The following is a 57,671-nucleotide window of genomic DNA, read 5'->3' on the forward strand; positions in this document are numbered from 1 at the left end:
CACACAGCCAGATGTGTCACCCCCTCCCCTGACAGGGGAGGGGGTAGGGGGAGGGGTCGAAAGACGTTACACGAGCCCTGTTCAGCGCGGGTGTGGCGAAGCCAGGAGCTATGTGCCGGCCAGCCCTAGCCGGGCGGCGTCGGCGCGCAGCGCAGCGATCACCTGCTGCACCAGCTCGTCGAGCGGCAGGCCCAGCGCCTCGGCGCCGCGCACGACGTCGTCGCGATTCACCGCGCGCGCGAAGGCTTTGTCCTTCAGCTTCTTGCGCACGCTGGCCACATCTACCTCGTGCACGCTCTTGCTGGGCCGCACCAGCGCCACGGCCATCACAAAGCCCGAAAGCTCATCGACGGCGTACAGCGTCTTTTCCATGGGCGATATCGGCTCGACGCCGCTATACTCGACGGCGTGCGACAGAATCGCCCGGCAGATCGCTTCGTCCCAGCCAGTGGCACGCAGGTGCGCCACTGCCACAAACGGGTGGCCTTCGGTGGGGCTGTGCTCGAGGTTCGGGTGGCGCTCGTAGTCAAGATCGTGCAGCAGGCCGGCCGCGCCCCACAGGTCGGCGTCGGCGCCCTGCAGGGCCGCGAAATAGCGCATCGAAGCCGAGACGGCATAGCAGTGCTTGCGCAAGCTTTCGGACGCGACCCATTCGTGCAGCAAGGCCTCGGCGCGTTCCATCTGCGACATAGCATCTCCCCCTAGAGCCAATGCTTCCAGCTACGCCCTGCCGCGCACGCGCCAGGCGTGATACAGCACAATCGACCCGGCCACAGCCGCGTTCAGCGAGGCGATCTGGCCGCGCATCGGCAGCTTGATCAGAAAATCACAGCGCTCGCGCGTCAGCCGCGCCAGCCCCGGCCCCTCGGCGCCGATCACCAGGGCCAGCGGCATGTCCAGGTCGGCGCGGTCGAACTCCTGTGCGCGCTCATCGTCTTCGACGCCGACCACCCACACGCCGCCTTTTTGCAGATCGCCGATCGCCTGGGCCAGGTTAGTCACCACCACCACGCGCAGGTGCTCGGTCGCGCCCGAGGCGGCGTTCACCACTGCGGGCGTAATCTCGGCGGCGCGGCGGCCGGGCAGCACCACGCCGTGGGCGCCAACAATCTCGGCGGTGCGCAGCAGCGTGCCGACATTCTGCGGATCTTGCAGGTGATCGAGCAGCAACAGCAGCGCAGGCTCGCGGCGCTCGTCGGCCAGCGCCAGGCAGTCGGCCAGCTCGGCGTACGGGTATGGGCCACACTCGAGCGCTACGCCCTGGTGATTCACCTCGCGCAGCCGGCGATCGAGCTCGTGCCGATCGACGCGTGTAATCGGCACGCCGATCTTTTCGGCCAGCTTCACCACTTCGCCCAGCGTGCCGGCCTCTTGCGCGCCCGACGAAACCAAAAGCCGCTGATACGTGCGCCGCTGCGCGCGCAGCGCCTCGCGCACCGCGTTGCGGCCATAGAGCAGGTCTGTCATGATCCTACCTTACGCAGGCGATTCCGTGGCGTAGTATACCACGTGGCGGGCGTGCGCTAGCGCTTGAAGATCGAGAGGCGCATATGCGGGTCGGCGCCACAGGCGGCGCAGCGGCCCTCGCTCAGCCCAACCGGCCGGCCGCTGTAGCCGCCGCGCTCGATCAGCAGCGCCTGGCACTCGTGGCAGCGGGTTGGCTGGCCCGGCTCGGGGCCATATACGTACAGCAGCCCCAGCTCGTGCGCCAGCCGACGGGCGCGCGCCACCGCGGCAGCCGCCGCCGAGCCGGCGTCGCCGGGCAGCAGGTGCCAGGGCGTGTGCGGCCCCAGCGTTTCGGAGATCCACGCGCCAAGCGACTGCACCTGCTCGGGCGCGTCGTTCACCTGTGGGTGCAGCCGGGTGGTGACCTCGATATGGCAGCCCCACTGCCGTGCGGCGTGGGCCGCTGTCTCGAGGATGCCGCGCCACTGCTCGATCCCAGCCAGCCGGCGGTAGGCCGCATCATCGAACGCCCGCAGCTCGAGGCTCAGGCCATCCAGGTATGGGCCAAACTGATCGAGCGCGGCGATCGTCGAGTAGCCCGAGCTAACCAGCGCGGTGTAGCGGCTGGCCGCGCGGCTCGACTTCAGCAGGTCGGTCACATACTCCAACGATACCGAAGGGTCGCTGAAGCCCCACGCCACGCCACGGCTGAGCCGCTCGAGCGCGACATTCGCGGCGCGCTCGGGCGCCAGGCGGCGGCGCTTGGCCTCGTCGGCCGGCACATCGCCATACTGCCCGCGCTGCTGATCGGCCGGGAACGCATACCCCCAGCCACCCAGCGTCAGCACCTGGGTGCCAGGGAAGAAATGCCACAGCCGCGTATCCTCGACCGGCGCAAAGTTCGCGGCGCTGATCATCCCGTCGTTGAGGATCTCGATCCCTTCGGGCTGCGCCGCGCGCACCCTGCAGCGGCCGGCCTCGCCCGGCGCCAGCTCGCAGTGCCACTGGCATACGCCACAACGGTAGCGGCCATCCTCGGTGCGCTCGACAAGCTCGGTTAGACGCATGCTCCGCTCCTGCTGGCCAGGGCGCCATCACTACCCGCTGGGCCGACCCACAGCCTTTGCTCGCCGCCAAGGCGCGGGGCGCTGCAGCCGATGTCCGCGCCGCGCCAACTGTTGGCTTTCTCTTGTCCTATGGAGTATAATGCATCTCAGGCTATGGTATCAAGTCGCTCTGCGACAAGCGAGATAGAACAGCGATGGATGAGACTCCCTTGAGGCGCGGACCGGGCTTCGACCAATCGGCGCCCACCGACGCGTCGGCCCACCCCTCAGGCTGGGAGCAAACGCGCGGCGAGCAGGGCGACCCGCGCGCCCGAGCGAGCGTTCGCGGTGTGCTGAAAGAGCTGCTTGAGACGGCGATATTTATTCTGCTGGTGTTCCTGATCGTCCGCGGCGTGATCCAGAACTTCAAGATCGAGGGCCAGAGCATGGAGCCCAACCTCCATACCGGCCAGTATATCTTGGTGAATAAGATCGTCTATTTCCACTTCGATCTGAACGCCCCGCTCCGGCTGCTGCCCGGCAATGCCGACCTCCCCGCCAAAGTCGTGTACCCCTTCCATATGCCGCGCCGTGGCGAAGTGGTGGTGTTCGAATACCCGCGCGATATGAGCAAAGATTATATCAAGCGCGTGATCGGCTTGCCCGGCGAGACGGTGCTGGTCAAAGACGGCCAGGTCTTCATCGATAGCCAGCCGCTTGATGAAGCGTACCTCAAGGGCCTCCAGACAAACTGCCGCGGCGACGATCCGTGCAACTTCGGCCAGCCCGTCACCGTCCCGGCCGGAACGGTGTTCGTGATGGGCGATAACCGCAACAACAGCAGCGACTCGCGCGAGTGGGGCGCGTTGCCGCTCGACGGCATCATCGGCAAAGCCTGGGTTTCGTACTGGCCGCGCAGCTACTGGGGCGTCATTCCATCGGCCACATACGCCGCCCTGCCCTAGAGGCTGCTTGAGCCTGCGTTGCAGGGAGCGCAGCCTCCTGTGCGCAAGCTCTCGCTCCCAGACCGCCCTTTTCAAACAGCCGCCCGAAACCCCGAACCAAGAGCCGAGAACCGCGCCAGCGCTGCGAAACCGGTTCTCGGCTCTTTGGTTCTCGGCGCTATCGGCTGCCGCCCGCTCAGAACAAGAGAATCGAACGCTATGCATATCGCCGTCAATGCGCACCTGCTGGCACACACCCGTAGCTTTCGCCGCGCCGGGGTTTCGAATTATGTCGAAGCGCTGCTGACTCACCTGGGCCAGATCGACCATGCTAACCGCTACTCGGTCTACACCACCCGCGGCCTCGACAGCGCCGCGCTCGGCCTGCCGCCAAACTTCCGCGTGCTGCCCAGCCGCCTGCCAACGATCAACCCGCGCGTCCGAATCCCCTGGGAGCAGCTCTACGCCCCGCTGATGCTGCGCGCCAGCCGCGCCGATGTGTTCCATGGCGTGCTGAATGTCGCGCCGACGCTCTGCCCCGTGCCAAGCGTCGTCACCATTCACGATCTGGCGTTTCTCAGCTTCCCACAGACATTCCGGCGCATCAATCGCACCTACCTCAGCTGGGCCACCCGCGTGTCGGCGCGCCGCGCCGCGCGTATCCTGGCCGTCTCGGAGGCCACCAAGAGCGAGATCGTGCGGCTGCTCGGTATTGCCCCCGAGAAGATCGTCGTCACCTACGACGCCTGCGACGCACGTTTTGCCCCGCCCGACGCGGCGCAGCTGGCCGCGTTCCGGCGGCGCGCCGGGCTGCCCGAGCGCTTTATCCTGTTTCTCGGCACGCTTGAGCCGCGCAAAAACCTGCCAACCCTGATCGAGGCCTACGCGCGCATCGCCGCCGCCACCGACGCGCCGCTGCTGATCGGCGGCGGCAAAGGCTGGCTCTACGATGAGATCTTCGCGCGCGCCGAAGCGCTGAACCTGCGCGAGCGGGTGCGCTTCGTCGGCTACATCGACGCCGCCGACCAGGCGCTGTGGTACGCCGCCGCCACAGTTTTCGCCTTTCCTTCGCTCTACGAGGGCTTTGGCATGCCGCCGCTCGAGGCCATGGCCTGCGGCACGCCAGTGGTGGCCTCGAACACTAGCAGCCTGCCCGAGGTAATCGGCGACGCCGGGCTCACCGTCGACCCGCACGACCCCGACGCGCTTGGCGCGGCGCTGCTGCGGCTGCTGAACGACCGCGAGCTGCGCGCCGAGCTGCGCCAGCGCGGCTTGCGCCAGGCCGCGCGCTTCTCGTGGCGCGAAACCGCCGAGCGCACCCTTGAAGCCTACCGCGCCGCAGCCCGCACGCCCGCTCCTTCGCCGGCTTAGCATGCTTCAATTACCTCCTCTCCGGCTGATCACATGCTGTACGGCCAGGATTCGGGGCGGCTTCGCCGCCCCCAAAATTTCTTTTTGTGTTGCACTACCTGGCGAAGCCAGGCAGTGCAACACAATCTATACGTGATCCAAGCGAACAGCGTATAAGTACCATAATGCGGTATACTATTTGCTGACAGGATGGGTTGTGTCTTGTGCTCTGCGAGCACAACAAGCGAAAATGGCTTACGGCATACGGGCGCGATATATCGCCCGGACAGTGTCAGGTCGAAGCCCCGAAACAGAACCGTGCCTTCTGGCAGGACGGGGGAGCTTGAGAGGAGCAGGCCAATGGCAATCGAGCAGCTGCTCGTTCCCGAAGTATCGGGCGACCAGAGCGTGCGCAATATAAGCCGAACTGTGAACGAGGTGCCAGGCGTGCGGATGGTGGTGGTGAACCTGGCCGACAAAAGCGTGCGCATCGAGCACGATGGCCGTGCGAACCTCGAGACGCTGATCCAGGCGATCAACGACGCCGGCTACGAGCAGGTGGCGGTGCTGGCATAATACCAAATCCGGCTGATCGCTTGATGTATGGCCGGGCTCGGGGGCGGCAAAGCCGCCCCCAAATTTCTTTTGTAATACCAAGTTCGCTTGATTACTGTCACTTTGGTGGGGGTTTGGGGGGGGGGGGGCTTCGCCGCCCTTTCTGATTGTGTTGCACGACGTGAAAGCCGCCACGTCGTGCAGCACAAGCTATACGTGATCAAGCGAACAGCGTATAATGCCCTGTCCGGCTTGGCCGGGCAGGGCATCACGAAAGCAAGCGATAAACGGAGTTGGTATAGCTCCGCTCAGGTGCCTGGCGAGCCCGCCTCCGACGCCAGAATGATCTCGGGAACCAGGCCATAGATCACATTCTCGGTCGCCATGATATGGTCGAGCATCGAGCGGCGCGCAGCCTCGGGCTCGCGGGTGCGAATGGCGTCGACGATCCGCCAGTGGTAGTCGGTCGAGTGGCCCAGCACCTGCACCGAGTGGTAGATGATCACGTCGAGCACTTCGGTCATGGCCGATTGAACCTCGGTCACTGCCTCGAGCAGGCGCGGGCTGTGGGCGGCGCGCGCGATGCCAATGTGGAAGCGCGCGTCGCCGGCGCGGTAGGCCTCAAAATCGTTCTCACGCCCATCGATCGCGCCGGTCAGCCCTTCTAGCTCGGCGATCTCGGCGGATGTCGCGCGCTCGGCTGCAAACGCTGCCGCCGCGCTCTCAACCGCGCGGCGGTAATCAAGCAGCGCCGGTAGCCCCTCACGATGGCGCGTCAGCACCTCGGGCAAATGGCGCGGGCCAGGCATCAGCGGCCAGCGGGCCACAAACGCGCCGCCGCTGCGCCCGCGCCGCACCTCAAGCCAGCCGGCCTGAACCAGGTTTTGCAGCGCAACGCGCAGCGTCGAGCGGCTCACGCCCAGCTGCACCGCCAGGTCGCGCTCGGCCGGCAGCCGGTCGCCGGGGCTGAGCAGCCGGGCCTTGATCGCGCCAGCGATGCGCTCGATCGTTTCTTCCAGCGGGTTGGCGCTATGCACCGAGGTGAAAATATCTGTACGCATGCTGATCAGAGGGGGCAATCGGCCCCGCGGCCTATAATGTGCCTCATTGTTAGAATGTTAGGATTTACATAGTTGGCGCGCTCAGCCTTCGGCAGAGCGGTACTATGCTCGGTATCGTGTCCATTTTCCGCGCTCCGCGCGGAAAATGGACACAGAACATCAACACGTACCATGCTGCGGCAGGCTCAATCGCGCACCTGTAGGAAGCCGAATAACGCAAGCGCGTAACTCCTAGAATGTATGCGATCACCCGCCAGCAGGAAGGTCTGGATGGCCTGCGGCCTCAAGTATTTTCTGTACTGACCAAACGAATTTTCTGGGGCTGCTTCGCCCCAGACCTCTACCGCGTAGCTCGTATTATTGACCTGCCAGCTTTTGCAGCTCGTACAATTTGGTCAGCGCCTCGATCGGCGTCAGCTCGTTGACATTCAGGCGTCGCAGCAGCTCGACCACTGGATTAGGCGCAAGGTCGAACAGCGACAGCTGGCCGCCGCCCGCTGGCTGGGCGTTCGTTCGCCTGGGCGATGGGGCTTCGCGCGGCTGAGCGCCCGCCGGCTCGTGGCCCTCGGCGCGCCGCTTCCGGCTCTCGAGATCGGCCAGCAGCTCGCTGGCGCGGCGGATCACTGCGCGCGGGATGCCGGCGAGCTCGGCCACATGGATACCATACGAGCGGTCGACGCCGCCTCGCCGCAGCTCGTGTAAGAATACCACACCATCCTCCTGCTCGACTGCAGCCATGTGGTAGTTCTTCACGCGCGGCAGTGTCTGTTCCAGCTCGGTAAGCTCGTGGTAGTGGGTAGCGAACAGCGTGCGGCAGCCGAGCCGCGGCTCGTTGTGCAGGTACTCAACTACCGCACGCGCGATGGCCATGCCGTCGTAGGTGCTGGTGCCGCGCCCCACTTCGTCGAGCACGATCAGGCTGCGCCGCGTGCTCTGCACTAGCAGCGCGGCCGTTTCGGTCATCTCGACCATGAACGTGCTCTGGCCGGTGGCGATGTCGTCTTGCGCGCCAATGCGCGTGAAGATTCGGTCAACCAGGCCGATCGCGGCTTCGTCGGCCGGCACAAACGACCCGATCTGCGCCATCAGCACAATCAGCGCCACCTGGCGCATCACCGTGCTCTTGCCGGCCATGTTTGGGCCGGTGATCAGCACGATCTGCTGCTCGTCGGCATCGAGCGCGGTGTCGTTGGCGATAAACAGCTCGTCGAGGTGCTGCTCGACCACCGGGTGCCTGCCGCCGACGATCCGCAGCTGCGTGCTGTCGTTCAGCTCGGGCCGCACATAGCGCCCGCGCACCGCCGCCTCGCCCAGGGCGGCGTACACGTCGATCTCGGCCAGGGCGCGCGCCGTCGCCAGCAGCCGCTGGCCCTGCGCCGCAACCTGGGCACACACGCGCCGGAACACGTCGAGCTCGAGCTCGTTTAATTTCTCCTTGGCGCGCAGCACCACGTCCTCGTGCTCTTTCAGCGCTGGGGTGATGTAGCGCTCGCCGGTGGTGAGCGTCTGCTTGCGAATATAGTCGGCAGGCACTTTGTCGGCGAAGCTGCGCGAAACCTCGATATAGTAGCCAAACACTTTGTTGTAGCCCACGCGCAGCGACTTGATGCCGCTGCGCTCCTGCTCGATCGGCTCCAGCTCGTTGATCCACGCCTGCGCGCTCAAGCTGCGCTCGATGATGTCGTCCATGTGCTGGTCGAAGCCAGGGCGGATCACCCGGCGCGGCTGCTCGCCATTCTCTTCGGCGGCGCGCAGGTAGTTCGAAGCCCCCAGCAGCGCCGGCGGGTCATCGTCGAGCGCCGCCTCGAGGAACGCCAGCACATCGGCGCACGCGTCGAGCTGAGCGCTGGGCGCAGAGGGCTGAGCAGCAGGGGCGGCGCGGGCCTCGACCGCCATTCGAGCGGCCGGCGCAGTTTTCAGCGGCCGGCTCGTAGCGCGGGCGGCAGGCTGCTCGTCCCAATCGCCCTCGCCAAACAGGTCGTCGTCGGCATAGCGAGGTGCGGCCCGCCGGTGCGCCTCGCGCTGCTCGCGCAGGCTCGGCTGTGCGGAGGAAACCTGCCGGGGGGTGCTGTCGTGAAGTTCTTCCTCGATCTGCCAATTCGCACCATCGGCGTCGCGCGCTGCATCTGCGGGATCATGGCTTGCTTCGGCCGCCGCCGCCCCTGGCGGCAGCCAGCCGGCGAGCGCCTCGGCCAGGGCCGGCAGCGCGCGCAGCCCCTCGCGCAGCCGCACGAGATCGCGCGGCGTGGCCACGGCGACGCCCTGGAGCACGCGATTCACCACGCGCTCGAGATCGCCCACACTCTTCAGGCGCTCGCGCACGGTCGCGCGTAGCAGCGCGTCGTCGGCAAAATGCTGCACGCCATCCTGGCGGGCGCGCAGCTGGCCAATATCAATTAGCGGCTGGGCGATCCAGCGCCGCAGCAGGCGGCCGCCCATCGGCGTGCGCGTATGATCAAGCACGCCCACCAGCGAATCCTTGGCTTTGCCGTTCGATCCTTCGAGCAGCTCAAGGTTCCGGCGGGTCTGCGGGTCGAGAAACATTGTGCCGCCGGTGGTGTATGTGCGTAGCGTGGTGATCTGGCTGGCGGCGTTGCGCTGTGTCTCGTGGATGTATTGGATGATCGCGCCGGCCGCGCGCGCTGCCAGCGGCTTATCGCGCAGGCCAAAGCCATCCAGCGAATGCACGCGCAGCTGCTGCTGAAGCGCGTCGGCGGCGTTGGTGAGCTTCCAGCGCCAAGCTGGCCAGCCAGTGATATGGCCGTGCGCCCAGCGCGCGGTATTCTCACGCTCGACGCGGCGCGCCACGCGCTCGCCCGGCAGCAGCTTCTCGCGCTCGTCCTTGGTCATGAACTCAAGGTCGTGCTCGAGCCGCGCGCTGGAGGGATCGAGCCCCGGCAGGCGCAGCGCCGCGTCGTCGGGAACCAGCACCTCGCTGGCCTGCAGGCGCGAAAGCTCGCCCTGGGCCTGCGTGCCGGCGCGCTCGCCGCCAAACTCGGTGCAGCAGAACTCACCGGTGCTCAGGTCGGCGTAGGCCACGCCAACCCGCGCGCCCTCGGCGAGCACCGCCACCAGGTAGTTATTCTGCGTTGGCGCGAGCATGGCGCTGTCGATCACGGTGCCGGGCGTGATCACACGCACCACCTCGCGATCGACAATATCTTTGCGGCGCTCGCCCTGCTCGAGGCCGGCGGCAAACACCGAGCGCGGCCGCGTATCGGATTTGCTCGAAGGCGTCTCCGATACCTGCTCGGCGATGGCCACGCGGTAGCCCGCGCCAACCAACGCGCTGACATAGCGCTCGATCGCGTGGTAGGGCATACCCGCCATTGGCGCGCGCTGCTCGGCCTTGCTGCGCCGGTGGTTCGCGAACTTCTTGTATGTCAGCGTTACCTCGAGCAGATCGGCGATCAGCTTGGCATCGTCGTCAAACGTCTCGTAGAAATCGCCAAGCCGGTAGAGCAGCACGGTGTTGGGGTGGGCGGCTTTGAGCTCGCGGTATTGGACATACCAGTTGAGCAGGTCGAAGTCGGGGAATTCGGCGGCTAGCCGCTCGCGCAGCTGGCGCTGCTGCAAGCGGCGGTCGAGCTGGCTCATGTGACTCACTCCATTCGCACGTTACGGCTCGTAGGTACGCGGCATTATAGCATGAGCCCCGGAATAAAACAAATGTTCTATTTTAATTAACGCGTTTTTGCCGATTTTAACGCCAAATTGTAATTTGGCTGGCTGTATGGTACTCGGTAGATGGTTGCCCGCTATGCTATAATATGTTCTGAGTCCCGTCGCCTCACGGGAACATTTGAAGACCGCGCCAGATGCATTGCCGGCGGATCACGATCGCCGAAACCCGCGTGTTGCGGGCGAGTGGCGGTCGGAGATTATCGGGATACGCATTGTGTTGGTGTACGATGACGCTACTCGACGAACCAATTGGCGCTATGCGGCGTGGCGCCCGCATGGGCCGGCGGCGGCCCAATTGGCTTCCCTCAGAACCACAGCGCCGCGCAGGCGGGCACGTCCAGCCTATGCAGCTGCAGCGCACTGGCGTTCTCTCACATGCTGTTGGCAGCGACCTCTGGCTACACCAGGGCATCACCGGCACAGCCTGGGCCGATACACGCGCCACCGAAGACGATCCGAAAAGCGCGTCAGCTATTGGCTAGGCTAGCATTGTACTCACACATTCTTGCAAAGCCAGCGCGCGACGGCGCGCGCTCACGAGGAGGGGCTGTCAGATGCCCGACACCATGACAATTCGTTTCTGGGGTGTGCGTGGGAGCTACCCCGTACCCGGCCCGCGCACGGTGCGCTTCGGCGGCAACACGGCCTGCGTCGAGATCCAGGCCGGCGATCACACGATTATCCTCGACGCCGGCACGGGGATCATCAACCTCGGCGCCGAGCTGATGCGGCGCTCGCGCGCCAATGGCGGCCACCCGCTCACCGCCACGATTCTGTTCAGCCACATGCACAACGACCATACGCAGGGGTTTCCATTCTTCGACCCAGCGTATGTTGGCGCCAGCACGCTGCATATCCTTGGCCCCAAGGTGTTCGAGAGCGACCTGGAAGAGACGCTTTCGCACGCAATGCTGCCGCCAAACTTCCCGGTGGCGCTCGAAGACTTGCCGTCGCTCAAGATCCTGCGCAATGTGAACGAAACCGACATTGTGCTGATCGGGCCGCGCACCGCCGACGTGCAGGTGCTGAATATCTACCACAACGAGATCGACCAGTCGCCCGATCTGGTGCGTGTGCGCACCTACCACAGCTACGCCCACCCCAAGAGCGGCGTCAATATTTACAGTATCTCCTGGCGCGGCAAAACGATCGTCTACGCGACCGACACCGAGGGCTATGTGCAGAGCGACCAGCGGCTGGTGAAGTTCGCCAAAGAGGCCGACCTGCTGATCCACGATGCGCAGTACCGGATCGAAGATTACACCAACCCGGCCAAGCCCAAGCAGGGCTGGGGCCACAGCACGCCGGAGATGGCAATCGCGGTAGCGCAGGCCTGCAACGCCAAGCAGCTCGTGCTGTTCCACCACGAGCCAACCTACGACGACGCGACGATTGCGGAGATCGAAGCGCGCGCGCGCCAGGTTTTTCCAAACACGCTCGCGGCGCATGAGGGGCTCGAGATCCAGCTGTGAGGCGCGCACCATACCCGTGGCGCGCGGCGAGCCGCGCCGGCTAGCGGGCGGTTGGGAGGGTAAAAAAGAATGTGCTGCCGCGGCCCGGCGTGCTTTCCACCCAGATCCGGCCGCCATGGGCCTCGATCACCAGCTTGCAAAATGTCAGCCCCAAGCCGGTTCCACCGCGGCGCTCACCCACCTGGCTGAACTTCGCGAAGATCTTTTCCTGATCCTGCGGCGCAATACCAATACCCTGGTCGGCCACCGCGAATGTCGTGGTCGCGACTGCGTCGCCGTCGCGCGGCGTGGCAAATGCGCGCACGGTGATGCGCTTGTCGGGGTTGCTAAACTTCAGCGCGTTCCCGAGCAGGTTCTGCGCCACCCGCACGATAAGCTCGCCGTCGGCCAGCACCGGCGGCAGATCGGGCGCCACCTCGCAGGCAATCTCCACATGCTGATCGCGTGCCAGCGACGAAAGCATCGCAATCGCGCGCTCGAACAGCGGGCGCGCCGCAGCCGGGCGCATGTTCACCGGCATGCGCCCGGCCTCGAGCCGGCTGACATCGAGCAGCGCATTGATCATTTCGAGCATCTGCACGGCGCTGGCGTACGCAATGCTCATCACGCTCTGCTGCGTCTTGGCGAGCTCGCCGGCGATGCCTTTCTGCATCAGCTCGATCGAGGCCATGACGCTCGAGAGCGGGCTGCGCAAGTCGTGGACGATCATATTCGTCAGGTCGTGGCGCAGCCGCTCGGATTCTTTCGCCTCGGTGATATCGCGCAGTACGAGCAGCGCGCCGCCGGTGCTGCCGCCGCTGCGCAGCGCGGTGAGCGCGGCCCATTCGAGCGAGCGCGAGTTTGCGCTGGTCTCATTCAGCTCGCCGCTGGCAAACGAGACGCGCCCGGCCATGACGTGATCGAGCTCGCGGCGCGGCGCCAGCCATTGTTCGGGCACATAGCTCGTGGCCTGCGCCCACATATCGAGAAAGTGGCCGACGCCCAGATTGTGCGGCAGCTGCGCCGGCAGCCGGCAGAGCTGGTGCAGCGCGGCATTGGCGATCGCCACCTGCGCGTCGGAGGTAACCAGCATGATGCCTTCGCGAGTAGACGCCAAAATCGAGGCCATCTGGTCGCGGCCGCTGCGCACGGCATTGAACAGATCAATGCTCTCGACCGCAACTGCCGCCTGCGTCGCGAACAGCACGAGCGTCTCGCGGTTCGAGGCATCAGGCGGATCGCCGGCATAGTACACGCAGATGCCGCCGAGGGTACGCTGCGTAGCGCGCAGCGGCACCAGCAGGATGGTGCGAACGCCGGCGCGCGCCAGCGCGGCGGGCACATTCTGCAGCACCTCGGGGCGCCCGCTGGCGATCACCTGGCGCGCGAGATCAAGCAGCTCGGGTGTTTGGGCGAATGTCGGGCCGATCTGCACGGCGGCGCGCATGCGCTCGGCCTCGTCGAGCAGCACGCAGGCGCCCAGCGCATCGGTGATCTCCACCGCACCGCGCGCGGTCATGCTGAAGATCTCGTCGGCGCTACGCAGCGTGGTATTGATCGCCATGCCCAAGGCATTCAGCGCCGTGAGGCTGCGCAAGTTGTGCTGCAGCTGGGCATTTGTGCCTACAAGCTCCTGGGCGCGGCGGGCCAGCGCCTGGTCGATCTGGGCGAAGCGGCGCGCGTTTTCGAGGGCGATCACCGCCTGGTCGGCCAGAGCCTCGAGCATCTGCTGATCTTCGACGGTGAAGTGATTGCCCGAGCGCGGGTTCAGCGCCTCGATCACGCCCTGCACGCCGCCAACGCCGCGCAGCGGCACGGCCAGCAGCGTGCGGGTGACATAGCCGGTGGTTTTGTCGGTGCGGTCGTCGAAGCGCTCGTCCTGCTGGACATCGTTCACAATCACCGAGCGGCCGTGCTCGACGACATAGCCGGCCAGGCCAGCGCCGCGCGGCAGGTGGTGGCCAAGCAGGCTCGCGCCAACCGGGCCGGTTGTGTAGGCAAACACCAAATCGCCGCTGGCGTCGTCGAGCAGCAGCAGCGAAGCTTCCTCGGCCTGAAGCAGCTCGGTTACCTGCTCGATGATCAGCGCCGGCACGCGCTCAGGGTCGAGCGAGGATGTCAGCGTCCGGCCGATACGGTTCAACGTGGCGAGCTGGCGTGCCTGGCGCTCGCTGCGCTGGTACAGCCGGGCATTCTCGATCGCCACCGCGCCCTGAGCGGCGATGGTGGTGAGCAGCTCGATATGCTCGGCGCGGTAGCGGTAGCCAAGGCGGCGGCTACTGACCGACATCACGCCGATCAGCCGATCGTGCGCCAGCAGCGGCACGCCCAGCCAGGCATGCACATCGTCCAGCCCAACGAACGGGCGCGGCGGGATAGCGCGGCGCCGGCATTCTTCGTAGTAATCGTCGGTGCAGAGCGGCTGGCGCTCGCGCAGCACCACGCCCGAGAGGCCAACCTCGGGCGACCAGCGCATATGCTGCGCCTGGCGCTCGCCATTTTGGGCGATATAGGCCAGCTCAAGCGCGTCGCCGGGCTGATCGCAGAAGGCGATAAAGAACACCGGCGCATCGACAACTCGGCGGGTGGCGCCGTGAATCGCTTCAAGCAGGCTGTCGAGATCGAGCACGCCGCTGAGCAGCCGGCCGATCTCGTTCAGGGTGCGCAGCTGCGCCACGCGATCCTCGCGGCGGGCAAGTGCATCGAGCAGCGCCAATGCCGGCCCAGCCTGGCCAGCGATCAGCGTGAGAACAGGCGGGCTTTCCTCGCCCCATAGCGGTTCATCGACATACAGCCAGCCCAGAAGCTCGCCCTGCGCGCGCAGCGGCGCGAAGCAGGCAGCGGGCCGGCCAGCCGCGCCGCGCAGCGCCAGAGCGCCTGCCTCGAGCGAGGCCAGCTCTTGGGCGGTAGGCTGATGGATCGGCTCGGGCGCGCCAGCAAGCACGCGCGGCTCGTCGCCGGCGCGCCAGACCAGCTGAGCAAGCGCAGGGGCAAAACAAGAATCCAGCGCCGCGATACAGCAGCGCACGCCATCGTCAAGCGTGCGAGCCTGAGCAATATGTTCGGCAAACTGGCTATAGAAGTGGCCTAGCTCGGTGTCCGCGGTGGATGGATACGCCATACTACCACTCCTGAAGACGTACGAGCTGTTTGGTGGCGTTCATCTTACCAGATTTACCGTTCTTTGACAAAGCAGGCAGCGCCGTAAGCAGGGCGTGTGCAACGGCCTTGACGCCACCCTCTGACCCGCCCACCGCATACGGAAGCGGAAAAACCACACGCCGATACAGAAGCGAATACCGGCTTGCCGAGGGAAGAGCGCGGCATCTGCATAAGCTGTACCACAGATTCTGTGAGGCATTGGAATGCCGCCGAGCGGTACGCGCAAGCCGCGCAGCCCCGTTTGACGGTGCGACGCCGGGTTGGTATAATCGGCATGCTGTTCGATTTTTCACAGGCACGCGCCCAGGAGGCCCGCGTATGGATCCAGTAACGTACCTTACAACCTTCAATCCCACATTCGGAGCGCTCGAATGGGTCTTTTTCGCCGCCCAGATCGCGCTCGCGCTGGCCGGGGCCTATCTGGTGTTTCTGCGCGCCGAGCCGCACCCTATTCGCCGAGATACAGCGCGCAACCTAGGCTACGCGCTGCTGATCGTCGGCGTGGTCGGCATAGTGCTGGGTGCGCTGCGGCTGGTGCCGGTCGAGCTCTTCACCATGCCGATCTGGTTTACCTTGGTCACGGTCATCGAGGTGGCCCTGGCGGCATATGCGGCGTATTTCCTGCTGGCCGTGCTGCCTGGCCGGGTAGCGGCCTACGACGAAGCCAACCGCAAAAGCGGGCGCCGCAGCGTGGCCCGGCCACAGCCGGCGCTGCAGGCCAATGGCACGAATGGCACCACTTCGATCAATGGGCCGCGGCCGCCGGCAACCACCACGCGCCGCGATGCACGACGCGATCGCAAGCGCCGCTCGAAGTAGCCCCTGTAGAGCAACGCAACGTCGAAGCGCGTAGACGGCCAGCTATCTGGCCGTCTACGCGCTTCGACGTTTCGTTTTGCAATTGATCATTTATAGATTGTGTTGCACTACGTGGCTTCGCCACGTAGTGCAACACAATAAGCAATTTGGGCAGCTTCGCCGCCACCAAACCCCACTAAAGTGTCAGTAATCAATTGAGGCAGCCGAACCAGGCAACTGCGCAAGTCCTAACGAAATTTCGGGGCGGCAATGCCACCCCGAACCCCGCCATCAAGCAAGCGATCAGCCGCTAAGGCGCCGCGTACAGCCCACGGTACGCAGCATAGTAGCCGTAGATCAGCTTCACATAGGCGCGCGTCTCGGGGTAGTCGATCGACTCGACGAACCGGTCGGTGTCGGGCACGCTGTCGCCGCCGGCCCAGCGCTGCGCGTTGCCTAGCCCGCCATTATAGGCCGCCAGGCCACCAGGCAGGCTGCCGGACATAGCCGCGATCTGGCGGCTCAGGTAGAACGCGCCAAAGCGAATACCAACCGCTGGGCGATACAGATCCGCCGTCGCAAAGTCGGCCACGCCCAGGTTCTGCGCGATCCCCTGCGCTGTAGCCGGCATCACCTGGGCCAGCCCCACGGCGCCCGCCGCCGACACCGCGCCGGGGTTGAACAGGCTTTCCTGCCGCAGCGTAGCGTAGAGCAGCAGCGGGTCGAGACCGTGCTGGCGCGCTTGAGCCAGCATCACATCGCCGTAGGGCACCGGGAAGACCAGCCGGCGTAGCGCCAGCGGCGTGGCCGCGCCATCCTGGGCAGGGGCCAGGCTTAGCACATCCTCGGCGGCCTTGAGCGCGATATATGGCACGCCGTGCTCGTAGGCCAGGCGCGCCAGCTGGTACAGCCGTACGGGGTCGTCGCGCCAGGCTGCGCGCGCCTCATTCCACTCGGCGATCGCCTCGGGCTGCAAGCCAACATCGGCAAGCGCAAGCGCGCGCTGTAGCTGCGGCGCGCGCGCAACTTCGGCGGCATACCCCTGCGTGCCGACGTGAAGCGGCGGCTGGCGCGACCAGGTGGCGATCCAGTCCTCGGCGGCGCGCCAGCTGTCGGCATCGATTGGCGCGTCGAGCGGCAGCGTGCCGCTGATCGGCAAGCTCAGCAGGTCGGCGGCGCGCGCGGCGTAGTAGGAGTCGGGCGCGGCGGCGCGCGCGGCGTTGAGCTGCGCAGTGTAGTCGGGCGATTGGGCCTCGCGGGCGCGCGCGCTCCAGAAGGCTGCCTGGGCCGCCGCCGCGCCGGTGGTATGCTGGCGCAGAAGATCCCACGCCGCATACGCAGCGCCGTTTTTGCCGGCGTTGAACAGCGCCCAGCCGGCAGCGTACAGCGCGTCGTGCGCCTGATCGCTGTCGGGGTAGCGGTGCCCCAGCTCGAGCCGCTGCGCGAGCGCGCCCTCGGCGTCGTTCTGGCGGGCCAGCAATGCCGCCGCGCGTGCCAGCGCCTCGGGCGCCAGCGAGTCGTCGGGGTAGGCATCGGCGAACTGCCGGTACCCTTCGATCGCGGCGGCGGCATCGCCGCCCTGGCCGGTGGTTTGTACCCAATCGAGCTGGGCCTGCCGGCCAACCGGGCGATCGGGCGCGTCAGCGGCAAGCTCCGCCAATTCGGCAAGCGCGCCGGCGAAATTGCCCTGGGCACGGCGGGCCAGCGCGCGCAGGCGCCGCAGCTCGCGTGCATCGTCGCCGGAAGCGGCCTGGATCGCGGCGTCGTAGAGCGGCAGCGCGGCATCCCACTGCTCGTGGGCGGCATACACACGCGCGGCAGCGGCGGGCGCAAGCCCGGCTTCGGGGTCGGCAGCCAGGCGCGCCAGCGCATCCAGAGCCTGCGGAGTAGCGGGCAGCCGCTCGGCCAGCTCGCGGCGCCAGGCATGCGCCTCGGCCGGCGCGCCCTGAGCTTCGGCCAGGGCTGCGGCATCGAGCAGCAGGCGCGCGCGGTAGCCAGGAGCCTCGGCCAGATCGAGCAGCGCGCGGTATAGCGCAAGCGCCCGGTCGGGCTGGCCGATCGCCAGCCGCAGCGCAATCGCCTTTTCGTACGCGCCAGCGCGCTCGCCGCGCACAATCTCGCCAGCGGCTACAGCCTCATAGCCGGCCGCAGCCGCGTCGTTCCGGCCAAGTGCCTGCTGCTGGGCCGCCTGGCGCAGCCGCGCGTATGGCTCGAGCACTGTGTTGAAGCCGCGATAGCGCTCGTATGCGGCAGCGGCGTCGGCCCAGGTACCCGCCTGCTCGTAGCCGCGCGCCAGCAGAAATACGCCGCGCGCGTAGAGATCATCGGCAGGGTGAAGCGCATCGGGCTGCGGGCCACTGGCGAGGAATGTGCGGATCGCCTCGATCGCCGAGGTCCAGCGATTGCGCAACGCGAAGCTTTCGGCCAGGTAGAACGCGGCCGGCCGAGCCTCGGCGCTGGTCGGGTGCGCGTCGAGCAGCGCGCGTAGGTCGACCGCGGCCGCGTCGTAGTCGCCATTGGCGCGCGCGCGCAAGGCCCGGCCAAGCAGCTCGGGGGCGGCAAGCGCGGCGAGTGCGGGGGTGGCGGTAGGGGCAGCTGACGGCGCCGGTAGGGGCGAGGGCGACGGATCCGGTACCGAGGGTGAAACGATATCGCAGGCCGCCAGCAGCAGCGCCAGCAGTGGCACAAGCCAGCCGGCGCGTCGTGGTGGTTTGTTCATGGCCGGCATTGTACCACACGGCGCGCCTGTAGCGGGCTTACAGCGCCGGCAACCGCCGCACTCAATCGCCAGCGGCGGGCGCCTCACACAGCTATGGCGTGCGGCCCCAGCGCTCGATCATTGCTCGGTTTGAGGGCACTTTCTCGAGAAACGAGCGGCGCCAGGCTGGGTCGCTGATCCGCTCGGCGCGAGCCATCACAAGCTCGTAGCCAGCCCGAATAATCGCCGGCATGGGGATGGCGAAAGGCGGGACTGTGGGATCATGCGCGAGCGCCGCACAGACATCGGCAATAGCGAGGTAGGTGAGCACCGCTTCGTCCATGGTCGCGGCCCCATGGTCGTGCAGGTAGGCCCACACCTGGCCGGCCGCCTCGAGCGCATCCGCGTGGCGGCCCTGGTGCAGCGCGCATTTGGCCAGCAAAGCTTTGCTTTCTATCACCCGCGCCGTCAGGCCTAGCTCGGTATCGATCCGGTGCGCCTCGTGAAGGTGGCGCGCCGCATTGGTATGATCGCCGAGCAGCTCGGCGAGATGCCCAAGCTCCCACTGGTTGGCGGCGCACAGCGCAGCGTCATCGACGAGCTGCGCCTCGCTCAAGCCCTGCTCCAACAGCGGCTTTGCGGCCGCGAGGTCGCCGCTCAGCAGCATAACCCCGCCGAGGTTGCCGACAATGTACGCGTGGCCATGGCGATCGCCGATCAGGTCGCACAAAACAAGCCCCTGCTCGAGGTAGTGGCGCGCCTGCTCGAACTGGCCGAGGTACTGGTAGGCAGCGCCCAGGTTGCTCAGCGCCCGCGCTTCGAGCGCGCGGTCGCCGCCGTGGCGCACAAGCTCGTACACATCGGTCCAGAGCTCTGCGGCGCGGCCGTAATCGCCGGCATAGGCTTCGTGCAGCGCGAGCATGCCCAAGGCGTACGCGATCGCCCATTCGTCGCTGGCGGCGCGCGCGCGGGCCAGCGCCCACTCGGCGGTTGGCCGCGATGCCGGCGCGCCCAGGCGTGTCAGCGCCGCAGCTTTCAAGCAGAGCGCGCGCGCCTCGATGCTCGGCTGGTGCGCGGCCTGCGCTGCGGCCACAACCGTATCGGCGGCTGGCGCCATAGCGGCGTACTCGCCGCGCGCGTTCAGATTCTTGAGCTGGCGCAGCAGCGCTTCAGCCCGCCACGCAGGGTTAGCCGCCGCATCGGCGATCGCCAGCAGCGCAGCGATATCGGCCTGCTCGGCGGCGCGGTCGCCGGCCAGGAATAGCGCAGCCTGGCGCCCACTCAGCGCGCGCCAGCGCTGATCGAGATCTGCCGGCTCGAGCAGCGCCAGAGCGCGGTCGAAAAACGTTCGGGCCTCGATGGTGGCGCCCTGCGCGGTGGCGCGCGTGCCAGCGAGGATCCAGTATTCGGCGGCCGGTTGCGCCTGCCCAGCCTGGCTATAGTGCAGAGCCAGCAGCTCGGGCTGCGCCGCAGCGAGCTGCGGAAAGCGCGCCTCGTAGGTTTCCGCAATGCGCCAGTGATACTGCTGGCGCACACGCCTGAGCAGCGCCGCGTGCGCCACTTCTTGAATCAGGGCATGCTTAAACGCATAGTGCAGATCGGGGGCGCCAGGCCGGGCTACCAGCAGCTCGGCCTCGACGAGCAGCGTGAGGTCGGCCTGCAGGCGTGCTTCATCGTAGGGCACGGCCGCCGCGAGCAACGAGTACGCAAACTCGCGGCCAAGCGCCGCAGCCCACCCGGCCGTCTCCCTGGCGCGGCCCACCCGATCGAGCCGCGCCAGCAGCGGGTCGTTCAGCGTCGCGGGGATTCTGGCAGGCTCCGGCGCGGCTGCGGCTTCGAGCAGCATTTTAGTCAGCTCTTCCGCGAAGAGTGGAATGCCGTCGCTCTGCGCGACGATATGCTGGTGCATCGCGCCGGGCAGCGCCGCCTCGCCCGCCAGGTCGGCGATCATACGCTCGATGTCGGCCGGGCTAAGCGAGGCAAGGTCGATCCGGCGCAGCCGCCGGTTTGGCGGCCAGGGCGGGCTAAATGACCCGCGATAGGTGAACAATGCTATGCAGCGAGCAGCGGCCAGCGCGTCGAGCGACAAGCCTAGCCACTCGATCGTCGACGGGTCGGCCCAGTGCAGGTCTTCGACCACCAGCACCACCGGCTGCTGGGCAGAGTAGCGCTGCAGCAGCGCGACAAACACCTCGCGGATGCGCTCGCGCTGCTGAGCGGTGATGGTTTCGGGCGCGGGCGGATCGGTTGGCAGCCCCAGCAGCTGCGCCAGCAGCCAGGCGGCGCCGGATTCGTCCAGGGCATAGCGCGAGAGCGTATCGTCGAGCCGCGCGCGCCGCGTCTCCGGGCCATCGCCTGGCTCGATACCCAGCAGCTGCTCAAGCAGGCCGACGATCGGGTACAGGCGGGTATTCTGAAAGTATGGCGAGCAGCTGGCCTGCAGCCAGGCCGTGGTGGGCGCGCGCCGCTGCTGCAGCTCCCACACCAGGCGCGATTTCCCAATGCCCGGCTCGCCGACAAGCGCGAAGATCGCCCCCACGCCCTGCGCGGCGGCCTCAGCGGCGCCACTCAGCTGGCGCAGCTCGGCGTCGCGTCCGACAAAGCGCGTCAGGCGGCGCATCTGCGCGAGCCAATCGAGGTGGTTGTGCAGCTGGCTTTCGCCGTACACGCGATAGATCGCGGCCGGCTGCGCCGTTCCCACGAGCACCTGCTCCTCCACACGTTGGTATTCGAAGCGGCCCCGCACCAGCGGCTCGGTGCTGGCCGTGATCAGCACGGCGCCTGGCTCGGCCAGGGCCATGCACGCGTGCGCCAGGCTGGGCACATCGCCCACCGGCTCGCGCCTCACACGATCGGCCGCGTCGTCGCTCACCACCATCGTGCCGGTGTGGATGCCGACACGCACCTGCGCCAGATCGCGCGACGCGGCGACCAGCGCCAGGCCGACATGCACGGCGCGCCGCGCCGCATCTTCGTACGCCTGCGGGTAGCCAAAGTAGATCAGCCACTCGTCGCCGTGGCGCTGCTGGCGGTAACCACCGTAGCGCTCGAGCAGCTGCTGGAGCCTTGGCTCGATATCTTCCAATTGCTGGTGCAGGTCTTCGGGGTCGCCGTGCGGCCCAAGGCCGCGCCAGGTACATACCAGCGCAGTAACCTGGCGGCGCTCACCCGGCTGGCTGAATACCGCGCCGGCTGCAGCCCGGCCGGACGGAGCGCCAATCGCGGCCTCGCGCCCGAGCTGGCCGGCCTGGATCTGCTGAAAAAGCGCGGCGACCTCGGCCGAAGGCTGCATGGCAAACTCGCCGGCCAGGCTGCGGGTGTAGCGCGCATACTGCTCGGCGGCGGCGGTCGCCTGGCCGGTGCTCGCCAGCGCGCGCATCAGCTGGAGCTGCCCTGGCTCGAACCAGGGATCGAGCGCCACCAGGCGGCCGGCGTAGCGCAGCACCAGGTCATATTCGCCGCGCTGCTCGTGGTAGGCCGTGAGCCGCGAGAGCGCCTCGACGGCCTGCTGGTGCAGCGCCTCCTGCTGGATCAGCTGCCACTCCTCGAACGGCACGCTGTCGCGCAGCGCGAAGCCGGCCAGAAAATCGCCGCGGTACAGCTCGACGGCCTGCGCCAGCCAGCCCATGCAGACGCGGCAGCTCGCGGCGGCGGCGTGGACGTGCTGCCGGCATGCCGCGAGCAGCTCGGTAAAGCGCGCCACATCAAGCTGGCAGTCGGCCAGCGGGTTGAGCTGGATCGTCTGCCCAGCCAGCACGATGAACGGCTCGCGCGGCGTGCCGGCATTTGCCGAATCCTCGAGCAGGGCGCGCCGCAAGCGCAGCACCGTCTGGCGGAGGCTGAGCGCGGCATTTTGCGGGGGCGCGTCGGGCCAGAGCAGCGCGGCAAGCGCGGCGCGCTGGTGCGGGCGCGCCGCTTCGACAGACAGATAGGCCAGCAGCGCGCGCACCTTATCGGTGCCGAACGCAGTCAGCTGCTTGCCATCGAGCGAGGCTGCGAAGCCGCCAAGGAGTGCAAGTGAAAGATGAGACATCGCAAGCGCCGTACTGTTCAATTCAATCTGGATACAATCGATTATACCATTTTGTAACGATCTTGTGACATGGTTTGGGTACAGTCACATAATCGCACACGAGAGTTTATACGAGGATGCGCCCACGGAGCAGGCACAAGCCGCCCTGCGAGCGTGTGTTGGTGTGTAGGAATAGGCCATGGTACCGAACCAGCGAGCCCGCGCGACGAGAAGTATTCTCGCCCCATCGTGGATAGCCGGCATTGTGTTACTGGCAACGGCCGCGCTCGCGGCCTGCGGCGCAAACGATAGCGCCGCGCCTGCCAAAGCTACACCATCGCCAGCGATCTCAACCGGAGCCACGCCGGCACCCAGCGCCGCCACAAGCGCCGGGGCGGCGGGCACGCCCCACGCCGACATAACCCTCTCACGTGACCAAGCCGACCCGGTCACCGTCAAGGTTGGGCAGATCATCAATATCCCCGATGACCCCAGCTTCTCATGGGATGTCAACTACCGGCCCGAAGTGCTGCTCGCGCTCACGCCGCCCGAGCAGATCAGCAAGCCCGGCCCAGCCGGCTGGTTTTTCCGCGCGATCGGTGCGGGCAACACCGAGATCACCCTGGAAAGCGTCCCGCCGCCGTGCCCAAGCGGCAAATCCTGCCCGCCAAATACTATTCGGTTGGTTTTTCCAATCACGGTCGTACAGTAACATCGTCGGTCTACGTCTTTTGCGTACGTTCAAGGAGTTCCCATGCCAACATTGCTTTCACGCACCAAGCTCCAGGTTGTCTTGATCCTGCTGATCATCGTAGGGCTACAAGGCGTGATCTTTGCCGCGCTGCCAGACGTCGATCTGGCGCCAAAACAGGAGCGCAACGAGGAGGGAGAAGAGGCTGACATCAGCCAGTACTTCCAGTACCGCGCCGATCAGATGAAGGACAAGACCGGTAAAATCCCCGATGGCGCGCTGATCAAGGCGCTGAATCAGCGCAGGGACATGGCCCGGCAGGCGAGCGTGAACGGGCCAATCAGCTCGGCGGCCGGCATCAGCAACACAAGCTGGACGCAGGCCGGCCCTGGCAATGTCGGCGGGCGCATCCGCGCGATCCTGCCGCTCAGCGCCAGCACAGTGTTTATCGGCGGCGTCTCAGGCGGCATCTGGAAGACAACCAACTGCTGCTCGGCCAGCACGACCTGGACGCCGATCGACGACTGGATGGCCAACCTGGCGGTCAGCTCGCTGATCGTCGACCCGACCAACTCCAACGTAATGTACGCCGGCACCGGCGAAGGCTTCGGCAATGCCGATGCGATACGCGGCGCGGGCGTGTTCAAGAGCACCAACGGCGGCACTACCTGGTCGCAGCTCTCCAGTACCAATAACAGCAACTGGTACTATGTAAACCGCCTGGCGATCTCGCCAAATGGCGCGACCTTGCTGGCCGCAACGCGCAACGGCCTGTGGCAGAGCACCGACGGCGGCAGCACCTGGTCGCAGCGCTCCACCAGCAACTGGCTCTATGTCGCCTTCGACCCGAGCAACAGCAGCAACGCCGTGGCGAGCGGAACCGGCTTTGCTTCGTATTCAACCAACGGCGGCACCAGCTGGACCTCCGCCACCGGCCTGCCTGGCTCCGGCCGTGTCGAGCTAGCCTACGCGCCGAGCAATACTTCGACCCTGTATGCCGGCGTGGATCAGAACTCGGGCGACATATACAAGAGCACCGACGGCGGCCATACCTACGCGCGCGTGAACACCGGCACGGTCTACCTGAGCGGCCAGGGCTGGTATGCCAACGCGCTCTGGGTGAACCCATCCGACGCGAACAATGTGGTTATCGCCGGCCTCGATATCTACAAATCCACCGATGGCGGCAGCACCTTCACCAAGATCAGCCAATGGGGCTACTCGTGGGGCCTGAAATCGCCACCTTCGCCACACGCCGACCACCATGCGCTGGTGTCGATCCCCGGCTCGAGCAGCGCGCTGCTCAACGGCAACGACGGCGGTATCTACTACACCGCCGATATCTCCACAGCCGGGACGAATGTCGACTACAACACTGGCTGGTTGTACCTAAACAACAACCTGGGTATTACCCAGTTCTATGGCGTGGCCGGGAACAACAACAATCAGCTGTACGGCGGCGCGCAAGATAACGGCGTGCTCAAGTACAGCGGCGCGCTGAACAACTGGAGCTTCTCGCACGGCGGCGACGGCGGCAAATCTGCGGCCGACCCGACCAACCCGAACTACCTATACAACGAGTATATCTACGGCAAAGTCAACCGCTCCACCAACGCTGGCGCTACAGTCGACGATATCTTTGGCACCTACTACAACGGCAGCGCCTGGGTCTGCCGCGCCGCGCCGTACCGCATCGACGATGCCTGCAACGGCGTGGGCAACTTCATCGCGCCTATCCTGCTTGATCCGAGCAACCCCAACCGGCTGTATGTCGGCGACCTATCGCTGTGGGTCACCAACGACGCGCGTACGCCGTATGTCTATACCAGCCCTACGGCCGGCCCGCAGTGGGCGGCGCTCAAGCCCTCGATCGGCAACGCCATCAATGCGATTGGCGTCGCGCCCAGCGACTCGAATGTGATCTGGGTCGGCTACAAGAACAGCCGCATCGACATGAGCACCGACGGCGGCAGCTCGTGGAGCCGGGTAGACACCAACATCCCTTCGGGCAGCAACCCTGGCACGCAGGTCGGCAGCATCGCGATCGACAAAAACAATAGCAACATCGTCTACGTCGGCTTTACCGGCTTCGGGTCGAACCGACTCTGGCGCACCACCAACGGCGGCACAACCTGGAGCAACATCACCAACAACCTGCCGCCGGTGCCGATCTACGCAATCGCGATCAACCCGGCCAACTCGGCCTGGCTGTATGTCGGCACCGAGATCGGCATCTTCGCCAGCGAGGATAGCGGCGCTACCTGGAACGTGCCGAGCGGCACCGGCAAGAACGGCGATGGCCCGGCGAATGTCGCGACCTTCGACTTGCAGTGGGTGGGCGGCGGCAACAGCACCGGCTCGACCGTTCTGATCGCCGGCACGCACGGGCGCGGCGCGTGGACCGCCGATGTCACGCCGCCCGGCAACACGAACACCTATGCCGACCCCGCGCTGGTATGCGGCGGCAACACCCCCTGCTACGCGACGATCGCCGAAGCGCTGGCGAATGTCGCGACGGGCGGAACTACCACCGTCTACGCGGGCACCTACGCCGAGAGCGTCTCGGCTACCAAGAACGTGACGATCAACATCGTCGGCAATATCACCGTCAACGACTTCTCGACCCACAACGGCACAACCGTCAATGCCGGCAGCTCGACGATCACCGTCAATAATTTCAATGTCTACGGCGGCACCTGGAACGCGAACACTTCGACGCTGATCGTCAACGGCGACTGGACCGGCGGCGGGACATTCAACCCCGGCACCGGCACGGTCGTGTTCGCCAAGAACGGCGTGGTCACGCTGAACGTGCCGAGCCAAACCGAGGCGACGCTCTCGTTCTGCAACCTCACAATCAACGCCAACACTACCGTAGACGTGACCGACGACTTCCTCAGCGCGGCCACTGGCGGGGCCTGCACCCAGTTCGTGCAGAATGGCAAGCTGCGCCGCGAGGCTCCGCAGCAAACCGTGATCAACTTCGTCACCTATACCTTCAAAGACGGGCGCAATCGCGACGCGGTGGTTCTGCAGAAGCAGAGCGGAAACAGCCTTTGGGAGACGAACATCACGATCACGTCGAATACGCAGCCGCCCACCACCTGCGGCAGCAACGCCTTCCCCGGCCAGCCGGTGCTGCGGCAGTACGATCTTTCGTCAACCGGCGGCACGCCACCGTATGGGCCCTACCGGATGCGGCTGTACTTCTCGGCTAGCAACCCGGATGAGTCGAATGGAAATACGGTGACGGCGCCCTATAACCTGGCGATCTACCACTGCAATGGTACGAGCTGGGAGAAATTCACTGGAACGGCAGGCAGCGACGCGAATGGCGTCTACATCGAGTCGACCACCGTGTCGTGGAGCGCCGGCACACTGTTCCTTATCGGCCCGAATACGCCGGCGTCGCCAACTGCGACCGCAACGGCCACCGCCACCGCAACGGCGACCTCGACCGCGACCAGCACGGCGGTGTCGACCGACACACCGACGGCGACCTCGACCAGCACGTCGGTGCCGACCGACACGCCGACCGCGACCTCGACCGCGACACACACGCCGGTGTCGACCGACACGCCGACCGCGACCTCGACCGCGACACACACGCCGGTGTCGACCGACACGCCGACCGCGACCTCGACCGCGACACACACGCCGGTGTCGACCGACACGCCGACCGCGACCTCGACCGCGACCAGCACGGCGGTGTCGACCAACACGCCGACCGCGACCTCGACCGCGACCAGCACGGCGGTGTCGACCAACACGCCGACCGCGACCTCGACCGCGACCAACACGGCGGTGTCGACCAACACGCCGACCGCGACATCGACCGCGACCAACACGGCGGTGTCGACCAACACGCCGACCGCGACATCGACCGCGACCAACACGGCGGTGTCGACCAACACGCCGACCGCGACATCGACCGCGACCAACACGGCGGTGTCGACCAACACGCCGACCGCGACATCGACCGCGACCAGCACGGCGGTGTCGACCAACACGCCGACCGCGACCTCGACCGCAACCAGCACGGCGGTGTCGACCAACACGCCGACCGCGACCTCGACCACTACAACTACGCCGAACCCGATGACGTGCAAGCTTGAAGGAAAGTGCTTCGTCTTCGAGTACCTGGGCTACTCAACCGACATCAACGGCAAGACGACGATCACCTTCCGCGTCACCAACAAGTGCAGCCAGTCGCTGAGCTACGTTGCGATCGGAACTGACGGCTTCACGCGCGTCGCGCCGGCCGACAGCGGCACCTACGTTGGCAGCCTGGGCAGCTACAAGGCGGTCTGGACGAGCTCGAGCGGCAACCCCGGCTTCACCAGCATCCGCTTTGAGCCGAAGTTCAGCACGTTCAAGAGCGGCGCCTCCGACGTGTTCAGCGTGGTGGTGAGCAACTTCAACGCTAGCAAGACGATCAAGGTAGCCGCGCGGCCGAGCGGCCAGTCGCAAGAAAAGTACAGCTTCCTGCTGAGCCAGACGACCTGCGCGCCAACGCCGACGCGCACGGCCACGCCCACGCGCACGGCGACGCGCACGGCCACACCCACGCGCACGCGCACGCCTACGCGCACTGCCACGCCCACGCGCACGCCTAAAACAGCCAACGCGCCGCTCGACACTGCTGCGAGCAGCTCGGCGACGACCGAGAGCGGGTGGGACACCGTCCTCTACCCGCTACGCTGGCTTGAGTCAGTAGTCGGGTTATAGCCAGGTTGGTTCTGCTGGCCTCGCTCTCGCACGGCGAGAGCGAGGCCAGCATTTGGGGCAAAGCACACGCCATGAGGCATAAGCGCACGGCGCCGGGGCAGCTTGCTGCCCCGGCGCCGTGCGTTTCGCGAGCGTACCGATTAGAACAATTCCGTTTGATCGCTTTCTTGCTGCGATCCCAGCCCGACGAAGCCGGCAGGGCATCGCAGCAAGAACTTTCGGGGGACGACAAAGCCGCCCCGAACCCCCACATACTGCGCCTGATCAGCCGGATGTGCGATTAGCTCTCGAGACGGCGCGTGGTGGAGGGTTGCGGCTCGGGCGGCGGCTGCGGCGCGGAAGGGCGGTTGCCCGGCGAGCCATTAATGCCGGCGTACGCGGCCATATCGGTAAACACCTTGATCGTATCGACCGGCAGCGGGAAGATAATCGTGCTGTTTTTCTCGACGGCGATCTCGGTGAGGGTTTGCAGGTAGCGCAGCTGCAGCGTCACCGGCTCGCGCGCGATCACGTCGGCGGCCTCGGCCAGCTTTTGCGAGGCCTCGAACTCGCCGGCGGCGTGGATGATCTTGGCGCGCTTCTCGCGCTCGGCCTCGGCCTGCTTGGCCATAGCGCGCTGCATGCTCTGGGGCAGCTCCACATCCTTTACCTCGACGATCGTCACCTTCACGCCCCACGGCTCGGTCTGCTCGTCGATGATCTTCTGGAGCCGGCTGTTCAGCTCTTCGCGATGCGCCAGCAGCGTATCGAGATCGACCTGGCCAACCGCGCTGCGCAGGGTCGTCTGGGCGATCTGCATGGTGGCGCGAATGTAGTCCATCACCTTCACCACCGCCAGGCTCGGGTTCACGACCATGAAGTACAGCACCGCGTTGACCTTGATCGTGACATTGTCGAGCGTGATGACCTCTTGCGCCGGCACATCCATGGTGATCACGCGCGTGTCGACGCGCACCATACGCTCGAAGATCGGCACCAGGAAGAACAGCCCCGGCCCACGCGGGCCAACCAGGCGGCCCAGCCGGAACACCACGCCGCGCTCGTACTCGGGCACAATCTTGATCGCCGACAGCACCAGCATCAGCACGAAAAACAGAATCACTGCCAGGCACAGCAGCAGGATACCACCATTCATCAGTGTTTCCTTTCACCTATAGAGCGCTCATCCACATTGAACTTACGCAGTTGGCGTGCTCAACCTTCGTCCTTTTGGACGTGTCGATTTTCCGCGCTGCGCGCGGAAAATCGACACACGATGATCGAAAAGTACCGTGCTGCCGCAGGCTACAATCTCGCCGCTTGAGGAAGCCGAAGAGCGCAACTGCGTAACTCCTACGCTCTATTAAATGCACGCCACTCAGGCAGATTCCGCACTGCGCGGCGGCCTTATGCTATCGAGCCGGCGAACGATCAGTCGCAGCTCGTGTATCGACACCACCCGCACCCAATCGCCCGGCTCGGCGGCGCCATCTTCGAGCACTGCGCGCCAGAGCGCGCCCTCGATAAACACCATGCCGTCGGGATCGAGGCGCTGGCGCACCTCGGCCAGCTTGCCAATCATCGTCTCCTGGCCGGTGGCGGCGGGCCGATTCCGGCTGCGCAGCGCTAGCCAGGCGCCAAACGCGGCAAGGCTCGCCAGCGCCAGCCCCACCAGCACCACCACCCACAGCGCAATGAACACTCCGGGGGCCTGCGCCGTGTCTACCAGGTTCAGCGCGCTCACCACCATCAGCGTAATCCCCGCTACCGCCAGCGCGCCGTGGGTATGCGCGGCGAACTCGGCTACCAGCAGCCCAAGCGCCAGCACCATCAGCGCCAGCGCCCACCAGTGCAGCGGCAGCACCAGCAGCCCGAGCGCGGCGGCCAGCAGCAGCACAGCGCCGATGCCGGCAAACACGCTGGTGCCGGGCGCGGCGAACTCCAGGCAGATCGCCAGCGCGCCCAGCACCAGCAGCACAAACGCCACCGTCGGGTCGGCCAGCGCCAGCCGCAGCGCCTCCCAGGCGCTGGGCGCAACCTCGCTCACCGGGCGGCCAAGCGTGGCGAGCGTGGCGCTGCGGCCATCGCTCAGCGACACGCGGCGGCCCTCGAGTAGCGTGAGCAGCTCGGCGCGGTCGGCGGCCACCAGATCGACGGCCGGCGGCCGCAGCGCGCTGGCCTGCTGATTGTTCAGCACCAGACCCTGGCGCACCGCCTGATCGACCCAGGCGGTATTACGGCCATGCGCGGCATTCCAGGCGCGCAGCTGATCGGCAACGCTGTCGAGCACCAAGTCGCGCGTCTGCTGCGTCAGCGCTGTGTCAACCTGCGTCAGCGGCGTGGGGCTGCCAAAGCGCGTATCGGGCGCGAGCGCAGCAATATGCGCGGCGCTCAGAAACAGCGCCCCGGCCGCGCCGGCGTCGGTACCGCCAGGTGCAACATATACCACCACCGGCACGCGCGCGCTGGCGATCTCGCCGGCGAACACGCGCGCTTCGCCCAGCACCGCGCCGGTGCTGCCAAGCTCGATCAGCAGCGCGCTGGCATTCGAGGCCTCGGCCAGGCGCAGCGCGCGCCGCAGGTAGCCAACCGTCACCGAGGTGACGGTGCCGCGCACCGTGGCGACGTACAGCGGGCCTGGCGCCTGTGCCTGCGCCGGCCCAGGCAGGGCCAGCCAGCCGGGCAGCAGGCATAGGAGCACCACAAGAATGGCAGAGACACGGCGCATTGCGACCGCATACATTCTAGGCTTCATGGCACAAGCGCAGCGCAAGCAGCGCCGCAGCGGCCATGATACCGCGTTTCGATCGCCGGCGCCAGCTACTCTTCGGGCGTGGCGGTGGCGCTGCCGCGCTCGACGAAGCGCTTAACCCGGCGCTCGAAGGTTGCGCGCGGCAGCAGCACCTTGCGCCCGCACTTCAGGCAGCGGATGCCGATCTCGGCGCCGAGCCGCACGACGCGCCAGGTGTCGCCGCCGCACGGGTGTGGCTTGCGCATCTGCGCCACATCGCCAATATAGATCTCGATCGGTGGTTTTGGCATGCTTCAATCGAGTAGGGGCGCGATATACCTCGCCCGTAGGTGGCAAATTGGCCGCGCCGAGCGCGCGGATCCGCCGGCCGCTATTCGGCGAGGCGCTTGGCCTGCTGCCACACGGCCTCTTTCTCGCCGTCGTCGAGGGCCGGCAGCTCGCGGCCTTGCTGCTCCAGGATCTGCTGTACGCGCGCGAAGCGGCGGCGGAACTTGGCGCCAGCGGCGCGCAGCGCGCTCTCGGCGTCGGCCTTAAGCTGGTAGCTCAGCTTGGCGGTAGCCAGCAGCAGGTCGCCCAGCTCTTCCTCGACCCGCGCGGCGCGCGCCGCAGCGTCGGGGTACGGCTCGGCAAATGCGGCCGCGCGCACCTCGTCGATCTCCTCGTGCAGCTTATCCCAGATCCACTGCATATCGTCCGAGTCGAAGCCAGCCTTTGCGGCTTTGCGGATCGTCTCTTGCGCGGCCATGAGCGCGGGCAAGCTGGCGGGGATGCCGTCGAAAAAGCCGCGCGGCGCTTTTCCGCCAGCGGCGCGCTCGGCCTGCTTGATCGCCTCCCAGTTGGCCAGCACCTCGCCGCTCCCCGAAACACTCACATCGCCAAAGACGTGCGGGTGGCGGCGGATCAGCTTCGAGGCGACATGCTCGTACACATCGCCGCTGTCGAACTCGCCGGCCTGGCGGGCCATCTCGGCGTGCATCAGCACGTTCAGCAGCACGTCGCCCAGCTCCTCGGCCAGCCCATCGGCATCGCCGGCGTCGAGCGCCTCGAGCACCTCGTGGGTTTCTTCCAGCAGCTCGGGCCGCAGCGACTGGTGGGTCTGCTCGCGATCCCACGGGCAGCCGCCCGGCCCGAGCAGCCGCGCCACCACGAAGGCCAGCCCGTCGGGGCCGCGCCGGTCGGCCAGCGGCGCCAGCGGCGGCAGGTAGGCGCAGGTCAGGTGGTCGAGCGCGTCCTGGTGGTCGATCTGGTGCAGCGGCACCGTCCACACCTGCTCGTCGCCAGCCACGCCCGCCGCGCGCACCAGCGTCGCCGGGTGATCGGCAGGGTAGCGCTCGAGCAGCGAGAGCTTGGCATCGGAGGCGACGCGGCGGTTGTACAGCTGGCAGATCAGCGCCGGGCGGGAGGGCAGCAGCGGGAAAGGCAGCAGCGGCGGCGTATACGGCCCAACGCCCTGGATCTCGGACCAGGCCGCCCCCGAGCTGCGAGCCGGCACAGGCATATCGCTCGCGGCGGAGTTGGCCAGCGCTGTGCCTGCGCTCTCGATCGCATCGAGCTGCTGGGGCACCAGATCCAGCGCATCGATCAGCTGCAGCCCGCGCTCGAGCGGGTCGAGCGCGAGCGCGGCGCACACCGGCTCGACAAAGCTCAGGCCAGCGACCACGCGCGTGGCGATGCCGCGCTCGCGCGCGCGCGCCAGCAGCCGGCGTGTAGTCGCCTCGGCCACCAGCGGGTGCCCCGGCACGGCATATACCACTTCCTCGCCGGCTGCGGCGCGATCGAGCAGCTCGGCCACAATGCGCTCGTACACCTCGCCGAACGCCCCGGCGGACTGGTAGAGCGCGTCGAAGGCACGCAGCTCGAGCTGCGCCGGCAGCGCCGCGACAGTCGGGTGGATCGCGGTGCGCAGGTACAGCACGCGGGTCTGCGCCAGCAGCTCCCAGGCCTGGCGGGTGATCAGGCCAGCGTCGCCCGGCCCAAGGCCGACGATCGTAATGGTCGCCAAGGTAAACCTCATTCGTATGGCATCTCTGCCCGCACATTGTACACGAAAATGAGTTTTGATACGTTCTTCGCTTGATCACCTATAGATTTATGACTTACTCTGTTGGCAGGCTCAGCCTTCGGCAGAGCGGTACCTACTTCTTTATATGTGTCCATTTTCCGCGCTACGCGCGGAAAATGGACACGATGATCAGCAGCCGCAGGCACCATGCACGGCTTCGGGAACCCGAACAAGGCAACCACGTAAGTTCTAATGTGTTGCACTGCGCCGCTTCGCCATGCAGTGCAGCACAAAAAGAAATTCGGGGGCAGCGGTGCCGCCCCCGAACCTTGACCATAAAGCAAGCTATCAGCTTTCAGGCCGCTTCTAACCGCTAGGGCGCCGCCGTCGGCGCGGGCTGCTGCGGCTGCGGCGCCCTAGCGGGCGTAGCGGTGGGGAATGTCGGCAGCACCAGCCGGCCAGCCTTCGTAGCCTTGTCGCGCTCGTCAAGCAGCAGCTTATCAAAGGCCGCGCTGCGCTCCTGCTGCAGCTGCTGGCTCAGCTGCTGGTCGACCGTCTGCTTGATCTGGTCGGGCGACAGCGCCGGCACTTCGCGCACCGGCTCGAGCAGCTTGATGATATGGTAGCCGAACTGGCTCTTCACCGGCGTGGTGGTATACTCGCCGGGCTTGAGCTGCTCGAGCACGGCCTTCTCGTACTCGGGCACAAACGTGCCCTGGCGCGTCCAGTCGTACTCGCCGCCCTTCTCCTTCGAGCCAGGGTCGTCCGAAAGCTCCTTGGCCAGCGCAGCAAAGTCCTCGCCGTTCTTCAGCCGGTCGAGCGCCTTGTTGGCCTTGTCCAGCGCCGCCGCATACTCGGCGTCGGTCGGCGCCGTGCCGCTCTGCGCATTGCCGGCCTGGAACAGAATATGTGCCGAGTGATACTCCTTGACCTTTTGGGCGGCCTGCTGCTGCACCTGCTGCTCGACGGCCGCGCGCACCGTGTCGGTGGTCACCAGCGTCTCGGCCAGCTTCTGGCGCGCCACAAAAAACGACGCGAACTGGCGGAACTCGCTCGAGTCGCCGCCTGGCAGGCCCAGCGCGCCCTGCACCACATCGTCGAACGAGCCGCCGCTGCTCTGCGCCACCTGGGCGCGGAACTGGCTGATGAGATCATCGACCTCCTTGTCGGAGACGGCGACGCCCTTCTGTTTGGCCAGCCCGAGCACAAGATTCTGATTAATAAAGCCATTGGTGCCGTCGACCAGCTCTTTCTCAACATCAAGCCGCGAGGGGGTGGCGCCGCCGGCCTGCGGCTGCTTCTCGAAGGCCTTGAGAATGCGATCGACGCGCTGGTCGAGCTCCTGGCGCGAAAGCGTGACGTTATCGACGCGCGCCACCGTCTGGCCGGCGGGCGCGCCACAGGCGACGAGCGCCAGCGCGGCCAGCACACCTACCATCCATCGTTTGAGATGCACGTTTGCTCCTTGTGAGGGGCCAGGAGTCGGAATAAGGCACGGCCCAACTCGGGGATACCTGCGCGCGGCACTGCGGGCGCGAGAGCTTGCTCGCGCCGCCACGTCGTGGGCCTGAACCGGGCTTATTCGGGCTTCTGACGCCTAATCGCTAACCCTTAATCATCATTCAGCGACAAAATTGCCATAAATGCTTCCTGCGGAATCTCGACGCTGCCGACCATCTTCATCCGCCGCTTACCTTCTTTTTGCTTCTCAAGCAGCTTGCGCTTGCGGGTGATATCGCCGCCATAGCACTTGCTGAGCACGTCTTTCCGCATGGCCTTGATCGTCTCGCGGGCGATGATCTTGTTGCCGACGGCGGCCTGGATCGGCACCTCAAACATCTGGCGCGGGATCAGCCGCCGCAGCTTCTCGACCAGCGTGCGGCCGTTGTTGTAGGCGAAGTCGCGGTGCACGATCAGCGAGAGCGCGTCGACGGGAATGGCGTTGACCAGAATATCGAGCTTGACCAGGTCGGCCTCCTGGTAGCCGGCCAGCGTGTAGTCGAGCGAGGCGTAGCCCTGCGTGCGCGATTTGAGCTGGTCGTAGAAATCGATCACGATCTCGGCCAGCGGGATGCGGTACTTCAGCAGCACACGCTGCGGGTCGAGGTACTCCATGGTCTCGAACGCGCCGCGCTTGTTCGTCACCAGATCCATGATCGTGCCGATGTAGCGTGTCGGCGCGATCACGCTGATCTGCATTACCGGCTCCTCGATGCTGGCAAGCTGGCTGACGTCGGGCATCTCGGAGGGGTTATCGACGATCATGATCTCGCCGTCGGTGCGCAGTACCTGGTACTCGACGCTGGGCGCGGTGATCAGCAGATCAAGGTTGTACTCGCGCTCAAGCCGCTCGCGCACGATCTCCATGTGCAGCAGGCCGAGGAAGCCGCAGCGGAAGCCGAAGCCAAGCGCGGCCGAGGTTTCGGGCGCGAACGAGAGCGCCGCGTCGTTGAGCTTGAGCTTCTCGAGCGCCTCGCGCAGGTCGATGTAGGCATTCGACTCAACCGGGTAAAGCCCGGCGAACACCATCGGCTTGGCCGATCGATAGCCGGCCAGCGGCTCGGCCGCCGGCTCGGCCGCCAGCGTCACCGTGTCGCCCACCTGGCAGTCGCCGACTTCCTTGAGGCCCGTGGCGATATAGCCGACCTCGCCGGGGCCAAGCTCGGGCAGCGGCATCATGGTTGGCCGGAACGCGCCGAGCTCGAGCGTATCGGCCTGAACCTGCGTGCCCATCAGCAGGATGCGCGCGCCGCTGGCGAGCACGCCGTCGATCACGCGCACATACGCGATCACGCCCTTGTAAGGGTCGTAGTGCGAGTCGAAGATCAGTGCGCGCAGCGGCTGGGCGCGGTTGCCCGCGGGCGGCGGCACGCGCTCGACGATCGCCTCGAGGATCTCGGGGACGCCGGTGCCGGCCTTGGCCGAGGCGTGCAGCACCTCGCTCTTGGGCAGGCCCAGCACGTCTTCGATCTCCTGGGCCACGTGGTCGGGCTCGGCGCCGGGCAAGTCGATCTTGTTCAGCACCGGAATGATCGTCAGGTCGTTCTCGAGCGCCAGGTACACGTTCGCGAGCGTCTGGGCCTCGATGCCCTGCGACGCGTCGACGACCAGGATAGCGCCCTCGCAGGCGGCCAGCGCGCGCGAAACCTCGTAGGTAAAATCGACGTGGCCGGGGCAATCGATCAGGTTCAGCTCGTACGTCTGGCCGTCGTTCGCCTTGTAATCCATGCGCACGGCCTTGGCCTTGATCGTAATGCCCTTCTCGCGCTCGAGGTCCATGCCGTCGAGCAGCTGGTCGCGGCGCTCGCGCGAGCTGATCGTGCCGGTCATCTCGAGCAGCCGATCGGAGAGGGTCGTCTTGCCGTGGTCGATATGGGCGATAATCGAGAAATTGCGGATCAGGTTCTGGTCTGGCATACAGGTGTATATAAGGCGGCGCGGCGGCGCAGCTATAAGGAGCACATGCCCGGTTAGATCGCTAGCAGTATAACAGTAAGCAGCAGAGTGCGCAAAGAAGGCCGATGATCAAACTCTTACCTGGGCTTAATATCGTCTTAGCATTGAGCCGATACGATAGCGGCAATCAATGCCATGCCGGCGCGGCGGAAGCGTTTGCGGCGCGGCGGCGGCCGTGGTAGGATGATATATCGCCCAGGCACAAATACAGCTTACATCTGCCGCACTCCGCCGCGTGCTGGTTGTATCATAAGGAGCTATCCATGCGCGAACGTTACCTTCGGCAACTGAAAGTGGTTCACGACGACCTGCTGCGCATGGGCAGCCGCGTCGAGCATGCGCTTGCCAATGCCATGCGCGCGCTCGACAAGTGGGACACCAGCATGGCCCAGATGGTGATCCTCGGCGACAAAGAGATCGACCAGGCGCGCGATTCGATCGAGGAGGCGATCCTCGAGCTGCTGGCGACGCAGCAGCCGGTGCTGGCCACCGACCTGCGCACGCTCAACGCGACGATCGCGATCGCCGGCGAGCTCGAGCGCGCCGGCGATTACGCCAAAGCGATTGCCAAGCGCGTCGGGCGCTGCCTCAAGGCGCCGGGCCTGATCGAAACTCCGCCGGCGCTGCATCGCATGGGCGGCCTGGCCCAGGGCATGCTCAACACCTGCCTCGACGCATTCATCCGCCTCGATGTCGGCCTGGCGCGCTCGCTCGCCGCCGAAGACGAGCGCGTCGACGAGCTCGAAGACCAAGTGGTGGCCGACTTGATGAATATTGCGCGCCAGGGCGCCGACAAGCTCGATTGCGCGATCTGCCTGATCGACATTGCGCACACGCTTGAGCGCCTGGCCGACCGCACCACCAACATTGCCGAGCGCGTGGTGTTCATCGCCACAAACGAGACCGAGCAGCTCAACGCCTAGCCAGCGCGGCGTGCGGCACACAAAACCCGCCCCGATCGGGGCGGGTTTTGTGTGCCGCGCGCCGCGCACTTTTACCAAATCTCAACTTTCGCTTGTCGTGCGGCGTACTTTTGGCTATAATACGGCCACGCAAATTGTACAACTGAATAGATGCGGTTCAACAGGCCGAGGAGTCTGCTATGGATCGGATTCGAGCGCATGTTGTGATCAACGGGCGTGTGCAGGGGGTCAACTTTCGTTCGTCGACGCAGCAACAGGCCCGTACCACCGGTGTGGAGGGGTGGGTGCGCAATCTCGAAGACGGGGCGGTTGAGGCAGTGTTCGAAGGCTCGCGCGCGGCAGTGAACCGGATGGTAAGCTGGTGCTACGGCGGCCCGCGCTACGCCCGCGTCGAGAAGGTCGACGTGCGATGGGAGGCGCCGACCGAGCAGGACCGTGGGTTTCTGATCGTTTGGTAGGCCGGGGGCCAAAAAAAACCAGGAACCACGCGCACGGGCGGCTCCGGCGCGTGGTTCCTGGTTTTGCTTGCGCGTGGCCCGCGCAGCGCGCGCCTAGCTCAGCGCGCGGTCGAGGTCGGCGATCAGGTCGTCGGCTTCTTCAATGCCGACCGAGAGGCGCACCAGCCCGGCCGGCACCTCGAGCTTCGAGCCGGCCACGCTGGCGTGGGTCATGGCCGCCGGCACCTCGATCAAGCTCTCGACGCCGCCCAAGCTTTCGGCCAGCGTGAAGAGCTTTGTGCGCGTCACCATCGCGTTTGCGGCCGCCTCGCCGCCGCGCAGCACCAGCGAGATCATGCCGCCGAACCCGCGCATCTGGCGCTTGGCCAGGTCGTGCTGCGGGTGCTCGGGCAGGCCCGGGTAGATCACCTGCTCGACGGCCGGGTGCCCGGCCAGGAAGCGCGCCACCGCCAGGCCATTCTCGCTATGCGCGCGCATGCGTAGCGCCAGCGTTTTCAGGCCGCGCAGCACCAGCCACGAGTCGAACGGCCCGGGCACGCCGCCCGCAGCGTTCTGAAGAAACTTCAGCCGCTCGTGCAGGCCGGCGTCGCGCATCACCAGCGCGCCGCCGACTACGTCGCTGTGGCCGCCGATATACTTGGTAGTGCTGTAGAGCACCAGGTCGGCGCCAAGCTCGAGCGGGCGCTGCAGGTACGGCGAGGCGAAGGTGTTATCGACAAGCGTCAGCGCGCCGCGCGCACGCGCCAGCTCGGCGATTCGGGCGATGTCGGCCAGCTTCAGCAGCGGGTTGGTGGGCGTCTCGAGCCAGACAAGCTTTGTCTCGGGGCGGATCGCCTCGGCCACCTCTTCGGGGTCGCGCGTGTCGACGAAGTCGAAGCTGAGGCCGTGGCGCGCGAAGACCTTGCTGAACAGGCGGTAGGTGCCGCCATAGCAGTCGTCGCCGCCGATCACGTGATCTCCGGCGGCCAGCATCAGTAGCACGGCCGTCTCGGCGGCCAGGCCCGACGCAAAGGCCAGCGCGTGCGCGCCGCCATCGAGCGCGGCCAGCGCGGTTTCAAGCGCGGTGCGGGTGGGGTTGCCCGAGCGGGCATAGTCGTAGCCCTTGTGTACGCCCACCGCCTCCTGGGCAAAGGTCGACGTCTGGTAGATCGGCACGATCACCGCGCCGGTAGCCTGGTCGGGCTCCTGACCAGCGTGGATGGCGCGTGTCGCGAAGCCGTATGATTCGGTCATTGGTCGTTCCTTTTTTGGGCATTATAGCACTGGCGCCACGCGCATAATACCAAATTCGGTTGATCACTTGGTTTATAGTGGGGGGTTCGGGGGTGGTTTCACTGCCCCCGAATTGCTTTATCCGGCTGATCGCTTGGATTATGGTGGAGGTTCGGGGGCGGCTTCGCCGCCCCCGATATTTCTTTTGCTTGTGCGGCGCCCGGCTTTGCCAGGCGCCGCACAAGAAAACACAAGTAATCAAACGGAGTTGGTATAATACAAGCGGCCGGGCGCCCGCGCAGTGCGAGCGGCCGGCCGCCGAGAAGCGCAGCGCCTCGCGCTAGTCGATGGCGTCTTTGTCGATGGCGAAGATGCAGGCGTTGCTGCCGGTGCCGCGGCACTCGATCTCGTCCATGTGGAACGAGTGCCCGCCCGTCACCCACGTCAGCGCCTCTTCCAAGATCCCCTGCGCCAGGTGGCAGCACGGCTTCTCGCTCGTCCGCCCCCAGCACACCGGGCACTTCTCGATGATATACAAAAACTGCCCCTTGCGCTCTTCCACCCGCGTCGGCTGATCCGAGAACCGGTCGAACGTCTGCGCCGTCGCATTCAGCGCAATCTTCATCTTCATCGTCATCGGCATCAGCTTGAGCGCCAGGTCGGCCATGCCCAACAGCGGCCCGAACTCCTTCAGCCCCAGGTTGAAGGCATACCGCCCGGCGCGCAGCTCCATCCCGCGCGCCCCGCGCGGCCCGTACATCGTCTCGGTCGACTTCGAGATCGTGGCCAGGTCGACGAAGGGGAACTCGCGCTTGAGGTTCGAGGCCGGGTAGTTATTGACCAGGTGGCGCGCGCCGGCGAGGTTGAGCAGCGCGTTGACCCCATTGCGGCCCATCACGTCTTCCAGGCTGATCAAATACAAGCGCCCGATCAAGTTCGGGTAGAAGCGCGGCTCGAGGTCGTTTGCGGTGCCACGGTCCTCTGGCATGAGATGGCTCCTTACAGGTACACGGTCTGGTGCTATTCGTCGCTTGCGCGACGGGAATCAGACCTGCGCCGATTGGTGCGGCACTTACTACAGAGTCTAAACTGTCTGCCCTGATTATACCTGATCAAAACGTGATCGATGTTGCGTCAGAGCTGAATGTTTCACTGATCTTTAACGAGCAGTGCGGCACGGCGGGGAGATGCGCGCCAGCGGCGTGCGCACCGCCGCGACACCAGGCATCGCACTGGCACGATGCTCGGCTGGCACGGCATAGCGGCCAGGTGCTCGCGAGCCGGTGCAGCCCGGTGTGCCGCCGATGCTACTCAGAGTAGTATAAACGATCTAGGGCGATTTGTGGTCGGCAATCACGGGCGGCTCGTATCTGGGCACTGGCCGCGCGCGCGGCGCGGCGTGTGGCCGGGCGGTACGCTTGCGGCGCGTGAGGATGCGCTGGCGCGCCGGGGCGAACAGCGCGGGCGCGGCCAGCAGCGCGGCGGCGATACCGGCGAGCGGATGAAAGGCCGGCGGCCTGAGCAGCGGGTAGGGGTTGTACTGCATGCCCGCCGCGCCGGCAAGCCAGAGGCCAAGCCAGCTTGCCGCACACACTGCGGCAGCGGCCACGGCCAGCGAATCGTGGCGGCGCCAGCGCTCGCGGCGGTAGGTCGTGCGCGGGATCAGCCGGCCGAGCGCGCGCAGCGCCAGCAAGAGCGCCAGCCCGCCTGCGCCGATCAGCGCCAGAGCCGGAGCAGCCGCAGGCGCGCCATAGTACAGCCAGCCAAACAGCCCGGCGCCGAGCAGCAGCAGCCCGCCGAGCACCAGCAGCTGCTGGCGGCCAAGCCGCAGATCGGCCACGCGGGTGCGGCCATAGCCGCGCGCGTCGAGCGCCTCGGCCAGCTCGATCGACGTCTCGAGGCTGCTGGCCAGCAGCGGCGCCACCAGCGGCAGGTAGCTGCGCGCCCCGCGAAAGCGGTGGCCGCGAATACGCTGCGACTCGACGATCGTTTGCGAGGAGCGCAGGATCTGCGGCACAAAGGCGACGGCGATCGTCGCAACCAGCCCGGCGTGAAAGAACGAGCGCGGCGCCAGGCGCAGCAGCCGGTAGTGATTGATCAGCGCATTGAACGTGCCGAAGATCGTCAGCAAGGCCCACAGGCGCAAGCCGCGCAGCGCGCCCCACGCCAGGTCTTCGGCGCTGATCGGCCCGCCCAGGGTAACGCCGCCAAGCAGCGCGGGGAGCGTCAGCTTTGGCAGGCGCAGCAGCACCGTCGCGCCGCGCGTGCCGCCGACCGTCACCACGGCAAAGACAACATAGCCGATCCACAGCACCAGGCCGGCCAGAAAGAACAGCCGGTAAGCGCGCGCCAGCGGTGTATTGGTGCGGCACGCCAGAAACACCAGCGTCGCCGACAGCAGCACCAGCAATAAGTACAGCGGGTTGGTTGTCAGGCCGGCCACCAGCAGCGCCGCCAGCAGCCAGGCCAGCCAGGTGCGTGTGTTCATACCGATCGTTTGTTCACTTTCTTTTTGGTACGGCCTGGCGGGCAAAGCCGGGCAAGGCGTACCAAAAAGGATAGGAGTTAGGCACTTGCGTGATTCAGCTTCCTCAAGGCAGGAGATTGAGCCTGCGGCAGCATAGACGTGTTGATCTTCTGTGTCCATTTTCCGCGCTGCGCGCGGAAAATGGCAACGATACGGAGAAGAGAACCGCAGCCGCGCTCAGCGCGCCAGCTTATCGTCGACTCCGGCCTGCTCGAAGGTGGCCATATCGCGCATCAGCCGCGCCGCCGCGCCGATCATCGGCAGGGCCAGCGCCGCGCCGCTGCCCTCGCCCAGGCGCATGTCGAGCGCCAGCAGCGGCTGCAGGCCCAGAAACTCGAGCGCGACGCGGTGGCCCGGCTCGGCCGAGCGATGCGCCGCGATCAAGCTATGCCGCAGCTCGGGCGCGAGCGCGTGCGCCACCAGCGCGGCGCTGGTGGTGATATAGCCGTCGAGCACGACCGGGATGCGCCGCACTGCTGCGGCGATCGCGGCGCCCGCCAGCACGCCGATCTCGAAGCCGCCCAGCTCGGCCAGCACGCCCAGCGGGTCGGAGGGGCGCGGGCGGGCGCGGCGCAGCGCCCCGGCAACGACGGTACGCTTATGCAGCAGCCGGGCGTCGTCGAGGCCGGTGCCGCGCCCGGTAGTCAGCTCGGGCGCGACGCCAGTGAACGCGCTGGTGAGGCAGGCTGCCGCAGTGCTGTTGCCGATGCCCATCTCGCCCAGCGCCAGCAGATCGAGCCCGGCGGCGGCCTCAGCAGCGACCACGCGCGCGCCGGCCATAAGCGCCGACGCGGCTTCGGCGCGGGTCATGGCTGGCTCGCGCAGCAGATTGCGCGTGCCACGGCCAAGCGTCACCCGGCGCAGCTGCGGGTGGTCGGGCAGCTCGGCCGCCACACCCGCGTCGATCACCAGCACGCGCGCGGCGGCGCTGGCGGCCAGCGCATTGATCGCCGCGCCGCCGCGCAGGAAGTTCAGCACCATCTGAGCGGTGGACGACTGCGGGTAGGCGCTGACGCGCTCGGCCGCCACGCCATGGTCGGCGGCGGCCACCAGTACGGCCAGCTGGTTCAGCTCGGGCCGCACCTGGCCGGTAATCGCCGCCAGGCGCACAATCAGCGGCTCGAGCGCGCCAAGGCTGCCGGGCGGCTTGGTGAGCCGATCCAGGCGCGCGCGCGCCGCCGCGCTGGCCGCGGCATTCGGGCCGGGCACGCGCGCGCATAGCTCGCGCAGCGCAATTTCATCGGTGGTGTTCATAGACGTGGTACCTCGTTGACCATCCGAATAATCGGGCCGCCGCCGTATACATCGACAGATGTGACGCTGCCGAGGTCGACACGCCAGCGCCAGTGCAGCGCCGGCGACAGGCCGCTGAGCATGCACAGCACCAGCTGGATCGGCGTGGCGTGGCTCACCACCAGCACCCGGCCGCCGGGGAACTGTTGCAGCAGCGCGCGCCAGCCTTCGGCCACGCGCTGCGCGACTTCGGCCAGGCTCTCGCCGCCCTGCGCCCGGCCGTGCAGCGGGTCGGCGAAGCGCGCGGCCGCCTCGGCCGGGAAGCGCTCGCGCACCTCGGCGTATGTGAGCCCTTCCCAGCGTCCGTGGTTCGTCTCGGCCCAGCGCGCGTCGTCGACGAAAGCGGCCTGGCGATCGGCCAGGATGGCTTCGGCGGTGGCCTGGGCGCGCAGGCACGGGCTCACCACCGCCACGCGCAGTGGGATGCGCCGCAGCCGCTGCGCCAGCGCGGCGGCCTGGCGCTCGCCAAACGGTGTCAGCGGGCTATTGCTGGCGCCCTGGTAGCGCCGAGCTTTGTTCAGCTCGGTCTGGCCGTGGCGCACAAACCAGATGCTTGTTCGCATGGCGGCTACCTCTGGCGGCGCAGCGCCACGACAATCCCGGCGATCAGCAGCAGCGCGATGGCGCCAAACGCCAGGTAGTTGATGCCTGCGCCCAGCGCGCCGGCGCCACCAACGGGCGCGGGTGTCGCGGCCCTCGCAGATACGAACGTTGCCGGCGGCGCGGGGGATACGGCCGGCGCGCTGGTGGCCGCCTGCGCCACCAGCGCGGTTGGCGCCTGCGTCGGCTGGGCGGTGGCGGGCGGGGATGCGCTGGCCGTGGCGATCGGCGCTTCGGTTGGCGTGGCGGGCGCAGCCGTAGGCGGCGCGAGCGTGCGCGTGGCGCGCGGGCGCGCGGTTGCCGCCGGCGCCTGGGTGGCAACCACCGCGCCGGTGGGCAGCTGCGGCTGGCCGTCGGGTGCGCACACCTGCTCGAATGCCAGCGCCGGTGGCCGGGCGCCGTTCTGCAGGTTGCCGCTGCCCCAGGCCCAGCCCTCGACCGCGCCAGGGCTGACGCGGGTAGACGCCGCGCCCAGCTGCGAGTAGCTCCACACGCCGCCGTTCAGGCGCTGGTAGGCCCAGTACACACACTCGCTGCCCTTGCACTTGCAGAAGCAGTCCTCGGTGGGGAACTCGCAGCCCTCGCCGTCGAGCTTGCACACCGCCGAGCCGCCGCCAGCCGTCTGCGCGAGATAGCCGACCCCGGCGCGGTCAAGCAGCTCGAGGCCGCTGATCTCGGGCTCGGCGAAGCTGACGCACGCGGCGACGACACGCCCGTCGCCATGCTGAATCACCAGTGCGGCGCGGTTCGGCGCCGGCTGGGCGCGGCCTGCCTGCGCCGGCAGCAGCACCAGCAGGCTAAGCAGGCTTATGAGGATGAACAGGCTGCGCATTGTGATCCACCGTATTTCGTGCCGGGCGGGTATGCGGGCATGCCGGGCGGCATGGTAGGCGGGAATATTATCCCGCCCCTCATTTCCACCCACCGGGTATGCCGGGCGGCATGGTAGGCGGGAATATTATCCCGCCCCTCATTTCCACCCACCGGGTATGCCGCGCGGGTATGCCGGGCGGGAATATTATCCCGCCCCTCGTTTCCACCATTGGGCGGCGGCTTGCGCGCTTACGGCAGCACCGAGCGATTACGCCCCATCCTGGTAGCCGCACCAAGCACAAGCAGTGCTAGCGCGGCCGCCAGCAGCGGCCAGGCCGGCGCGCCGCCGCCGGTGCGCGGCAGGCTGGCCGGGGCGGGCTGCGCCACTGGCAGCGCCAGCGTGGCCAGCGGGAACGGCTTGAGCAGCAGCGCCGGAATGGCCTGCGCAGTCGCGAGGTCGTTGTCGTCGGGCTGGGCGGCCTGGTAGCGGAATGCGCCGCTGGGGTTTTGCAGCGCCAGCAGCGCGTCGATCGGATCGCTCGCGCCAGGCTTGAGCGAGCGCGGGTCGACGCCGGCCGCGACAAGCGCCTGGATCACATTCGCCGTGGAGTTGGCGTCGGTGTCGGCGCCGAACGACGAGCTTTTCGAGTAGGGGAAGCCGCCGTCGGCGTTCTGCTGCGACTCGAGGTAGGCCAGCGCGCGGCCGAGCACTGCCGAGCGCGCCCTGGCGGCGGCCAGCGCCTGCACCACCAGCGCGGTGGTGTTGGTGTCGCTGCCCGAAGCCGCGCCGCCATCAAAGCTCCAGCCGCCGTCGGGCAGCTGGGCCTTGCCAAGCGCAGCGAGCGCCTGGGGCGGGATGGGCTGGCCGGTGGCGGCCAGCGCCAGCAGCGCGTAGGCGTGGCCGGTGATATCGGCGCCGTAGCGGCCAGTTTTCGCGTCGTAGGTGCGCGCCAGCGCGCCGAGCAGATCGTGCTCGCCGAACGAGCGCGGATCCTTGCCGGCGGCCACCACCGCCAGTGTCAGCTTGCCGGCGGCGGCGGCGGATTTCGCGGCGTAGGCGGCGGCGTTGTTGCCTAGGTATGTCACCGGCGTGGCGCCATTGCTGAACACGCCATTCGGGTCGGTTCCGGCAGCGGCCAGCGCAAAGATCGCATCGGCGCTCGCGCCGGCATCGAAGCCGGGGAAGCTGCCGTCGCTCTGCTGGCGCGAGCGTAGCCAGCCGAGCGCAGCTTGGGCGGCCAGGCCCGGATCGGTGGCGGCGCGCGCGGGCGCGACGGTGGCAGCCTGCGCCAGCACGATGGCGAGCGCGGCGAGCGCGGCGAGCGCGGCGAGCATGCGTTTCATGAGCTTCTCTTTCTGTACAAGCGTTCGGCGGCGAACAGCGGGGCGGCCACGCGCTTCGGGAAACAACAAACCCCCTCCAGCAATCGGAGGGGGCGAGACGCATGTCGCGGCACTGCCTCACCCCATTCCAGCGCGGGTGTGAATGGCGAAAACCGCAAGGGCGGGCATTCTGGCTCGCCGAGCGTGTAGGTATTGACTGTTGAGCATTGAGCCAGCAGAAGCCCTGCCACCCCAGCGCCCAGCGTTCAACCCCAGCACTTCGGCATACAGCAGCGTGGACTGCGCCGGCATCGCACCGGCTTTCCCCAATTAACCCCGTCGCTTCCTTCGGGGCCCTTGCTTGTATCGATTATGGCGCAATCCTAGCACGAAGCGCCGCACGCGTCAACTGCGATGCGGGCTGGTCGTGTATAATGCTCGTGTGCAAACTATCACGAATGGCCCACAAACAGCGCCGGCGCGGCCACCCGCGAAGCTCCCGCCGCTCAATATTCGCCCACGGCGGCGCTTTCTGCGCATCTCGTGGTACTTCCTGGGCGTGATCGTCCACGTATTTCTGATCGACATTCTGCTGAGCCGCTGGCGGCTGACGCGCTGGTACCCGCGCCGCAGCGGCATGCGCCGCTGGATCGCGATCGCCCGCAGCTTTCGCGGGCTGGCGGTGCAGATGGGCGGCGTGCTGATCAAGCTCGGGCAGTTCCTCAGCTCGCGCGCCGATATTCTGCCGGTGCAGATCACCGACGAGCTGGCCGGCCTGCAGGACGAAGTGCCGCCCGCGCCGCTGCCGTATATTCTGGCGACGATCGTGGCCGAGCTGGGCGCCGACCCGGCCGACCTGTTCGACGAGTTCTCGCCCACGCCGGTGGCGGCCGCGTCGCTCGGGCAGGTGTTCTTTGGCAAGCTGCGCGACGGCCGCGAGGTGGCGGTCAAGGTGCAGCGGCCGCGCATCGACGAGATCGTCGAGATCGACCTGCGCGCGGTCGAGTGGGCCGTGCGGGTGGTGCGCCACTACCCGGCGATCAAGCGCCGCGCCGACCTGCTGGCGCTGTTCGAGGAGTTCAAGCGCGTGCTGCTCGAAGAGCTCGACTACCTGCAGGAAGCGCAGAACGCCACGGCCATCCGCGGCAACCTGGCCAGCATGCCCGGCGTGTACATCCCCGAGCCGTACCCCGAGCTGTCGACCCGGCGCGTGCTGATCATGGAGCGGATCAGCGGCATCAAGATCAACGACATCGAGGCGCTCGAACGCGCCGGGATCGACCGCAACGAGCTGTCGCACCGCTTCTACCGCGCCTACCTGCACCAGTGGTTTCTCGACGGCGTATTCCACGCCGACCCGCACCCCGGCAACCTGTTCGTGCGCGTCGAGGCGCCTGCCGCCAGCGCACTCGTGCCCGCCGCCGAGCCCGCCAGCCGAAATGGCACCTCGGACACCCCGCCAACCGGCAGCGCACGGCCGGGCACGCCCTGCACGCTGATCTTCATCGACTTCGGCATGGTCGGCCGGCTAGGCTCGCGCGCCATGGATGCGCTGCGCCAGGGCACCGTGGCGGTGGCCACCAACGACCCGGCGCGCTTTGTGCAGGCGCTCGACCACCTGGGCGTGATCTTGCCCGGCGCCGATCGCCGGCCGATCGTTCAGGCCACCACGATCCTGTTCCGCCACACCTACGACCGCAGCATCCGCGAGCTGACCAGCGCCGAGGTGGCCGAAAACGTGTTCGGCGAGGTCGAGCACCTGGTGCGCGATCTGCCCTTCCAGATGCCGCAGGATCTGATCTACCTCGGCAGGGCGGTGAGCATGGTCAGCGGCATGACCACTGCGCTCGACCCGGACATCAACCTGTTCGAGACGCTGCGACCGTTCGCGCAGGAGCTGGTGACGCGCGAAAGCCGCGACGGCGACTGGGTCGAGCGCGCGCGCAAAGAGCTGACCAGCGCCGGGCAGATCCTGGCCACGCTGCCGCGACAGATGGACGATTTCTACAAGGCGGCCAACCGTGGCGAGCTGCAGATGCGCGTCGACCTGAGCCGGCTCGAGCGCAGCATGCGCCGCGTCGAGCGCGCCACCGGGCGGCTAGCCGGCGCGATCGTGGCCAGCGGGCTGTTTGTCGGCGGCGTGCTGCTGCGCATCAACACATTTGCCGCCGAGGCGCGCTGGGCCTGGGCCGCGGCCGCGCTGGTGGCGATCTGGACGCTGTGGCCGCGCGGCGAGCGTTGACAGGCGCAAGCCGCGCAAGTATGATAGCAGAGGGCTGCCGGTCGCGCGGCTTGGTTTTTGTGTGCGCGAAATAGCGGCAGGACGGAGGTAGCTGCTTGCGAAGCTGGAAGTTCTGGCTCGGTGTAGCCATCAGCATCATCTTCTTATACCTGGCGCTACGCGGGCTGGATTTCGCGGGCTTCTGGGCGACGGTGCGCCACGCCAACTACTGGTGGCTGCTGCCCGGCGTGGCGGTGTACTTCGGCGCGGTGTGGGCGCGCACCTGGCGCTGGCACTACATGCTGCGGCACATCAAGCCAGTGTCGCTGGCGCGGCTGTTCCCGGTGGTGGTGATCGGCTACATGGGCAACAATGTCTACCCGGCCCGCGCCGGCGAGGTGCTGCGCTCGTATATCCTCAAGCGCAAGGAAGGCGTGCCGGTGAGCGCGTCGCTGGCCACGGTGGTGCTCGAGCGGCTGTTCGACGGCCTGGTGATGCTGCTGTTCGTATTCGTGACGCTGCCGTTCGCGCCGCTGCCGGCCGGCTACGCCGCGCTGGTGACGCTGTTCAGCGTGCTGTTCTTCGCCGCGCTGGTGGTGTTTCTGGCGCTGGCGGTACGGCCCGCGCGCATGAGCCGGGTGTACGCCTGGCTGGTCGAGCGCGTGCTCCCCACCGGCCTGCGGCCGCGCGTCCACGGCCTGTTCGATCGCTTTGTCGAAGGCCTGCAGTCGCTGCGCAGCCCGCGCGAGCTCGCGCTGATCTTCGCCTCGTCCACCGTGATCTGGCTGACCGAGACGACCAAGTACTGGTTTGTGATGCAGGCGTTCCCGTTTCACGTGCCGTTCTCGGTGCTGATGCTGATGACCGCAGTGGTGAACCTGGCCACCACGCTGCCCTCGACCCCCGGCTACGTCGGCACGTTCGACGCGCCGGGGATCGCGATTCTGGCGGCCTACGGCGTGGCCAAGGCGGTGGCCACCGGCTACACGCTGGTGCTGCACGTGGCGCTGTGGCTGCCGATCACCGCGCTGGGCGCGCTGTTCATGCTGCTTGAGCACGTCGGCTGGGGCGACTTCGGCCGCGCCGTCGAGGAGCGCAGCGCCGAGGCGTCGTGAGTTTCGATCTTCACTACAGAGGCACAGAGCGCACGGAGGTTGTTAAACATCTCAGTGTCCTCTGTGTCTCTGTGGTGAGTAACGTAGGGTTTCAGCTATGAGGGTTGCGATTGTTGGGGCGGGCATCGCCGGGCTCACCGCCGCGCACGATCTTGCCAGGGCCGGCCACACAGTGGTGGTGTACGAGGCCGGGGCGCAGGCAGGCGGGCTAGCCTCGGGCTTTCGCGACGAGCGCTGGGACTGGCCGCTCGAGCGCTTCTACCACCACATCTTCACCACCGACGCGGCGATCATCGGCTTGGTGAACGCGATCGGCTTCGCCGACCAGATGTTTTTCCGCCGGCCGCTCACCGCGCAGTGGTGGAACGACCGCGGCTACGCGCTGACCGGCAACCGCCCTGCGCTGCCGCTGCCGGGCGGCCCGCGCGAGCTGCCGCTGCCCGACCTGGTGGCGGGCGGCCTGACGGTGCTGGGCTACCCCGGCCTGCCGCCGCTCGACCGGGTGCGGCTGAATGTGCTGCTGGCCTACCTGAAGCTCGGCGTGCGCGACTGGCGGCCGCTCGAGCGCGTGACGGCGGCCGACTGGACGCGGCGCTGGGGCGGCGAGACGCTGTACCGCGGCTTTTTTCAGCCGCTGCTCGAGGGCAAGTTTGGGCCGTACGCCGAGCAGGTAAACATGGCCTGGCTGTGGTCGCGCTTCAAGGCGCGCTCGGTGCGGCTGGGCTACTTCGCCGGCGGCTTCCAGGGCCTGGCCGACGCGCTGCTGGCATATGTGCGCCGGCTCGGCGCGCGCGTGGAGCTGGGCGCGCCGGTGGCCGGCCTGGCGCAGCGCCCCGGCGGCGGCTGGCGCGTGCAGCCGGCACAGGGCCAGGCCGAAGACGCCGACGCAGTGATCGTGACCGGCGCGCCGGGGCTGCTGGGCAAGCTCGCGCCGCAGCTGCCCGAGCGCTACCTGGCGCGGCTCAAGGGGCTGCGCTCACTCGGCGCCGTGGTGATGACGATCGCGCTGACGCGGCCGCTCACCGGCGGGCTGTACTGGATCAATATGCCCAAAGACCAGTTCCCGTTCCTGGCGCTGGTCGAGCACACCAACTTCATCGATCCGGCGCACTACGGCGGCGACCACCTGATCTACTGCGGCGACTACCTCGACCCATCGCACGAGTACTTCGCGCTGAGCGAGGGCGAGCTGCTTGACCGTTTCATCCCCGCGCTGCAGAAAGTCAACCCGCGCTTCGAGCGCGCGTGGGTGCGCAAGCTGTGGCTGCACCGCGAAACCTACGCCCAGCCGATCGTGCCGGTCAATCACTCGCAGGCCATCCCGCCGCTGGCCACGCCGCTGCCAGGGCTCTTCTGGGCCAGCATGAGCCAGGTGTACCCGTGGGATCGCGGCACGAACTTCGCCGTCGAGCTCGGGCAGGACGTGGCGCGCGCAGCCGCCGAGTACGCGGCCTCGGTGAACCAGGCCGGATAGCCACGAGGGCGCAAAGACTCAAAGATTGACAACTAACGCCCTGTCTGCGAGCCTTCGTGGCCATCTGGTGTAGGAGCTGTTGCAATGCCAGGAATATCATTCGACCGCGCTGCGGCCTACTACGACGCGACGCGCGGCTACGGCGAGGGCTCGGCCGAGCGCATCCGCGACGCGATCGTGGCCTACACCGGCATTGGCCAAGGCGCGCGGGTGCTCGAGCTGGGCGTGGGCACCGGCCGGATCATGCTGCCGTTCATCCGCGCGGGCTACGATGTCACCGGCGTGGATCTGTCGCAGGCGATGATGGACCGGCTGCTGGCGCAGATCGCCGGCGACCCCGGCCGGGCCGGCTACCGCGTGGAGCTGCACCAGGCCGACATCACCGCGCTGCCGTTCGGCGACGCCGCGTTCGACCTGGTGGTGGCGGTGCATGTGCTGCACCTCGTCGACGATTGGCGCGCGGCGCTGCGCGAGGCCCGCCGGGTGCTGCGGCCGGGCGGCTGGCTGCTGATCGGCCACGACAGCGCGCCCGGCGACGGCCGGCCGATCGGCGGCGCGGCCGTGCCCGAGCCGACGCTGGTGCGCAGCCAGTGGCTGCGCCTGCGCGAAGAGCTGGGCGTCGCCCAGCCGGCCGGGCGCTCGAACATGTGGGGCAGCGACCGGCGCCTCAGCGACGAGCTGGCGAGCCTGGGCGCGCGGGTGGAAGAGCGCACGCTGGCAGCATTCCAGCGCCCGCCGATCACGCCGCGCGAGATGTTCGAGCACCTGCGCGAGCGCATGTACAGCTCCGACTGGCAAACCTCCGACGACGTGCACGGCGAGCTGATCCGGCGCATGGGCGCGTGGTTCGATCAGCACATCGCCGCGCCCGACACGCCATCCGCCACAGCTGGCGAGTTCCAGGTGCTCAGCGCGCGCTGGGGGGATCCGGGCTAAGCGCCCCGCGCGCCGCGCCGCGCCAGCGATAGACAACCGCATCAAGCTACGCAGAGGTAAAGCGATGACACCCCAAACATACCTGATCACCGGCGGCGCCGGCTTCCTGGGCATCAACATGGTGCGCTACCTGCTCGACCGCGGGCACAGCGTGGTGTCGCTCGACATCGCGCCGTTCGACTACCCCGAGAAGAGCCGGATCAAAGAAATACGCGGCGACATCCGCAACAAGGCCACCGTCGACAAAGCCATGCAGGGCGTGAATATCGTCGTGCATACGGCCGCAGCCCTGCCGCTGTACAAGCCGGCCGACATCTTCTCGACCGACATCGACGGCACGCGCAACGTGCTGCAGTCGGCGCTCGAGCACGGCGTCGAGCGCATGGTCCACATCTCGTCGACGGCGGTGTACGGCATCCCCGACCACCACCCGCTGTTTGAGGACGACAAGAAGCAGGGCGTGGGGCCGTACGGCGAGGCCAAGGTGCGCGCCGAGGAGGTGTGCTTCGAGTACCGTAAGCAGGGCATGTGCGTGCCGGTGCTGCGGCCGAAGTCGTTTGTCGGCCCCGAGCGGCTGGGCGTGTTCGCGCTGCTGTACGATTGGGCCAAGGACGGCAAGAACTTCCCCATGATCGGCAGCGGCAACAACCGCTACCAGCTGCTCGACGTCGAGGATCTGTGCGACGCGATCTACCTGGCCGCCACGATCGACCGCGACAGGGCCAACGACACCTTCAACATCGGCGCCAAGGTGTTCACCACCATGAAGCAGGACTACCAGGCAGTGCTGGATCGCGCCGGGCGCGGCAAGCGGATCATCGGCTTCCCAGCCAAGCCGGCCATCCTGGCGCTGCGCGTGCTGGAGGCGCTGAAGCTCTCGCCGCTGTACAAGTGGGTGTACGAGACGGCCGGCACCGACTCGTTCGTGTCGATCGACAAGGCCGAGCAGGTGCTGGGCTTCCGCCCCAAGTACTCGACCGCCGACGCCATGGTGCGCAACTACGACTGGTATATCGCGCACCTGAGCGAGTTCGAGAACGCGTCGGGCGTGTCGCACCGCGTGCCCTGGAGCCAGGGCATCCTGAAGGTGCTGAAGTTGTTTTTCTAGGGGCTCTGCGCCCTGCGGGCGTGGGGATGCCGGGGCCTGCGCGGCCCCGTGCCCCGCGGCCGTGCTCGCCGCCAAGCACATTTCGGGGCCTGCGCGGCCCCGCGCCTCCAAGCACATTCGGAGCCTGCGCGGCCCCGTGCCCGCGCGGCCGTGCTCGCCGCCAAGCACATTCGGGGCCTGCGCGGCCCCGTGCCCCGCGCGGCCGTGCTCGCCGCCAAGCACATTCGGGGCCTGCGCGGCCCCGTGCCCCGCGGCAGGGGTGCGACGGCACCCCTGCACCCCCGTTTGGGGCTTCGCCCCAAGCCCCTTTAAAGTACGCCGTCGCAGCGCAAGGCCAGTGGCGCATGCCTTGTGCGCGCCCTCAGCTCTACTTCCCTCGAAGCCCTGTTGGCGCGAGCCTGTTGGCGCGAGCCTGGTGGGGCGAGCCTTGTGCTCGCCCCCAACAGACGCGCCCTACGGGCCTGGTGGGGTGCGCCATATTTCCTTCGCTCCTGCGCCCTGCGCAACCCTATACCCCGTTTGGGGCTTCGCCCCAAGCCCCTTTAAAGTACGCCATCGCGGCTGCAAGGCCAGTGGCGCATGCCTTGTGCGCGCCCTCAGCTCTACTTTCCTCGTAGCCCTGTTGGCGCGAGCCTTGTGCTCGCCCCCCAACAGACGCGCCCTACCTTCCTACCTCCTGCGCCAGACGCTAATCTTTCTCGGGGGCCATACCGAGGGCCTCGCGCGCGCCGGCAACGACGAACAGCGAGCCGGTGACGCAGATCAGCGCGCCCGCGCCGGCCAGCTCGCGCGCGCGGGCCAGCGCATCGGGCAGGCTCGGCGCCAGCACCAGCGGCCGATCGCCCATGCGCGGGCGCGCCAGCTCGGCCAGCAGCCCTGGCGCGAGGGCACGCGGGTGGCGCGCCTGCGTCAGCACTAGCGCCTGCGCGCGCGGCAGCAGCGCGTCGAGGATATGCTCGGCGCTGTGCCCCGCCGACACGCCCAGCACAAAGACGATTGGCCGGCCGGGAAACGCCTCGCCCAGCGCTGCCAGCAGCTTCTCGGCCGAGTCGCCGTTGTGCGCGCCGTCGAGCATGATCGGCGGGGTGCCGCCCACCAGCTCCATGCGCCCGGGCCAGCGCGCGCCGGCCAGGCCCGCCGCGATCGCTGCGTCGCCGATCGGCAGCCCGGCGTCGCGCAGCAGCAGCGCCGCGCCCGCCGCCAGCCGGGCGTTCTCGCGCTGGAAACCGCCGGCCAGCGCCGGCGTAAGCGAGCCATGGTAGCGCTGCGATGGGTCGAAGAAGGCTGGGAGGCCGGGCGAGCCGGAAATTGGCGGCGCATCGGCCTGGCGCGCACGAGGCCCGTCGACGGCCACCCACAGCGGCGCACCCACGTCGGCCGCGACGCGCTCGATCACGCGCATGGCCTCGGGCCGCTGCGGGATGGTGATCGCCGGCACGCCGGGCTTGAGGATGCCGGCCTTCTCCCCGGCGATCTGCGCCAGCGTATCGCCCAGGATGGCCATGTGATCGTAGCTGATCGAAGTGATGATCGACAGCAGCGGCGTGACGATATTGGCGCTATCCAAGCGCCCGCCCAGGCCAACCTCGAGGATCGCCAGGTCGGCCGACTCGTCGGCGAAGTGGCGCAGCGCCAGCGCAAACCCCAGCTGAAAGATCGTCGGCTGGCCAAACCGCGCCTGGTCGTAGCCGGCCAGGCTGATCGGCAGGCGCTCGATCGCGGCGATGAACCGAGCCTGGCTGATCGGCTGGCGCGCCACCTGGATGCGCTCGCGATACGAGTGCAGATGCGGCGATGTCCACAGCCCGGTGCGCAGCCCGGCCGCGCGCGCGATCGCCTCGAGCAGCACGGCGGTGGAGCCCTTGCCCTTGGTGCCGGCCACCACCACACAGCGCAGCGCGCGCTGCGGCTCGCCAAACACCCGCAGCAGCTCGGCCGTCTGCGGCAGATTGAACTCGGCCGGCGTGCGCGGCAGCCGCGTCTCGCTGTCGGGGAACGAGTACAGGTAATCGATCGCCTGCTGGTAATTCACGCGTGGCTCCGTTCACATTCTGACAAAAAACGCAGCGCATTGTAGCACAGCTGGGCAGGCCCAGGCGCGGCCCAGCGCATTGCAGCGCGATAGAAAGCTCGCAAACGATTCATCCAGCTCTCACATGGCGTTCAAGCGTCTTTCATCTGTTCGTGCAACAATACGAGCATAGCGTTCGTCACGTAAGCGACGCAAGAAAGCGTGATGACAGCGGCGGTCATCGCGCGGCGGATACAACGCCAAACAATGATAAAGCCGCTCCCATCCACTTTCACGGCTGCCTGCGGGCAGCCGTTTCTGATCCCGGCTGTGCGCGCCGGCCGCAGCCACCTCGCACCCGGCCGCATACAGCCGGGCAAAGCTGCCTGGCGCAGCCCGATCGCCGCCGGTTTGAACGAGCTCTTAGATTGCACTCATTGCCAATTAACCCGCGTCTCATCTTTGTATGCAACAATACAGCTACCTCAACCGTATATACAACAAATGGATATACGGGGCCGACTGCGGCGGTCGCCCCCAGTGCCCGCACAGCGCTGACATTCCCCAGCCGCACCCCTATTTCCTCAACGGCTGCTCAAACGAGCAGCCGTTTCCGCGTTGGCGGATCGGGCAAAAGTCGGGGTTGACCAGGCCTGCCTGGCATGGTAGGCTCAGAGCATACCGCACGCAGCCTCGCCCGGCGCCGCGTGTTTTTTTTGCGCCGACCGGCCGCACATGAGGCTTTGCTGCGCCTTCGACAGAAGGGGAAGGAGCGCCCGATGAACGACGAGATTGCCCGCCGCGTGGCCCTGGCCGAGCGCGTAGCCCCGGCCTACGCCGCAAACCCGAAAGTCGCGGCGGTGCTGCTGGCCGGCTCGGTGGCGCGCGGCACCGCCGACCGCTTTTCCGACATCGAGATCGACGTCTTCTGGCACGCGCCGCCAACCGAGCACGACCGCATGGAGCCGATTGCGCGCGGCGGCTGGGCGCTGCTCTACCAGCACGTCGACGAGTACGAGTGGGCCGATGGCTTCTACATCGGGGGCGTCAAGGTCGACACCAGCCAGTTTCTGGTGAGCACGCTCGACCAGTGGATTGGCGACGTGGTCGATCGCGCCGACCTGGAAGTCGAGAAGCAGATCCGCATCAGCGCGATCCAGCACGGCCGGCCGCTCAGCGGCGGCGCGCAGATCGAGCGCTGGCGCGCGCGCGCCGCGGCCTACCCCGAGGCGCTGCTGCAGGCGACGCTTGCCGAGCACCTGTGGTTCGAGCCGCGCGAGGTGATCGAGATGCTGGCCGCGCGCGACAACGCGCTGCTGCTGCAGCGTTGGCTCGTCGAAGCAGCGCAGCGCATGCTCGACGTGCTGACCGCGCTGAACCGGCTGTACCTGCCACACCCGTTTCACAAGTGGCTCGACTGGGAGGCCGCGCAGCTGCGCGTGGCGCCGCCCGACCTGGCGAGCCGGCTGCGGCGCATGCTGCGCGCCGAGCCACTGGCCGCCGCCGAGCAGCTGCACCAGCTGATCGAAGAAGTGTTCGCGCTGGTCGAGCGCCACGCACCCGCGTTCGACACCAGCACCATGCGCGCGAACTTCGAGCTGCGGCGGGTTATGCCCGCCTGAGCCATGGGCGGCGCTAGCCGGCAGGCGGCGCAGGGCTCAGCGGCTTGCTCATGTGCACGACTTCGCCGCCCTGGTATGCTTCGCGGCGCGTCTCGCGATACCCGAGGCGTGTATAGAGCGCGATATTTTCCTGCATCAGCGCGTTGGTATACAGGCGCAGCGAGCGGTAGCCCGCCAGCAGTGCCTGGCGCTCGGCCCAGCCAAGCAGCAGGCGCCCCAGGCCGCGCCTCTGGTCGTCGGGGTTGATCGCCACGCTGTAGATCAGCAGGGTGTCCGGCTCGTGCTGCAAAACCAGCACGCCGGCCAGGCGCTGGCCGATCTCCACAAGCCAGGTGGGGTGCTGCTCGACAAGCAGAGCATAATCGGCGGTCATCGGCTGTGGCTTGCGCCCGAGCCGCGGGATATACTTGCGGTAGGCGGCGTCGGTCAGCGCGGCGACTGCCGCGGCATCGGCGCGCGTTGCCCGGCGAATAGCCGGCTGATCAGCAGCCATGGCAGGCCCATACGCCCGGCGAAACAGCAAACGATCGCCAGGGCTCCAGATATGCTCGGCGCCAGAGCGATAGCCGCGCAGCCACAGCGCCCCCTTGATACGCCTGAGGTAAAACCCTTTGGGAAAATCGTCGTCGTCGGCCAGCGGCGCCGACGCGATCGTGATCGAGCCGCTTGGCGCCTGGTGCTGCAGCTCGGGCTGGCCCCAGTAGCCTTCGGGCTGATCCAGGTACTGCAGCCGCAGGTGCGGCCCAAGCTCGAGCGGGCACAGGCCAAGGCCAAGCGCCTCGGCCCTGGCGTAGATCTCGGCAGTTGCCGCTCCCTGAGGAAAGCCAAGGGCGGCGACGGCCAGCTCGACAGCTACCACCGAATAGCGGCTGGCCGCGACGGTGAAATGCTCGCTGGCGAACAGCCGCTCGGCCGACTCGTTCAGCGAGACCGCGTTTCGCCGCAGCTCGGCTAAAAGCTCCGATTTTGTCAGCCCGCCAGCCTGCACGCTTCTGACCACGGCCGGGCCATCGGGGTAGATCGGCTGCGTCTCGAGGTCCATATTCATCTCTCAGAACTTGTCTGAAAAGGAGGTGCGCGCGGGGCATAGCCCGGCGCACTCCCTTCTGGCGGGTGGCGGCCACATTCGTGGCTGCCGCCCGCCACAAAGAGTGATCTTTGAAGGGACTTCGTCTCTCCAAACCAGCCTCTTCAGACAGCTTTTCACAGCTGGGAGGCCGCGGCACCCGGCGGCTCGGCGCCGCCCGCGCGCAGGCCCGCCAGGCGCGGGATAGCCGCCAGCACCACCAGCAGCAGCGCCAGCGCGCCGGCCACGATCGCCAGCGGCGCGCCGAGCCGGTGAGCCACACCTGCGACGCCCAGCGCGCCCAGCGACGGCAGCCCGATCAGCGTGATCGCGTACAGGCTCATCACCCGGCCGCGCAGCTCGCCAGGCACGCGCAGCTGGATGACGGTGGCAATCAGCGTGGTGAAGACGGTAGACGACACGCCGACCACCACCAGCAGCGCCGCGCCCAGCCAGAACGACGGGCTGGCCGCGAACGCCACCAGCAGAGCGCAGAAGATCAGGCCGCTGACGATCATCGCGCGGCCGTAGGCCTGCAGGCGCTGCGCCGAGGCCATGGCAAACGCGCCGATCAGCGCGCCCGCGCCGCCGGCCGCCAGCAGCGCGCCATAGCCGCCCGCGCCAACGCGCCAGACATCGTCGGCGAACACCGGCAGCAGCTGCTGGTACGAGCGGCCGAATAGCGCCGCCAGTGCCGAGAGCACGAGCAGCAGCAGCACCACCCGGTCGCGCAGGGTGTAGGCGAAGCCGCCGAGCAGCGCGTCGCGCAGCGAGGTAGAGCGGCGCGGGCGCTGCGGCAGATCGCGCATCGCCAGCAGCGCGCCGATCACCGCAAGGTAGCTGATCGCGTTGAGCATGAACAGCCATCCGGGGCCGACCACGTCGAGCAGCACGCCAGCCAGTGCCGGGCCGACCAGCGCCGCCCCGGTGTAGGTGGCCGAATTCAGCGACAGCGCGTTCAGCAGGTCGGCGCGCGGCACCAGCTCGGGGATGAGCGCCTGGCGCGCCGGGTTGTCGAAGGCCAGCAGCAGCGCGCCAAGAAAAGTGGTGATGAGAATATAGATCGGCTGAACCGCGCCGGCCCAGCTCAGCAGCGCCAGCAGCAGCGCCAGCAGCAGCGCGCCCGTCTGCGTGATAAACAGCAGCCTGATGCG

Annotated in this window: 39 protein-coding genes and 1 riboswitch (1 of these 40 running past the window's edge); of the genes, 15 read left to right on the top strand and 24 right to left on the bottom strand. The window is 67.3% G+C overall.

Annotation, left to right across the window (positions count from 1 at the left end; translation table 11 throughout):
• Window positions 1–108: 108 nt before the first annotated feature.
• Genes U0177_RS18365 through U0177_RS18375 form a run of 3 tightly spaced genes read right to left on the bottom strand, consistent with a single transcriptional unit; the run spans window position 109 to window position 2,513 of the window.
• Complete coding sequence (locus U0177_RS18365) at window positions 109–690, bottom strand: HDIG domain-containing metalloprotein (protein ID WP_409572111.1); 582 nt, start codon at window positions 688–690, stop codon at window positions 109–111.
• A gap of 30 nt (window positions 691–720) precedes the next feature.
• On the bottom strand, window positions 721–1,467 hold the full coding sequence (gene rlmB, locus U0177_RS18370) for a 23S rRNA (guanosine(2251)-2'-O)-methyltransferase RlmB (protein ID WP_409572112.1): 747 nt from the start codon (window positions 1,465–1,467) through the stop codon (window positions 721–723).
• 56 nt (window positions 1,468–1,523) lie between these two features.
• Window positions 1,524–2,513 carry a radical SAM protein gene (locus U0177_RS18375; RefSeq protein WP_409572113.1) on the bottom strand — a complete coding sequence of 330 codons (990 nt, stop codon included), beginning with the start codon at window positions 2,511–2,513 and terminating at the stop codon, window positions 1,524–1,526.
• Window positions 2,514–2,722: 209 nt separating this feature from the next.
• On the opposite strand from U0177_RS18375, the gene lepB reads away from it, so the two are divergent.
• The 3 genes from lepB (at window position 2,723) to U0177_RS18390 (ending at window position 5,362) form a co-directional block, all read left to right on the top strand.
• Complete coding sequence (lepB, locus tag U0177_RS18380; RefSeq protein WP_409572114.1) at window positions 2,723–3,457, top strand: signal peptidase I; 735 nt, start codon at window positions 2,723–2,725, stop codon at window positions 3,455–3,457.
• A gap of 198 nt (window positions 3,458–3,655) precedes the next feature.
• Window positions 3,656–4,807, top strand: a complete 1,152-nt coding sequence (locus U0177_RS18385; protein ID WP_409572115.1) for a glycosyltransferase family 4 protein — start codon at window positions 3,656–3,658, stop codon at window positions 4,805–4,807.
• A gap of 339 nt (window positions 4,808–5,146) precedes the next feature.
• Window positions 5,147–5,362: a heavy-metal-associated domain-containing protein gene (locus U0177_RS18390; protein WP_409572116.1), complete on the top strand. Its 216-nt coding sequence runs from the start codon at window positions 5,147–5,149 to the stop codon at window positions 5,360–5,362.
• Between the two features lie 287 nt (window positions 5,363–5,649).
• Here the strand turns inward: U0177_RS18390 and U0177_RS18395 are convergent, their stop codons facing one another.
• A complete protein-coding gene (locus U0177_RS18395) occupies window positions 5,650–6,402 on the bottom strand; it encodes a FadR/GntR family transcriptional regulator (RefSeq protein WP_409572117.1) in 753 nt (250 codons plus the stop codon).
• A 357-nt stretch (window positions 6,403–6,759) separates the two neighbouring features.
• Entirely contained in the window at window positions 6,760–9,999 is a 3,240-nt protein-coding gene (gene mutS / locus U0177_RS18400) for a DNA mismatch repair protein MutS (protein ID WP_409572118.1), read from the bottom strand.
• A 641-nt stretch (window positions 10,000–10,640) separates the two neighbouring features.
• Here mutS and U0177_RS18405 point away from each other — a divergent pair.
• Window positions 10,641–11,558 carry an MBL fold metallo-hydrolase gene (locus U0177_RS18405; RefSeq protein WP_409572119.1) on the top strand — a complete coding sequence of 306 codons (918 nt, stop codon included), beginning with the start codon at window positions 10,641–10,643 and terminating at the stop codon, window positions 11,556–11,558.
• A 40-nt stretch (window positions 11,559–11,598) separates the two neighbouring features.
• On the opposite strand, the gene U0177_RS18410 is transcribed toward U0177_RS18405, so the two are convergent.
• Complete coding sequence (locus U0177_RS18410) at window positions 11,599–14,658, bottom strand: GAF domain-containing protein (protein ID WP_409572120.1); 3,060 nt, start codon at window positions 14,656–14,658, stop codon at window positions 11,599–11,601.
• Window positions 14,659–15,017: 359 nt separating this feature from the next.
• Between U0177_RS18410 and U0177_RS18415 the strand changes: the two genes are divergently transcribed.
• The gene (locus U0177_RS18415; RefSeq protein ID WP_409572121.1) at window positions 15,018–15,518 is read left to right on the top strand and encodes a hypothetical protein; all 501 of its coding nucleotides are present in this window, start codon (window positions 15,018–15,020) and stop codon (window positions 15,516–15,518) included.
• A gap of 289 nt (window positions 15,519–15,807) precedes the next feature.
• On the opposite strand, the gene U0177_RS18420 is transcribed toward U0177_RS18415, so the two are convergent.
• Window positions 15,808–18,216, bottom strand: a complete 2,409-nt coding sequence (locus U0177_RS18420) for a transglycosylase SLT domain-containing protein (protein ID WP_409572122.1) — start codon at window positions 18,214–18,216, stop codon at window positions 15,808–15,810.
• A gap of 91 nt (window positions 18,217–18,307) precedes the next feature.
• Window positions 18,308–22,228 (bottom strand): AAA family ATPase, encoded by a 3,921-nt coding sequence (locus tag U0177_RS18425; RefSeq protein ID WP_409572123.1) that lies wholly within the window; start codon window positions 22,226–22,228, stop codon window positions 18,308–18,310.
• Between the two features lie 244 nt (window positions 22,229–22,472).
• Between U0177_RS18425 and U0177_RS18430 the strand changes: the two genes are divergently transcribed.
• A complete protein-coding gene (locus U0177_RS18430) occupies window positions 22,473–22,919 on the top strand; it encodes a protease inhibitor I42 family protein (protein WP_409572124.1) in 447 nt (148 codons plus the stop codon).
• 42 nt (window positions 22,920–22,961) lie between these two features.
• Window positions 22,962–27,626 carry a hypothetical protein gene (locus tag U0177_RS18435; RefSeq protein WP_409572125.1) on the top strand — a complete coding sequence of 1,555 codons (4,665 nt, stop codon included), beginning with the start codon at window positions 22,962–22,964 and terminating at the stop codon, window positions 27,624–27,626.
• 280 nt (window positions 27,627–27,906) lie between these two features.
• Here the strand turns inward: U0177_RS18435 and U0177_RS18440 are convergent, their stop codons facing one another.
• From U0177_RS18440 to lepA, 6 genes are all read right to left on the bottom strand, one after another.
• The gene (locus U0177_RS18440; protein ID WP_409572126.1) at window positions 27,907–28,761 is read right to left on the bottom strand and encodes a slipin family protein; all 855 of its coding nucleotides are present in this window, start codon (window positions 28,759–28,761) and stop codon (window positions 27,907–27,909) included.
• A 222-nt stretch (window positions 28,762–28,983) separates the two neighbouring features.
• Window positions 28,984–30,333, bottom strand: coding sequence for an NfeD family protein (locus U0177_RS18445; RefSeq protein ID WP_409572127.1), 1,350 nt, complete (start codon window positions 30,331–30,333; stop codon window positions 28,984–28,986).
• 92 nt (window positions 30,334–30,425) lie between these two features.
• Complete coding sequence (locus U0177_RS18450; RefSeq protein WP_409572128.1) at window positions 30,426–30,647, bottom strand: DUF951 domain-containing protein; 222 nt, start codon at window positions 30,645–30,647, stop codon at window positions 30,426–30,428.
• Window positions 30,648–30,727: 80 nt separating this feature from the next.
• Window positions 30,728–32,359 carry a nucleoside triphosphate pyrophosphohydrolase gene (gene mazG, locus U0177_RS18455; RefSeq protein ID WP_409572129.1) on the bottom strand — a complete coding sequence of 544 codons (1,632 nt, stop codon included), beginning with the start codon at window positions 32,357–32,359 and terminating at the stop codon, window positions 30,728–30,730.
• Window positions 32,360–32,732: 373 nt separating this feature from the next.
• Entirely contained in the window at window positions 32,733–33,815 is a 1,083-nt protein-coding gene (locus tag U0177_RS18460; RefSeq protein WP_409572130.1) for a peptidylprolyl isomerase, read from the bottom strand.
• Window positions 33,816–33,970: 155 nt separating this feature from the next.
• Window positions 33,971–35,776 (bottom strand): translation elongation factor 4, encoded by a 1,806-nt coding sequence (gene lepA, locus U0177_RS18465; RefSeq protein ID WP_409572131.1) that lies wholly within the window; start codon window positions 35,774–35,776, stop codon window positions 33,971–33,973.
• 302 nt (window positions 35,777–36,078) lie between these two features.
• On the opposite strand from lepA, the gene phoU reads away from it, so the two are divergent.
• Both phoU and U0177_RS18475 read left to right on the top strand, forming a co-directional pair.
• Complete coding sequence (gene phoU, locus U0177_RS18470) at window positions 36,079–36,738, top strand: phosphate signaling complex protein PhoU (protein WP_409572132.1); 660 nt, start codon at window positions 36,079–36,081, stop codon at window positions 36,736–36,738.
• A gap of 179 nt (window positions 36,739–36,917) precedes the next feature.
• Entirely contained in the window at window positions 36,918–37,196 is a 279-nt protein-coding gene (locus tag U0177_RS18475; RefSeq protein ID WP_409572133.1) for an acylphosphatase, read from the top strand.
• Between the two features lie 93 nt (window positions 37,197–37,289).
• Here the strand turns inward: U0177_RS18475 and U0177_RS18480 are convergent, their stop codons facing one another.
• The 7 genes from U0177_RS18480 to U0177_RS18510 form a co-directional block, all read right to left on the bottom strand.
• Complete coding sequence (locus U0177_RS18480) at window positions 37,290–38,429, bottom strand: cystathionine gamma-synthase (protein ID WP_409572134.1); 1,140 nt, start codon at window positions 38,427–38,429, stop codon at window positions 37,290–37,292.
• Window positions 38,430–38,748: 319 nt separating this feature from the next.
• Window positions 38,749–39,396, bottom strand: a complete 648-nt coding sequence (locus U0177_RS18485; RefSeq protein ID WP_409572135.1) for a V4R domain-containing protein — start codon at window positions 39,394–39,396, stop codon at window positions 38,749–38,751.
• Window positions 39,397–39,738: 342 nt separating this feature from the next.
• The gene (locus U0177_RS18490; protein ID WP_409572136.1) at window positions 39,739–40,896 is read right to left on the bottom strand and encodes an energy-coupling factor transporter transmembrane component T; all 1,158 of its coding nucleotides are present in this window, start codon (window positions 40,894–40,896) and stop codon (window positions 39,739–39,741) included.
• Between the two features lie 216 nt (window positions 40,897–41,112).
• A complete protein-coding gene (cobT, locus tag U0177_RS18495) occupies window positions 41,113–42,189 on the bottom strand; it encodes a nicotinate-nucleotide--dimethylbenzimidazole phosphoribosyltransferase (protein ID WP_409572137.1) in 1,077 nt (358 codons plus the stop codon).
• A complete protein-coding gene (locus U0177_RS18500) occupies window positions 42,186–42,791 on the bottom strand; it encodes a histidine phosphatase family protein (RefSeq protein ID WP_409572138.1) in 606 nt (201 codons plus the stop codon). The genes cobT and U0177_RS18500 overlap by 4 nt, the downstream gene beginning before the upstream one ends.
• 5 nt (window positions 42,792–42,796) lie before the next feature.
• Window positions 42,797–43,660, bottom strand: coding sequence for a hypothetical protein (locus U0177_RS18505; RefSeq protein WP_409572139.1), 864 nt, complete (start codon window positions 43,658–43,660; stop codon window positions 42,797–42,799).
• A gap of 230 nt (window positions 43,661–43,890) precedes the next feature.
• Window positions 43,891–44,985: a prenyltransferase/squalene oxidase repeat-containing protein gene (locus U0177_RS18510; RefSeq protein ID WP_409572140.1), complete on the bottom strand. Its 1,095-nt coding sequence runs from the start codon at window positions 44,983–44,985 to the stop codon at window positions 43,891–43,893.
• A 141-nt stretch (window positions 44,986–45,126) separates the two neighbouring features.
• A riboswitch (cobalamin riboswitch) is annotated at window positions 45,127–45,338 on the bottom strand.
• A 68-nt stretch (window positions 45,339–45,406) separates the two neighbouring features.
• Between U0177_RS18510 and U0177_RS18515 the strand changes: the two genes are divergently transcribed.
• From U0177_RS18515 to U0177_RS18535, 5 genes are all read left to right on the top strand, one after another.
• Entirely contained in the window at window positions 45,407–47,206 is a 1,800-nt protein-coding gene (locus U0177_RS18515; protein ID WP_409572141.1) for an ABC1 kinase family protein, read from the top strand.
• Window positions 47,207–47,301: 95 nt separating this feature from the next.
• On the top strand, window positions 47,302–48,300 hold the full coding sequence (locus U0177_RS18520; RefSeq protein WP_409572142.1) for a lysylphosphatidylglycerol synthase transmembrane domain-containing protein: 999 nt from the start codon (window positions 47,302–47,304) through the stop codon (window positions 48,298–48,300).
• 97 nt (window positions 48,301–48,397) lie between these two features.
• Window positions 48,398–49,774, top strand: coding sequence for an NAD(P)/FAD-dependent oxidoreductase (locus U0177_RS18525; RefSeq protein WP_409572143.1), 1,377 nt, complete (start codon window positions 48,398–48,400; stop codon window positions 49,772–49,774).
• A gap of 84 nt (window positions 49,775–49,858) precedes the next feature.
• Window positions 49,859–50,710 (top strand): class I SAM-dependent methyltransferase, encoded by an 852-nt coding sequence (locus U0177_RS18530; protein WP_409572144.1) that lies wholly within the window; start codon window positions 49,859–49,861, stop codon window positions 50,708–50,710.
• 64 nt (window positions 50,711–50,774) lie between these two features.
• Window positions 50,775–51,818, top strand: coding sequence for an NAD-dependent epimerase/dehydratase family protein (locus tag U0177_RS18535; RefSeq protein ID WP_409572145.1), 1,044 nt, complete (start codon window positions 50,775–50,777; stop codon window positions 51,816–51,818).
• 688 nt (window positions 51,819–52,506) lie between these two features.
• Here the strand turns inward: U0177_RS18535 and U0177_RS18540 are convergent.
• The gene (locus U0177_RS18540) at window positions 52,507–53,850 is read right to left on the bottom strand and encodes a bifunctional folylpolyglutamate synthase/dihydrofolate synthase (RefSeq protein ID WP_409572146.1); all 1,344 of its coding nucleotides are present in this window, start codon (window positions 53,848–53,850) and stop codon (window positions 52,507–52,509) included.
• Window positions 53,851–54,608: 758 nt separating this feature from the next.
• Between U0177_RS18540 and U0177_RS18545 the strand changes: the two genes are divergently transcribed.
• Window positions 54,609–55,451, top strand: a complete 843-nt coding sequence (locus tag U0177_RS18545) for a DUF4037 domain-containing protein (protein ID WP_409572147.1) — start codon at window positions 54,609–54,611, stop codon at window positions 55,449–55,451.
• 13 nt (window positions 55,452–55,464) lie between these two features.
• On the opposite strand, the gene U0177_RS18550 is transcribed toward U0177_RS18545, so the two are convergent.
• Together U0177_RS18550 and U0177_RS18555 are read right to left on the bottom strand one after the other, a co-directional pair.
• Window positions 55,465–56,493: a GNAT family N-acetyltransferase gene (locus tag U0177_RS18550; RefSeq protein WP_409572148.1), complete on the bottom strand. Its 1,029-nt coding sequence runs from the start codon at window positions 56,491–56,493 to the stop codon at window positions 55,465–55,467.
• A gap of 161 nt (window positions 56,494–56,654) precedes the next feature.
• Window positions 56,655–57,671 carry the 3' portion of an MFS transporter gene (locus tag U0177_RS18555; RefSeq protein WP_409572149.1) on the bottom strand. Its footprint extends 243 nt past the window's final position, so only the last 1,017 of its 1,260 coding nucleotides appear in the window; the start codon falls outside the window, past its right edge; it ends in the stop codon at window positions 56,655–56,657.

It is taken from the genome of Kouleothrix sp., assembly GCF_046328425.1.
Lineage (GTDB): Bacteria > Chloroflexota > Chloroflexia > Chloroflexales > Roseiflexaceae > Kouleothrix.

Excerpts from the sequence above, each read along its gene's own strand:
- U0177_RS18405 (WP_409572119.1), top strand. The coding sequence starts at position 10,641 with ATGCCCGACACCATGACAATTCGTTTCTGGGGTGTGCGTGGGAGCTAC.
- U0177_RS18375 (WP_409572113.1), bottom strand. The coding sequence starts at position 2,513 with ATGCGTCTAACCGAGCTTGTCGAGCGCACCGAGGATGGCCGCTACCGT.
- U0177_RS18550 (WP_409572148.1), bottom strand. The coding sequence starts at position 56,493 with ATGGACCTCGAGACGCAGCCGATCTACCCCGATGGCCCGGCCGTGGTC.
- U0177_RS18510 (WP_409572140.1), bottom strand. The coding sequence starts at position 44,985 with ATGAAACGCATGCTCGCCGCGCTCGCCGCGCTCGCCGCGCTCGCCATC.
- U0177_RS18440 (WP_409572126.1), bottom strand. The coding sequence starts at position 28,761 with ATGAATGGTGGTATCCTGCTGCTGTGCCTGGCAGTGATTCTGTTTTTC.
- U0177_RS18480 (WP_409572134.1), bottom strand. The coding sequence starts at position 38,429 with ATGACCGAATCATACGGCTTCGCGACACGCGCCATCCACGCTGGTCAG.
- U0177_RS18365 (WP_409572111.1), bottom strand. The coding sequence starts at position 690 with ATGTCGCAGATGGAACGCGCCGAGGCCTTGCTGCACGAATGGGTCGCG.
- U0177_RS18525 (WP_409572143.1), top strand. The coding sequence starts at position 48,398 with ATGAGGGTTGCGATTGTTGGGGCGGGCATCGCCGGGCTCACCGCCGCG.
- phoU (WP_409572132.1), top strand. The coding sequence starts at position 36,079 with ATGCGCGAACGTTACCTTCGGCAACTGAAAGTGGTTCACGACGACCTG.
- U0177_RS18545 (WP_409572147.1), top strand. The coding sequence starts at position 54,609 with ATGAACGACGAGATTGCCCGCCGCGTGGCCCTGGCCGAGCGCGTAGCC.
- lepA (WP_409572131.1), bottom strand. The coding sequence starts at position 35,776 with ATGCCAGACCAGAACCTGATCCGCAATTTCTCGATTATCGCCCATATC.
- U0177_RS18475 (WP_409572133.1), top strand. The coding sequence starts at position 36,918 with ATGGATCGGATTCGAGCGCATGTTGTGATCAACGGGCGTGTGCAGGGG.
- U0177_RS18450 (WP_409572128.1), bottom strand. The coding sequence starts at position 30,647 with ATGCCAAAACCACCGATCGAGATCTATATTGGCGATGTGGCGCAGATG.
- U0177_RS18385 (WP_409572115.1), top strand. The coding sequence starts at position 3,656 with ATGCATATCGCCGTCAATGCGCACCTGCTGGCACACACCCGTAGCTTT.
- U0177_RS18425 (WP_409572123.1), bottom strand. The coding sequence starts at position 22,228 with ATGTCTCATCTTTCACTTGCACTCCTTGGCGGCTTCGCAGCCTCGCTC.
- mutS (WP_409572118.1), bottom strand. The coding sequence starts at position 9,999 with ATGAGCCAGCTCGACCGCCGCTTGCAGCAGCGCCAGCTGCGCGAGCGG.
- U0177_RS18490 (WP_409572136.1), bottom strand. The coding sequence starts at position 40,896 with ATGAACACACGCACCTGGCTGGCCTGGCTGCTGGCGGCGCTGCTGGTG.
- U0177_RS18390 (WP_409572116.1), top strand. The coding sequence starts at position 5,147 with ATGGCAATCGAGCAGCTGCTCGTTCCCGAAGTATCGGGCGACCAGAGC.
- U0177_RS18415 (WP_409572121.1), top strand. The coding sequence starts at position 15,018 with ATGGATCCAGTAACGTACCTTACAACCTTCAATCCCACATTCGGAGCG.
- U0177_RS18410 (WP_409572120.1), bottom strand. The coding sequence starts at position 14,658 with ATGGCGTATCCATCCACCGCGGACACCGAGCTAGGCCACTTCTATAGC.
- U0177_RS18395 (WP_409572117.1), bottom strand. The coding sequence starts at position 6,402 with ATGCGTACAGATATTTTCACCTCGGTGCATAGCGCCAACCCGCTGGAA.
- rlmB (WP_409572112.1), bottom strand. The coding sequence starts at position 1,467 with ATGACAGACCTGCTCTATGGCCGCAACGCGGTGCGCGAGGCGCTGCGC.
- cobT (WP_409572137.1), bottom strand. The coding sequence starts at position 42,189 with ATGAACACCACCGATGAAATTGCGCTGCGCGAGCTATGCGCGCGCGTG.
- U0177_RS18530 (WP_409572144.1), top strand. The coding sequence starts at position 49,859 with ATGCCAGGAATATCATTCGACCGCGCTGCGGCCTACTACGACGCGACG.
- U0177_RS18535 (WP_409572145.1), top strand. The coding sequence starts at position 50,775 with ATGACACCCCAAACATACCTGATCACCGGCGGCGCCGGCTTCCTGGGC.
- U0177_RS18420 (WP_409572122.1), bottom strand. The coding sequence starts at position 18,216 with ATGAACAAACCACCACGACGCGCCGGCTGGCTTGTGCCACTGCTGGCG.
- U0177_RS18500 (WP_409572138.1), bottom strand. The coding sequence starts at position 42,791 with ATGCGAACAAGCATCTGGTTTGTGCGCCACGGCCAGACCGAGCTGAAC.
- U0177_RS18445 (WP_409572127.1), bottom strand. The coding sequence starts at position 30,333 with ATGCGCCGTGTCTCTGCCATTCTTGTGGTGCTCCTATGCCTGCTGCCC.
- U0177_RS18485 (WP_409572135.1), bottom strand. The coding sequence starts at position 39,396 with ATGCCAGAGGACCGTGGCACCGCAAACGACCTCGAGCCGCGCTTCTAC.
- U0177_RS18505 (WP_409572139.1), bottom strand. The coding sequence starts at position 43,660 with ATGCGCAGCCTGTTCATCCTCATAAGCCTGCTTAGCCTGCTGGTGCTG.
- U0177_RS18435 (WP_409572125.1), top strand. The coding sequence starts at position 22,962 with ATGCCAACATTGCTTTCACGCACCAAGCTCCAGGTTGTCTTGATCCTG.